The organism is Streptomyces sp. NPDC056503, assembly GCF_042794995.1.
Classification (GTDB): Bacteria; Actinomycetota; Actinomycetes; order Streptomycetales; family Streptomycetaceae; genus Streptomyces.
Genome location: NZ_JBHTST010000005.1, coordinates 57,672 through 112,637 on the forward strand (window position 1 = coordinate 57,672; position 54,966 = coordinate 112,637).

The following is a 54,966-nucleotide window of genomic DNA, read 5'->3' on the forward strand; positions in this document are numbered from 1 at the left end:
GGCGACGAGGGCGACGGCCTCGCCGTCGCCTACTCCTCCAGCGTGCTCTACGGCCGGGCCAACCTCACCGCCGTCTCACTCGGCATCCACACGGCGATCCTGGAGGAGACCACCCGCTTCGCCACCGAGCGGATCCGCTACGGCCAGCCCCTCTCCGAGCTGCCCACGGTGAAGCTCAAGCTCGGCCAGATGCAGTCCCGCCTGATGACCGCCCGGCTCGCGGCGTACCACGCGGTGCACCTGCTCGACCAGGGCCTCTCCTGCGACACCGAGCTGATGAACGCCAAGCTGGTCAACGTCGAGTCGGCCATCGACTCGGGCCGCAACGCGATGGAGATCCACGCCGCCGCCGGCCTCTTCGCCGACCGCTCCATCGAGCGCTACCTCCGCGACGCGCACCACATCTTCGCGCCGGCCGGCACCTCCGACATCCAGCTCCTCCGGCTGGGCGAGGTCGCCCTCGGCCAGGACAAGGGCAGTTGGTCGGAGCGGCTCGCCGAGCTGGTCCGCACCCCGGAGCGGGAACCCGCCGCCGTCTGACCGAACGGGGCGGGGGTCCGTACGGCGTACCGTACGGACCCCCGCCTCCGCGCGACGCGGATCAGAACACGCCGTCCTCGCGCCGGTGGATCTGCTCGACCAGCTCCGCCGCCATCTGCTTGATGGTCTCCAGGCCGGCGCGGCCCCAGGGCCGGACGTCGGTGTCGACCACGCAGATCGTGCCGAGTGCCACGCCCGTCCGGTCGATGAGCGGCGCGCCCATGTAGGAGCGGATGCCGATCTCGTCGACGACCGGGTTGCCGGCGAAGCGCGGGTAGTCGCAGACGTCCTCCAGGACGAGCGCCTTCCGCCGCACCACGACGTGCGGGCAGTAGCCGTGGTCGCGCGCCATGAAACGGCCGACGCCGCCCGCCCCGGCCGCCGCCGCGCCCAGGTCGCTGCCCGAGTGGGAGCCGCCCGGGGTGTGCAGTCCGGCGAAGAACTGCCGGTTCTCGTCGATGAAGTTGACCATCGAGAACGGGGCGCCGGTGATCTCGGCGAGCCGCTGCGCGAACTCGTCGAAGGCCGCTTCCGGACGGTCTCCGAGGCCGAGTTCACGCAGCCGCCGGACCCGGGCCGGGGCCTCCTTGTCGATGGGGGTCAGGAGGAGGTGACCCGTCGGGTCGTAGGTCATGGCGTGACTCCGAAGCTCGGCTCGCTGGCCGGTGTCGAGTTGAGGAGGTGCTGGACGAGGGTCAGCAGCGTGCTGATGGCGGAGCTGGAGATCCTGGCGTCGCAGAGGACGATCGGCACCAGGGAGTCGAGGTCGAGGGCCTGTCGGATCTCGTCGGCGTCGTAGCGGAAGGCACCGTCGAACTCGTTGATCGCCACCACGAAGGCGATGCCCCGCCGCTCGAAGAAGTCGATCGCGGAGAAGCACTCCTGGAGGCGGCGGGTGTCGGCGAGGACGACCGCGCCGAGCGCGCCCTCGGACAGCTCGTCCCACATGAACCAGAACCGCTCCTGGCCCGGGGTGCCGAAGAGGTAGAGGACGTTGCGGTCGTCGAGGGTGATCCGGCCGAAGTCCATGGCCACGGTGGTCGTGGTCTTGTTCTCCACGCCCTCCAGGCTGTCGGTGGCGGCGCTGACCGAGGTCAGCAGCTCCTCCGTACTGAGCGGTTCGATCTCGCTCACCGCTCCGACGAAGGTCGTCTTTCCCACGCCGAAACCACCCGCCACCAGGATCTTCAGCGCGGTGGGGAAGGGGTCGGCCGCGAGACCGCCATGGCGTTCAGAGCCGCTGTCGTAGGCCATCGAGCACTGCCTCCAGCAAGGAACGGTCGGATGGATTGGCGTGGAAGCGGGGGGCCCGCGCGGTGAGGGCCCCGCAGTCCACGAGGTCGGAGAGGAGGACCTTGGTGACGGCGGCCGGCAGGCGTAAGTGCGCGGCGATCTCGGCCACCGAGGTGGGCCCGTCGCACAGCCTGAGGGCCAGGCCGTGCTCGGGTCCCATGTGGGCCTGCGGTCCTGAGCCGGTCGCCATCACCAGGGAGAGCAGGTCGAGCGAGGTGGTGGGCCGGGTCCGTCCGCCGCTGACGGTGTACGGACGGATCAGCCGGCCGGCCGCGTCGTCGAGCCAGGGCCCTTCCTGTGGAGGTGACGCGTTCACTGACCGAAGCCACCCGCCGCGGTGGCCGCCTGCCGGGCGGGCGTCATCAGGTACGGACGGACGCTCTTGACCAGCATCGCCATCTCGTAGCCGAGGACGGCGGCGTCGGCCTCGCGGCCGGCGAGGACGGCGAGGCAGGTGCCGGATCCGGCGGTGGAGACGAAGAGCAGGGTGGAGTCGAGCTCCACGACGACCTGCCGGACCTCGCCGCCGTCGCCGAACCGGACGCCGGCGCTGCGGCCGAGCGAGTAGAGCCCGGAGGCGAGGGCCGCCATGTGGTCGGCCGCGTCGGGGTCGAGCCCGTGGACGGATTTCACCAGCCCGTCGGAGGAGAGCAGGACCGCGCTGCGGGTGTAGGGGACCCGCTGGACCAGACCGCTCAGCAGCCAGTCGAGATCCGAGGAATGGCCGTTCGGCACATTGCTCGTCATCGTGTATCTACTCCTTGTGCGCGTCGCCGTGACGCAGCGACTCCTGGGGGGTGGGCTGGGATTCGGCGAGGCCGATCCCACGCTGGAAAGCGGCCATCAGGCCGGGGTCGTGCAGGGCGTGCTCCTCGGCGGGACGGGCCTGCGGCTCGTCGCGCAGCTGGGGGACGAGGTGCTCCTGGGCGCGCCGCTTGGGCAGGTCGGGGCGGCCGGGCGCCTCCGCGCGGGACACCGGCGGGAGCGCGGAGCCGAAGCCCGCGGGGGCGAAGGGGCGGTCCGGCGCGGGGGGCGCGGCCGGCGCCACGGGGGCGGGGGGCTGGTAGACGTATCCGGCCGGGGCCGGCGGCTCCGTGGACACGGGTACGGGGGCGGGGTTCCCGGCCGGAGGGAGCGGCGCGGCGGGGGCGTCGCTCCGGAGGTGCGACGGCTGGACCTGCGGGACCTGCGGGACCTGCTGGACCTGCTGGACCTGCTGGACCTGCTGAGCCTGCGGGACCTGTTGGACCTGCGGGATCTGCTGGGTCTCCTGGACCTGCTGGGCCGGGACCTGCGCCGGAGTCCGGGGCTGCTGGTGCGGCGGCGTGGGACCGCCGACCGCGGCGGTCTGGCGCTCGTGCTGGGCGAGGCCCTCGGGGTCGGCGCCGAGGAGGCCCTGCGGGAGGACGAGGACGGCCTGGATCCCGCCGTAGATGTTCGACTGGAGGCGGACGGCGATGCCGTGGCGCCGGGCCAGGGCGGAGACCACGAAGAGGCCGATGCGGCCGTCCTGGAGCAGGTGCGCGACGTTGACCTGGTCGGGGTCGGCGAGCAGGGCGTTCATCTTGTTCTGCTCGACGACGGGCATGCCGAGGCCGCGGTCCTCGACCTCGATGGCGAGCCCGGCGGTGACGTACTGGGCGCGCAGCAGCACGGTGGTGTGCGGCGCGGAGAACACCGTGGCGTTCTCGACGAGTTCGGCGAGCAGGTGGATGACGTCGGCGACGGCGTGGCCGCGCAGGGTGCCGTCGATCGGCGGGACGAGCTTGACCCGGGGGTACTGCTCGACCTCGGCGATGGAGGAGCGGAGCACCTCGGTCATGGTGACCGGGCTGGACCACTGGCGGCGGGAGATCGCGCCGCCGAGGACCGCGAGGTTCTCGGCGTGGCGGCGGATGCGGGTGGCCAGGTGGTCGACGTGGAAGAGGCCCTTGAGCAGCTCGGGGTCCTCGACCTCGTTCTCCAGTTCGTCGAGGAGCTGGATCTCGCGGTGGACGAGGGACTGGAGCCGGCGGGCGAGGTTCACGAAGACCTCGACCTTCTGCTCGTTGCCGACGCTGCTGGAGAGCCGGGAGGCCTGGACGACGGCGGCGACGGCGGCCTCGTGCGAGCGGGTCAGCTCGGCGCCGAGCCGGTCGAACTCGTCGCCGCCGACGGTGTCGAGGAGGGCGGGCCGCGGGGCCAGCTCCTCGCCGCGGCGCAACTGTTCGATGACCGTACGGAGTTCGCCCTGGGTCTGGGTGGCGTCGCGGCGCAGCGCGGCGACCCGGTCGAGGACGGCCCGGGCGGCGCGGTCGGCGCCGAGCGCCGCGGCGGTCACCGAGGCGACGGTGAGGGCGGCGGCGCCGGTGAGGGCGGCCCACAGGCCGGGCGTCGGGGCGGTGCCGGTGGAGCGGAGGGTGAAGAGCACGGCGGCGGCGCCGCCGAGGGCGACGGCGACGGCGGGCAGGACCGAGGTGCGCAACAGCTGGGGGCGTATGCGGACTTCAGCGGGAGCGGCCGTCGCGGGTCTGGCCTGGCCGGTGCCGGTGGTCGTGGTGCGGGCGCCCGAACGGCCGTGCCGCCCGCCCTCGCGGCGGTCGGACCGCGAGGAGGGTGCGCGAAGTTGTGACATGGGTGTCCTTGGTACGTGCCCGGGAAATCGGCGTACTGAGGGGTACGTGCGGGTACTCGTGGATGGGGGGTGTGCGGGGGAGGCTGCGGATGGGGACGGCAGGTGCGATGAGCCTACCGATGATCAGCGACCACACACTGTAGTCGTCAACCGTTCATGTGTGGTGCGCAGTTGGCAAACTTGCCCGTAGACCTGCGGAGTCTGCTATCACCACCCCTGTGACCGGCCGAGATCGATTGGCCGAAAGTCGCCAGCTCGGAAGGGGAGTTGTTCCGAGCGGAACCGTACGAAAGAGGGCGGAGAGGCCAATTGACCTCTCCTCTCTGCGGAAACGCGCCCGGCCCGCGCACGAGCGGAATCCCCCGGAGGGGGTCCGGCCCGGCTTTTCCGACCCCGATCGTGACGGAGCGTGAACGCTTGGGGGTGGGGCGGGCCTGCCATCCTGGTGCCATGAACGCCGAAGACGTCCCGTCCGCCCGCCCGCTGCTCGTCGTGGACGGGGCCAACGTCGTGGGCTCCGTGCCGGACGGCTGGTGGCGGGACCGGCGGGGCGCCGCGGAGCGCCTGCGGGACCGGCTGGCCGCGTACGGCGGGCCGGCCGACGGGCCGTACCCCGGGCCGTACGAGATCGTGCTGGTGGTCGAGGGGCGGGCCCGGGGGGTCGAGTCCGTGCCGGGCGTGCGGGTGGAGGAGGCCGCCGGCAGCGGCGACGACCTGATCGCCGAGCTGGCCCGCCGGGCCCACGGCCGGCCGTGTCTGGTGATCACGGCCGACCGCGGGCTGCGCCGGCGGGTGGAGGAGTCGGGCGGTCGCTGCGCGGGCCCCCGCAGCCTCCCGGGGCCGGACGGCCCGGCTTCCGGAGCGCGGGTGACCGGGGGTCAGTGACGCTCGGGCAGGTCCCGCTCGGCCGGCAGCGGCGCGGGTGCGGCGGTGCCCGCCCCGGCCACGGAGCGGGCGGACGCCGCCGGCGCCGGCTTCGGACCGCAGAAGGCCGCCTCCAGCGTGCCGCCGAGCGCCGTGTTCGCGGCGCCGTGGTTCGAGGTGTTCGCCACCGCCGACAGGCTGCGCCGGCCGTCGCGGGTCGAGAAGGCGTACGTGTAGAAGCCCTGGACCGTGCCGGTGTGGCCGTACACCTGCGCGCCGCAGGACAGGTCGTAGCGGCGCAGGCCGAGCCCGTAGAAGCGGGTGTTCGTGGTGTCGGTCGGGGTGACCGTCGTCATCTCCTCCAGCATCGCCGGGGAGAGCAGCCGGCCGCGCATGAGGGCGCTGGTGAAGGTGTTGAGGTCGGCGGGGCTGGAGATGACCGCGCCGGCGGACTGCGCCCAGGAGACGGTCTGCTCGGTGGAGTCCACCAGCGGCTCCCCGGCCGCGTCCGGGTGCAGGTAGCCGCGCACGCGGAGCCCCTTGATGCGGGTGTCGGGGTGGACGTAGGAGGTGGCGCGCAGCTTCAGCGGCTTGAAGATCCGCTGCTCGTAGGCGCGGTCGACCGGCCGGCCGGTGAGCTTCTCGATGAGCATGCCGACGACGACGAAGTTGGCGTTCGAGTAGCGGTACGAGACGCCGGGCTCGGTGGTGCGCGGCTCGCTCAGCGAGAGGTCGACGAGCTCCTGGTAGCTGAAGACCCGGTTCCGCACGGCCTCGAAGCCCGGCACGGTGTCGGCGAACATCGCGTTGGTGTAGTCCGCGAGGCCGCTGCGGTGGGTGAGGAGGTGACGGACCGTGATGCGGTCGTCCGGCAGCAGCCCGGGCAGGTACCGGTTGACCGGGGCGTCGAGCTCCAGCCGTCCCTCGTCCACCAGCTGGAGGAGCACGACGGCGGAGAAGGTCTTGCTGACGCTGCCGATGCGGAAGCGGGCGTCGATGTCCATCGGCGCGTCCGCGGCGCGGTCGCGGACTCCGGCGGTCAGGCTCTCGACGCCGTCGGGACCGGAGAACCGGGCCATCGCGCCCGGAGCGCCGTTGGCCATGGCCGAGTTCAGGGCGGCGGTGATGCCGGTCAGGTCCGGGGCGGGGGTCGACGGCACCGTCGCGGAGGCGGGGGCGGAGGAGAGGGGCGCGGCGCTCGCGGTGGCGGCGGGCGCGAGTCCGGCCGCGAGCGCGGCGATCAGGGTGGCGGCTGCGCCGGCGGTCAGACGGCGGTGGGAGGTCAGGGACACGATGAATCCTCGGCTGCTCACGTGGTGTTCGGCGCGGCGCACGCCCTCCGTGGCCGCGGGGCGCGGGCACACGCGCCGGCGACGCCGGCCGTGCCCCGTGCCTACCGATCATGAGGGTCTTCGGCGCCGAAGGGTTCCAGGCGCGGGGCGACGCGTCCGGGAAATCCGCGCACGGTCCGTGGGAGGTGCCTCGTACGGCCGAGGGGCCCTCCCGTGGTGGAAGGGCCCCCGTCGACGTCAGAAGGTCTGCCGTCCGGCGCCCGGCAGGCCCTGGGGGGACGGCAGCGGCAGTCGCCGCTCGTCCGCCGTTTGGCGCGCGTCGGCGCGGCAGGTCAGGTCGGCCGCGGGCAGCCGGCCCGTCGTCAGATAGGCCGTCGCGGTCGCGTCGGCGCAGGACCCGGAGCCGTAGACACCGTGTCCCTGGCCGCCGAGGACGGTGACCATGCGGGCGCCCTTCATGACCCGGCGCAGGCCCTGGGCGCTGAAGAGCGGTGTCTGGGAGTCCCACTCGTTCTGGAGGATGAGCGCACCGGTGGTGTTCTCCACCCGGGTGGCGGGCTCGGCGCCCTTCGGCCAGAACGCGCACGGCTTGATGTGCGAGCCGACGTCGCCGTACAGCGGGTACGCCGCCCCGTCGCGGACCGCGTCGCGGCGGTAGCGCTCCGGGTCGCGCGGCCAGGCGCGGGTGTCGGCGCAGACGACGGCCCAGAAGCTCGCGTCCATGTTGTCCGCGGGGACCTCGGCGGCGAAGGACGGCGGGGCGGGGCGCTCCGGCGCGGGGCGCCGGGACGGGGCGGCCGACGGGGCGCCGCCCTCGGCGGCCGTCCGGAGCCGGACGACGAGTTCGGCGGCGCCCCGCGGGTCGAAGAAGGCGGCCCGGGCGCCGATCCTGATGTCGTCGCCGGTCAGGCGTGCCCCGTCGAACTCGATCGGGGTGCGGTCCGCCCGGGCGACGAGGTCCCAGAAGGCCGCGCCGACCTCGTCCGGGGTGTCGCCGAGCCGGTACTCGGCGTCGCGCCGCGCGGTCCAGTCGGCCCAGCGGGTGAACGCGGGCTCGGCGCCCTCCGCCCACGACTGGATCATGCCGCGCCAGATCCGCGCCGGGTCGACGGCGCTGTCGAGGACGAACCGGTCGGCGCGGCGCGGGAAGAGCTGGGTGTAGACGGCGCCGAGATAGGTGCCGTAGGAGTAGCCGAGGTAGGAGATCTTCCGCTCGCCGAGCACGGCGCGGACGAGGTCGAGGTCGCGCGCGGTGTTCCGGGTGGTGAGGTGGGGCAGGACGGCGCCGTTGCGTGCCCGGCACTTCTCTGCGACCGTCCGCGCCCAGCGCACGTCCTTCCGGAACGAGTCCGCTTCGTAAGGGCGTTGCCAGTTCAGCTCGTCGCCGGTGAGGTCGCAGCTCACGGGCGAGCTGCGGCCGACGCCGCGCGGGTCGAAGCCGATGAGGTCGTACCGCCGCTTCACGGCGTCGGGCAGTTCCGGCGCCAGCCACAGCGGCATGTCGAGGCCCGAACCGCCGGGGCCACCGGGGTTGAGCAGGAGGACGCCGCGCCGGTCGCGGGGGCTGGTGGCCTTCGTCCGGGAGATCGCGACGTCCAGCCTGCGGCCTCCCGGGTCGGCGTAGTCGAGGGGGACCTCGATGGTCGCGCATTCGAGCCGGGCCGTCTCCTCCGGGCCGCAGGGCGCCCAGCGCGGCTCCTGCCGCGCGTAGGGCGCCAGCGCGTCGGTGGTGGCGGTCGCCGCCGGAGGGGCGGGGGCGGCGACGGCGGGCGTCAGGGCGGGCATGAGCGCCGCGACGGCGGTCAGCGCCACGACGGATGCTATTCGGTTACCCACGGGGCGTCAGTTCCTCAGGGGTGCGGAGGGATCGGTCCGCAGCACCCTTTCGCGGATCGGAGCGGCGCGGAATCCCACTGCGGGGCCGGATCGTCTACGCCCGGAGGAGGAGTCGGCACGGGCGGAATGGTCCCTGGGGAGGTGGACGCGTCCGGCCGTTCCCGCGTCCGGCCCCGCGGGCGGCGCGAGAGTTCAAAAGGCGCTACTGGTAAGGGAGTTGACCGACCGGGCGCCATCCGTCGCGGAATTGTTTGACCGCGGCTCCGGCGGTGAGGCGGAGGACATGGAGAACTCGCTGCGTCTGATGATCGCCCTGGGCGGCGCGGTGCTGCTCGCGTACGCCGTCGTACGGGTCGCGGACCTGGCGGCCCGCCGCGCGGACGCCCGGCGGCCCGGCACACCCCTGTGGGGGCTGCTGCGGCGCTGTCGGGCGCCGCTCTTCGTCGTCCTGTTCACGGCGCTGCTCGGATGGGCGGTGCGTCTCACCGAGTGGGCGCCCGCGCAGGACCACGCCGAGACCGTGGCCCGGATCCGGGTGCTGTGCCTGATCGGCAGCGGCGCCTGGCTGACGGTGCGGTTCGCCTCCGCGCTGGTGGAGTCCTCGTACGCGCGCTACGCCGGGCGCACGCCCGACCGGGCCCGGGTGCGCCGGGTGCGGACGCAGGTCACGCTGATCACCCGGGTCGTGTCGGTGGCCGTCGGGGTGATCGCCTGCGCGGTGGCGCTCGTGACCTTCCCGTCGTTCCGCGCGCTGGGCACCTCGCTGCTCGCCTCCGCCGGGATCATCGGGATCGTGGCCGGCGTGGCGGCGCAGTCGACGCTCGGCAACCTCTTCGCGGGCTTCCAGATCGCCTTCGGCGACATGGTCCGGATCGGCGACACCGTCGTCGTGGACGGCGAATGGGGGCTCGTCGAGGAGATCACCCTCACCTTCCTGACCGTCCGCACCTGGGACGAGCGGCGGGTCACGCTGCCCGTCTCCTACTTCACCTCCCGCCCCTTCGAGAACTGGTCCCGGGGCGGCGCCGAGATGACCGGCACGGTCTTCCTCCACTGCGACCACACCACGCCGGTGCCGCTGCTCCGGGAGCACCTGCGGGGCTTCCTCGACGCGTGCCCGAGCTGGGACGGGCGCGGCTGGGACCTCTCCGTGACGGACACCTCCCCCACCGGCATCACCGTCCGCGCGCTGGTCACGGCGAAGGACCCGGACGAGCTGTGGACGGTGCGCTGCGCGGTGCGGGAGGAGCTGGTCCGCTGGCTGGCCCGGGAGCACCCGGCCGCCCTCCCGAAGGTGGTCACGGGGCAGGCGCCGGGGCCCTACGGACTCCCGGAGCGCGACGACCTCCCCGAACGCGACAGCCTCCCCGAACGCGACGGCCTCCCGGAGCGCTCCGGCTGACGGCCCGGACCGCGGTCACCCGCCGCAGCCCCCGCAGCCTCCTCCGCAGCCACCGCAGCCACCCCCGCCACTGCCTCCGGCCCCGCCGTCCTTGTCCTTCTCCTTGCCCGGCGAGGAGTCAGGCGAGGAGTCGAAGACGGTGCCGAGGAAGGCGCAGACGAGCACGACGACGACGATGACGACCACCACTTCACCCACGGTTCCCCCTTGCCGCACGGTGCGTTGTTCCCCTGCCCGGTTCCTACCCGGCCGCCGGACGGGTCAGAGCTCCGGAATGTCCCGGTTCGGCGACAAGGCCTTCGGCGAAGGTCGCGGAGGAGCGGTGGAAGGCGGGCGGGCCCGGACCGGGCGGGGGCGGTACGGCCCCGCCGTCAGCGGTCGCCCGCGAGGTCGAGGTCGCGCCGGGGCGCCTCGGGGGCGTCGGGGACCGGGCGGGTGTCGCGCCAGGGGCGGGCGATCGGCTGGGAGACCGTCCGCCACCACGTCTCGCCCGGCACCTTTCCGGCGGGCTCGAACGGCTGGCCGGGGCGGGGCAGGGCCACCGTCTGGCCGGCCTCGCCGGCCGCGTCCCGCGTCCACTCGCCCGGCTCGGCCCACGGGTGCGGGGCGAGGTTGAAGGTGCCCCGGTGGATCGGCAGCAGGACCCCGCCGGGCGTGCCGCCCTGGAGGTCCAGGTGGGCGCGGACGCCCTCGGCGGGCGTCATGGGGATGTCGGGCCAGAAGCCGTTCTTGATTCTTGGAGCCAGCAGAGGCCCGACGACCCGTCGGCGCATACGGATCCACCGTTCCTCTTCGCTCCCTGAGCGCGCTTCCGTGAACGCCCATCCGACCCGTCGCGAGGCGAACGGATACAGTGCGCGGGACAGCGGCCCGGTCGGGGAGGCAAACGTGACCGACACCAGCGACACCCATCCCGTCGAGGGTAATGCGCCCGTGCAGCGGCAGAGCCGGCTGCAGCGCCTGATGCGTCACGTCCCCCTGATCGCCCCTGTCCTCCTGTTCGCCGTGCCCTGCTGGGTGCTCCTGTACGGCGGCCAGAACTGGCCGCTGCCCGCCACTCTGCTCGGCACCGCCCTGTTCGTCCTCGGACTCGTCGGGATGCCGTTCGCGATGGCGCGCGGCCACGGACGGCGTCAGCAGGACCGGGCGGCGATCGTCGGCGACACCCTGCTGGGCGCGAGCTGGGTCCTGTTCACCTGGTCCGTCCTGCTCGGCGTCCTCCTGCGGCTCGCCCTGACCGTGGCCGGCGTCGGCGAGGGCCAGGACCGCGCCCGGATCGTCACCTGGGCCGTCCTCGGCGTCACCGCCGTACTGCTCGCCTGGGGGTACGCCGAGGCCCGCCGCGTGCCCCGCGTACGCCGACTCGATGTACCGCTCTCGCGGCTGGGCCCCGGACTGGACGGCTTCCGCGTCGCCCTCATCACCGACACCCACTACGGCCCCCTGGACCGGGCCCGCTGGTCGGCACGGGTGTGCGAGACGGTCAACACCCTGGAGGCCGACCTGGTCTGCCACACCGGTGACATCGCGGACGGCACGGCCGAACGCCGCCGCGCCCAGGCCGCACCGCTCGGCACCGTGCGGGCGACCCGGGCCCGGGTGTACGTCACCGGCAACCACGAGTACTACAGCGAGGCCCAGGGCTGGGTCGACCTGATGGACGAACTGGGCTGGCAGCCGCTGCGCAACCGCCACCTGCTGCTCGAACGCGGCGGCGACACCCTCGTGGTCGCCGGCGTGGACGACGTCACCGCCGAGTCCTCCGGCCTGGCGGGCCACCGCGCCCACCTCGCCGGAGCCCTGAACGGAACCGACCCCGACCTGCCCGTGCTGCTCCTGGCACACCAGCCCAAGTTCGTGGACCGCGCGGCGGAACACGGCATCGACCTCCAGCTCTCCGGCCACACCCACGGCGGTCAGATCTGGCCCTTCCACCACCTGGTCCGCCTCGACCAGCCCGCCCTCGCCGGCCTGAGCCGCCACGGCGCCCGCACCCTCCTCTACACCAGCCGCGGCACCGGTTTCTGGGGCCCGCCCTTCCGCGTCTTCGCCCCCAGCGAGATCACCCTGCTCGTCCTCCGCTCCCCGCAGCCGCCCACCTGCCCGTAGCGCTGAACGGGCCGACACATCCGCCGGGACGGGGCGGCCATGTCCGTCAGTCCTCGCCGAAGTCGTGGTCGGGGTGGTCGGCCTCGCCCACGCGCCAGTAGCCGCGTGTGGTCACCTGAGGACGCGGCAGCATCCGGTCGTCGAGGAGGTACGACCGGGCCCTGCGGACCGCAGACGCCTCGCAGGCGATCCAGACGTGCGTGTCGTCCCCGAGACCGGCCCGGCGGAGCGCGTCGACGAGGACGGCGCCCGGCTCGTCCACCCGGCCGTGCCAGGTCACCTCGACGCCGGCAGGCGCCGGCAGGTCGATGCGGGGCTCGGCGCCCTCGACTTCGAGGTGCACCCGGCCGGTGGCGTTGTCCGGCAGTGCTTCGAGCAGCGTGGCGATCGCGGGCAGGGCGCTCTCGTCGCCGCCGATCCACCACGAGGACGCCGTCGGGTCGACGGAGAAGCGGCCGCCCGGGCCGCCGATGGCGGCGCGGCAGCCGGGTCTGGCCTGCGCGGCCCACCGCGCGGCGGGGCCGTCGCCGTGCAGGACGAACCAGACCTCCAGGGTGCCCGCCTCGGCGTCGAAGCGTCGGGGGGTGTACGTCCGCATCGTCGGGCGGCCGTCGGGCCAAGCGAGGCGGCCGTCCGGACCGACCACCGGGCGCGCGACGTCGCCCTCGGCGTCGGGCAGGAAGAGCTTGATGTGCGCTGTCGGGGCGGGCTCGGCGAAGCCGGCGAGGGCATCGCCGGCGAACAGCACCGCCACCATGCGGGAGGTCAGCGGCGTGACGTCGACGACCTCGACCTGGCGTGGCGGTCGGCGGCGTGGGCCGCCGGAACGGCTCTGGCCTCGGGGGCGGTCGGGGTTCCGGGGGAGGGACAAGAGGTGCTCCTTCACTTGTCGGCGCGGTCGGGTCCGGGCGTGGCGATGAATCGCTCGGTCAGGGTTTCGGAGCCTCGGGCGAGCAGGGCGACGTCGGCGCCGACGAGGACGAACGACGCGCCGTCCTCGAGGTAGGCCGATGCGACGGCCGGGTCGAAGGCGTTGACGCCGACGGGCTTGCCGGCGCCGCGGACGGACTCGAAGGCGCGTCGGACCGCGGCCAGCACGTCGGGGTGGGTCTGCCGGCCGATCAGGCCCATCGACGCGGCGAGGTCGGACGGGCCGACGAAGACGCCGTCGACGCCGTCGACGGCGGCGATCTCGGCGGCGTTCCCGACGGCGGTGATCGACTCGATCTGGACGAAGAGCGACACGTGGTCGTCGGCGTCGGCGAGGTAGTCGTCGACGCGGTTCCATCGGGCCGACCGCGCGAGAGCCGATCCGATGCCGCGGTCGCCGCGCGGCGGGTAGCGCACCGCCCGCACCGCGGCCTCGGCCTGCTCCGGGGTGTCGATCATCGGCAGCAGGATGTTCTGGGCACCGAGGTCGAGGATCTGCTTGATCATGACCGGCAGCAGGCCCGGTGCGCGGACGAGCGGGCTGACCGGGTAGGCGGCGACCGCCTGGAGCTGCGCGAGCACCGATTCGAGCTGGTTGGGCCCGTGCTCCATGTCGATCAGCAGCCAGTCGAGGCCGCTGCCCGCGCAGATCTCGGCGACGAGCGGGCTGCCGCTGCACACCCACATGCCGATCAGGGGGCGGTCGGAGGCGGCGAGCGCCTCGCGGAAGGTCGCCGGGAGGTTCACCGGAAGCTGCACGAGATCGTTCCCATCGTTCCGTAGTCGCAGAGCACCGAGTCTCCGCGTGACACCCACAGGGGTCGGGTGAAGGAGCCGGCCAGGACCAGCTCGCCTGCGTCGAGCCCGGTGTGGTGCTGGTGGAGTTTGTTGGCGAGCCACGCGACGCCCGTGGCGGGGTGGTTCAGCACACCGGCGGCGACGCCGGTCTCCTCGATCGTCTCGTTGCGGTAGAGCAGCGCGGAGATCCAGCGGAGGTCGACCGCGTCGGGGGCGAGGGGGGTGCCGCCGAGCACCAGGCCCCCGTAGGCGGCGTTGTCGGCGATGGTGTCGACGATCGTGCGTCCTTCGAGTTCCAGGTGGGAGTTGAGGATCTCCAGCGCCGGGACGACGTACTCCGTCGCGCGGAGCACGTCGAAGATCGTGCAGTGGGGGCCCTCCAGCGGCGCCTTGAGCAGGAAGGCGAGCTCGACTTCGACGCGTACGTTGGAGAACTCGTCGAACGGCACGACCGCGCCGTTGTCCCGGACGGTGTCGTCGAACATCACGCCGTAGTCCGGTTCGGAGATGCCCGTCGCCGCCTGCATCGCCTTGGACGTGAGACCGATCTTGCGGCCGACGAGGCGGCGGCCGGCCGCGATCCGCCGGTCGCGCCAGAGCCCTTGGACGGCGTACGCGTCTTCGACGGTCGCTTCGGGGTACCGGGCGGTGATGCGTGGCAGCACGGCGCGATCGGCGTGCGCGCGCTCGAGTTCGGCGGCGAGGTCGGCGAGGGTCTGGTCGGGAAGCAAGGTCAGGCTCCTTGGTCGACTCGGTCGCCGCGATGGGGGCCGTGGGCGCCGGGGGTGTGGTGGGTGCGGAAGGCGTCGAGGGAGCCGGTGCGGTGCCGTCGCACGGCCTGCTCGATCCGGTCGGGCGTCCCGCCCTCCTCGATGAGGTCGAGCAGGGCGTCGTGTTCGCACACGGACTCCCGGGGCCGGTGAGGGACGAGCCCGAAGATCGAGTCGCGCAGGTGGCCCAGCCGGGACCACTCCGCGTCGACCATCTCGAGGAGCCGGGGGTTGGGGCACCTGGAGTAGAGGGTGCGGTGGAATTCCTGGTTGAGCGCGCTGAAGCGCCGGAAGTCGAAGTCGCCGATCCCGCCGCGCATCGCCGTGTTGAGTTCCCGGGCGCGCGCCAGGTCCGGCCGGGTGAGGTGGGGCGTCGAGAGCGCCGTCGCCGCGCTTTCGAGCACGGTGATGACTTGCATCGTGTGGATGTAACGGTCCGGGTCGACCATGGAGACGCTCGCTCCTACGTTGCGCTCGAAGGTCACCAGGCCCTCGGCCGTGAGGTGGCTGATGGCCTCGCGGACCGGCACCACGCTCATGCCGAGCTGGGCGGCGAGTGTCGACAGGACGAGGCGGTAGCCGGGACCGAAAGCCCCGGACGTGATCCGCTCCCGGATCCATTCGTAGGCGATCCGCGACTTGCTCACGGCCTGTGCCGGCCGGGTCCGGGTCCGGGTCACGAGGTGGCCCGCCCGGTGTCCGACGGCGCCGCTTCCGTCCGGGCGGAGCGTTCGGCCTCGTACCTCGCCCGCCATTGCGCGTTCATCGGGAAGAGCCCCTCGACGGGGTGCCCCTCGGCCACCTTGCGGGCGATCCAGCCGTCTTCCGCCTCCTGGGCTATGGCGGCGTCGGCTATCTCCTCCGCCATCCCCGGCGGGATCACGACGACCCCGTCGGCGTCACCGACGAGAATGTCCCCGGGCTGCACGGTGGCACCGCCGCACGCGATGGTGAGGTCGGCGTCCCACGGGACATGCTTGCGGCCGAGTACGGCGGGGTGCGGCCCTGCCGTGAAGACGGGGATGCCTATGGCGGCCACCGTCTCGGCGTCGCGCACCCCGCCGTCGGTCACGATGGCCGCGGCGCCGCGGGCATGGGCGCGGATCGCGAGGACGTCTCCGAGCGTGGCCGATCCCTTCTCGCCGCGGGCCTCGATGACGAGGACCTCGCCCTCCTCCACGGAGTCGAAGGCGCGCTTCTGCGCGTTGTAGCCGCCGCCGTGGCTACTGAAGAGGTCTTCGCGGAAGGGGACGAAACGCAGCGTCCGGGCGGTGCCCACGAATTTCTGTCCCGCCGCCAAGGGACGGACGCCGTCGACGAAGACGCCTTCGAGGCCCTTGCGGCGCAGTTGGGCCGAGAGCCCGGCGACGGGCGCCGTCGCGAGCTTCGCCCGCAGCGCCGGGGACAGGTGAGAGACGGGTGTGGTGTTCAAAGGAGGGCTCGCTCCCACATCGTGTACGGAATTGTGGTTGGATCGCCTTCATGGCGAGCAAGGCTGAGCAGGCATTCATGATCCTCAAGGAACGGATCATGAACGGCACCTACGGACCCGGGCACCGCCTGGTCATCGACCAGCTCGTGCGCGAGCACGGGATCAGCTCGGTGCCGTGGCGCGAGTCGCTGCGCCGGCTCGAGGCCGAGGGCTGGGTGGAGATCGTGCCCAACGTCGGTGCGCTGGTGGCGACGTTCGACACCGACGCGTGGCAGCGGGGCCTGCAGATCGTCGCGCGCCTCGGCGGCTACGCCACGGCACTGTCGGCGCCCCATCTGACCAGGGCCGACCTGACGGCGGCCCACACGTTGAACCGGCAGATGGAGGAGGCGCTCGCCGGCTTCGATCCGGCTCGTTTCGGCCGGCTCAACCGGGAGTTCCACCGGTTGCTCGCGTGCCGCTGCCCCGACCGCCGCCTCGTCGACATAGTCGACAACGAATGGGCCCGGCTCGAGATCGTCCGCAGGTCGGCCTTCTGGTACGCCCCCGGCCGCGCCCAGGCCGCGATCGCCGAGCACGAGGGCATCCTCCAGCTCATCGAGTCGGGCGCGTCGGCCGAGGCCGTCGAGGCGGCCGCGAAACAGCACGAGATCAACACCATCGAGGCGGTCACCAAGTACGAGGCCACCCTGCCCGACCAGCGGTTCTGAACGGGGCACGGGTCACTCGCCGCGCTCGCGCCACCGGGCGATGAGCGCCTTGGCGTAGTCGTTGCCGTTGGGGTGCCGGAGCGTCGTGTGCACGTGGAACCGCGCGGGCAGCCTGTTGGTCAGCCACACGCCGGCGTGGTGGTCGAACTCGGCGATCAGCACCGGGCTGTGCACCCGGAAGTAGAACGGCTGCGAGCCGTCCGTCGCGCCGTACCAGGAGAACCACGTCTCGTCGACGTGCGCGTCGTACTCCGCCAGCGTGACTTCGCGCTGTTCCTCCACCAGCAGGTCGAGGCAGTCGGCGGCGATGCGGCGCAGCAGATCGCGTTGGGCGGTGTCGAGTTCGCTCGCCGGGATCCCCTCGTACGGAACCACCCGGTTGTCACGGAACGCGCCCACGACGTGCCGCTCGTCGGCGGGGTGCAGTCGCCCTTCGGGCATCGCCGGGTCGAGGACAGACCCGAAGACGACGGCCCGGTCACGCTGAACGCCCTTGAGGGAGCCGGCCAGTTCGAGGGCGAGCCGCTCCCGCGTCGTGAAGAGCGGCTCGTGGACGCCGGCCTCGTCGTCGTTCACGAGCGCGGGCTCGCCTCCGAGGAAGACCGGTGCGATGACGTGCCGGCCCCCCACGGAGACGAAGTTGAGGGCCACGTGGTGGCCGAAGAGCTGCCAGCCCCACGGCTCGCCCCGCACGTCTGTGGACGGGTCGCCGAAGACCGAGAACCAGTAGCTGTGGCGGTTCATGATCGTGGGCAGGCCGGCCAGTTCGCCCAGATAGCCGTTGAGTTCCATCGCACCCGAAACCCTGGCGTAGCCGTCGGCGCTCAGCGACGCGCGGAGGACGTCGTGGATCGCCGCCGTCTTGTCGTCGGTCAGGACCTCCATCCGCAGTCCCACGCGGTAGACCATGAACTCGGGGTTGCTCCACGCCCGCCACTGGGGTGCGTCGATGTCATGGCGCACCGCGTCGAGCTCACCGGGAGTGAGCATCGCGAGGAGGCGGCGGGCCGCCTCGACGGGCTCGCTCCCGGTGCCCGGCGACGCGGTGTCCGGCAGGGCGTAGAGCCCCTGGCGCACCGCGCCGTCGGAGGTCACCCCGACGAACGGCTCACGGTAGAGGCCGTCCCAGTGGACGAGGAGGTCGCGCAGGAAGGGCGCCCGGTAGCGGTCCTGGGCGAACTCCTCGTAGGTCATCCCGCGGACCTCGGCCAGCTGGGGGTCGTCGAGGTCGGGCAGGAAGGTGCGGTAGCTCTCGTCGGTGAGCTCGACCGTCTCCTCACGGCCCGTCGTGCGGGCGGTCGTGAAGAAGCCGTCGATGTCCTCGTCGGGTGTGGCGCTCATGATCTCACTCTGTTCCGGTGCGGGTCAGATCGGGAGGTTGAACATCTTCTTGGCGTTGCCGTAGAGCACGGCCTCGCGATCGGCGTCGCTGATGTCGAGCTCGTTCTTGACGAAGTCGACGCCCTGGCTCATCCAGGAGCGGAAGACGGGGAACGAGGAGCCGAACATGTAGTGGTCGGCGCCGTTGATCTGCAGTGCCGCCTCGACCTGGACCTTGCCCCACGAGTGCGGGTGGGTGAGGTCGAAGAAGATGTTGTTCTCGAGGTACTGCTTGATCTTGTCGCCACCGGTCGTCGACAGGCGCTGCATCGCCTCGCCGGCCTTGGGGGCGTGCGGGGTGAGCAGGGCCGTGGCCGCGAACCAGTTGCCGCCCAGCATGGTGTGGGTGAACTTGAGGTCGGGGAACTCGTCGAACATGCCGCTGAAGAGCTCACGTCCGACCGCGATGCCCTGGTCGATGATGCGGCCGTACTCACGGCGGAAGTTCTGGTAGTCGATGACCGACTTCCACTCCACCGGGAGCGGCGTGTGGTGGACGATGACCGGGACCTTCTTGTCGTTCAGCACCTTGAGGTAGGGCTTGAACGCCTCGTCGTCGAGGTAGACCTGGCCGTAGTGGCAGGCGAGCTGGACGCCCACGGCGCCGTTGTCGAGGCAGCGCTCGAGCTCGTAGACGTTCTCCTTTCCTCCCCACGGCGGGACGCAGGCGGTCGAGAAGAGGCGGCCATGGGACTCGGCGACGATCTTGGCGGCGTTGTCGTTGACCGCCTTGCAGGTCTCGAGGCCGAGCCACTCCTGCCAGACCGGGACCCGCATGATGCCGTAGTCGACGCCGGCGTCGTCCATGGCCTTCAGCTTCGCCTCGGTCGAGTAGTCGCCCTCGACATAGTTGAGGTTGGGGTAGCCCTTCGGCTTCTCCAGGACCAGCTGCTTCTTGCCGTCCTCCATGGTGATGACGCTGGCGATCTCGCCGAAGCCGCGCGGCGCGCTGTTGAGGAAGCCGTTGAGGATCTTCTCGTTGGTGAAGAGGTCCTCGGGCAGGTGGTGGATGTTGATGTCGACGACCGTCATGACGCTCCTTGCGAGGTGCGCTCGCGCAGCTTGGTGCGCGAGCTGTCGGTGTAAAGGGTCTGGACGATGTCGTGCGGTGTGAGCTCACCCGTGAGCTCATGTCCGACGACGCCGTCGTTGAAGACGAGGACGCGATCGCACAGCAGCGCGAGCTCGTTCTCGTCGGAACTGGCGACGAGAACGGCGCGGCCCTCGTGAGCGGCCCCGCGGACCGCCTCGACGATGGTCTTGCGCGCGCCCACGTCGACGGCCTGGGTGGGTTCGTGGAGCACCAGCAGTGCCGGGTCGGTCGCCAGCCACTTGGCCAGGAGCACCTTCTGCTGGTTGCCCCCGCTCATGTTCTTGAGCACGGCGTGCGGCCACGGGGGGCGCACGTCGAGGCGCTCGATCCATTCGGTCGCCAGCTGCTTCTCGGTTTCGCTCCGCAGCGGCCGCACCGTGCCGGCGGCGCTCGCGGTGCAGGTCTGCGGGAAGGAGATGTTCTCCGTCACGGTCATCCCTCCCACGAGACCGGCCGACTCGCGGCCCTCCGGGACGAGCGCGATGCCGCTCTTGATCGCCGAGGCCGGCGTCAGGCCCGTGAGCGAGATTTGCCCCGCGGGCAGAGTCACGGTGCCGCCCTTCGCCTCGCTGACGCCGCTGATCAGGTAGGGGACGTCGTCGTGTCCCGATCCGGCGAGGCCCGTGACGCCGACGACCTCACCGGGTCGGATGCGCAGGGACAGCTCGCGCACGTGGCGTCCCGCGAGGCGGTCGACCACGACGGGTTCGGCGTCGTGCGCGGCGTCGGTCGCCGTGCGGTGTTCGAGGCCCTCGACCTCGCGCCCGAGCATGAGGTGAGCGAGGTCGGATTTCGTCATGCCCTCGACGTCCTTGCCGGCCACGACGATCCCGCCGTCGCGAAGCACGGTGACCCGGTCGGCGGCCTCCACGACCTCCTCCAGGCGGTGCGTGATGAGGAGGGCCGAGGTGCCGGTCGCGACGATGCGGTCGAGCAGGACGTAGAAGCGTTCGAGCGCCTCACGGCCGAGGGCACGCGTCGACTCGTCGAAGATGATGATTCCGCGGCCGTCCTCGAGGTCCTGTACCGCACGGGCGATCGCGACGACCGCCTTCTCGTCCTCGTGCAGATCCGCGACCTTGGTGTCGAGCGGAATGCGGTGCGAACCGAGTCGTTCGAAGACGGCCTGCGTCGCCGCGGCCTCGGCCTTCCAGTCGATCCGGCGAAGGAAGCGCGAACCCTTGAACCGGCCGAGCCGGGTGTTCTCCAGCACGGTGGCGTCCGGTACGAGGCCGAGGTTCTGGTGCACGACCGCGACTCCTGCGGCACGGGACTCGTCGGGACGGATGGGGAGGTCCAGGTCGACGCCGTCGACCGTGACACGGCTGCCGGGGTCGGGGCGGTAGAGGCCGGTGAGGATCTTCGCGAGGGTGGACTTGCCCGACCCGTTCTGCCCGATGAGGGCGTGGATCTCTCCGGGACGCACGTCCATGGCGACGTCGCGCAGGACCACGGCGCTGCCGAAGGTCATGGTGACGTCCTCGACGGCGAGCCGGGGGGCCTGCGGGAGAACCGCCTGCCCTGCCGGAGCCTGGTCGTGGTCCCCGCTCACGCGACGCCCCACAGCTTCTTGAAGTCGTCGGTGAAGGTCGCCGGGCCGAACCACTCGCCGGAGAGTTCGGCCTCCTCGGTCAGCTGGACGTCGCCGATGTTGTCCTTCGTGAACAGACGGGTCGGGATGGCGTACTCCGGCACCGGCCGGCCGAGGATCAGGCGCAGCGCCGCGTCCGTGTCGACCCAGCCCTGGAAGGCCGCGGCCTGGGCCGTGACGGCCGACAGAGAGCCGGACTTGAGGGCCTTCATGCCGCCGAGGGAGGCGGAGCCGGTGACGACCTTGACGTCCGTGCGGGATGTCTGCTGGACACCGCCCTGGGTCGGCTGCAGGTACTGCTCGAACTGCGAGTCGACGTAGGTGATGGTCGGGTCCTTCAGCAGTACGGCGCTGGTCGAGGACGGGATGAGCGCGAAGTTGGAGGACGTGACCTTGTTGGTCGTCAGCCTGCAGCCGGGACAGCTCTTCTGCAGCGCGGCCTTGCCGTCGGCGACGTAGCGGGCGGGCGACGGGCCGTCGGAACTCTGGTTGATCAGGATGTTGGCCTTGCCCTGGGAGTCCGAGACGATCCAGTCGAAGAGACGGATCTGCTGCTCGCTCCCGGGGACGGGCACCCAGGTGAGCGTCTTGGAGGCCGGGTGGGACGGGTCGGGCACCTGGTTGCTGATGACGACCGGTATGCCGGCCTTCTGCGCGGTGTCGAGGCCGTTGGCCGCCAGCGCGTACGGGATGGCGTCCGCGATGATGGCCGCGGCCTTGGCGTCCGTCGCCTGGCCGATGCAGCCACCGATGTCGGTCGGCGTGCCCTTGCCGTCGCAGACCTGGAGGCGGAGGCCCACGGCCTCGGCGGCCGCGGCCAGGGTCTTCTCGGTGGTGGTGAACTGCGGCGCCTGCTTGGTGATCGGGACGTAGAAGATCGTCTTGCCGGCGACGGAGTCGACGTCGTCGAGCTTCTCCGTCGGGACGGGGTAGGCGTCCAGCGGCTTCATCGCGGCGGCCGACTTGTCGCCGACCGCGGAAACCGAGCCGTCGGCGCCTGTGGACGCGGGGGCCTCCGCTTCACCGCCGCAGGCGGCGAGGGAACCGGCGAGGAGGGTGACGCTTGCGGCTGCGGTCCAGGCGCGGACGCGCCGACGAGAGGCGGGACGTGCAGATCTCATGGCGAAACTCCGGTGTTTGCTGAGAATGACGCGGTGACGGGGGTGCCGCTGGTGCGGGAGAGCGGCCGGCGGGTGATCAGCGCGAGCGGTTGCGCAGCACGGTCGAGATGGTGACGGCGACGACGAGGACGCCGCCGTAGAAGACGCTCGTGACCCACGAGGTCGCGCCCAGGAGCTGGAGCCCGAGCACGCCGGTCCCCAGGAAGAAGACGGCGATGAGGGTGCCGATCGGGTTGAACCGCCCCGGCTGCAGGATCGCCGTGCCGAGGAACGTCGCCGCGAAGATCGGCAGCAGGTAGCTCTGCGACACGTTCGGGTCGAAACCGCCGGTGGCCGCGGCGGAGAGCACACCGCCCACGCCCGCGATGAGCCCCCCGGTCGTGAAGGCCCCGATGCGGACCCTCGTGACGCGAACGCCGGCCAGCCGGCTGACCTCACGGTTCTCACCGACGAACCGCATGGTGCGGCCCAGCGGCGTGAAGTGCAGGACATAGGCGAAGACGAGCATGAGCGCGAGCCCGTAGAAGAAGCTGATCGGAAGGCCGGCGACCGGCTGGAGCGCGATGTCCTTGAAATCCGTGGGGAGACCGCTGACGGGCATCAGGTCGGAGACCCACAGCGCGATCCCGAGGAGGAAGGTGCCCATGCCGAGCGTCACCACGATGGTGTTGACGCCGACCTTGACCACCAGCCAGCCGTTCACGGCACCCACCGCGGTGGACAGGACGAGCGAGGCGAGCGCCGCCGCTCCCACGCCCCACCCGTGGTTGACGTGGAGGATCGTCAGCATGATGGCCGCGAGCCCGAAGTTGGAGGCGACCGACATGTCGACGAACTCGCCGACGATGATCGTGCAGAGCAGGGCGGCGGTCAGAAAGACGAGCGCCGCCTGGTTCTGACTGCCGAAGATCACCTTGAAGCTGCCCGACGTCATGAAGGTGTCGGGCCGGAGGACCGCGAAGAGGACCGCGAGCGCGATCCAGACGCCGATGACGGCGAAGCGGGAGGCGAACGAGACCACGCCGCCGTTGCGCTTCACGGAGGCGGGGACCGGTGTGGGCGGCGCTGTCAGGCCGGTGGTCGGCCGGGCGGCCGTGTGCATCTCGGACATGGGATCGGGGCGCTCCCTGGCTGGTACGTACGGGGCTATGAAGCCGATCACTTCAGGATCGTGTGCGAAACCATATACACAATCGCCTGTAACGCAAGACCTGTAGCAACTCAAATCGTGGTTGAAATCGTACACGATTCCCTCTACGGTTTCGGCTCATCGTGTGGCGCACACCACCACGCATCCTCAGAGAGGCAGGAACCGTGACCCGCACCACCAGCCGTGACGTCGAGTACCACCACGAAGGGACCCGCATGCTGGGCCAGGTGGTGGCACCTCGGGAGCGAGCCGCCGACACCTCCTCGGCCGTGGCGGTCCTGCTCCTCCACGACGCCTTCGGCATCAGCGAGGAGATGATCGGCAACGCCACCCGGCTCGCCGAGGCCGGACATCCGGTGTTTCTGGCCGACCTGTGGGGCGAGCGGTCCACGCCTTCCTCCCGCACCGAGATCGGACCGCTGATCGGCGCCATGGCCCAGGACCGTGACCGGTGGCTGGGGCGCGTCGCCGCCGCCCACGCGGCGCTCGACGGGCAGTCGGAGTTCACCGGCCGCCCACTGGCCCTCCTCGGTTACTGCTTCGGCGGCTCCTCGGCGCTCGAGTACCTCCGCACCGGAGCCGTCGTCGCCGGCGTCGCCGCAGTGCACCCCGGGCTCGACCTGCTCGATCAGGACTGGAGTACTCCGGGGTCGGCCTCCGTGCTGCTGATGATCGGCGCCGACGACCCGATGGCGACGCCCGCCATGCGACGCCGGCTCGAAGAACACCTGAGCTCCGCCGGGCTCGACCACCAGTTCCACCTCTACGGCGGCACCACCCACGCCTTCACCAGTCCGAAGGCCGCCGACTCCCCCGAGCCCGCACGGATCGCCTACCACGCGCGCAGCGCCGCGCGTGCCCGGGAGGCCACCACGGGCTTCCTCGCCGAGCTCTCCGCTCCGGCCTCCTGACCCCCATCCCCTTACACGACGAGGACAACGACATGACCACCACCGATCTCGACGTCGCGATCATCGGCGCCGGACCGGCCGGCCTGCTCACCGCGCTCCGCCTGCACCAGAGCGGCTTCCGCCCGACCGTCTACGAGGTCGTGCCCGAACTCAGGCCGCTCGGCGTCGGCGTCGACATCAAGACCGTCGGCACCGCCGAGATCGACGACCTCGGCCTGCTCGAGGAGTTCCGCGCGATCTCCGTCGACGCGGAGGACTCGATCTTCTACAACCACTTCGGCCAGGAGATCTACGCCGAGAAGTGCGGCGTGCACATGGGCTACCTGCACGAGCAGCGCTTCGTGCACCGCGGCACCCTCCAGATGCTGCTCTACAAGGTCGCGCTCGAGCGGCTCGGCGCGGACGCGATCCGCCTCGGCGCCGGTGTCACCGGCTACGCGCAGGACGAGACCGGCGTGACCCTCGGCCTCCGGCACGCCGACGGCCGCACGGAGCAGGTGCGCCACGAGGCGGTCATCGCCGCCGACGGCATCAAGTCCGCCATCCGCAAGCAGATGTTCCCCGCGCTCTCCGAGCCGCACTTCTCGGGCATCACCATGTGGCGCGGCACCACGGTCATGGAACCCTTCCGCAACGGCCACACGATCCTGCACATCGGCGACCCCGACATCGCCTCGCTGATCGTCTACCCCATCGCCGACGACTTCGAGGGCACCGGCAAGACCCTGGTCAACTGGGTCGCCGAGACCAACGGCGAGGAGACCATCGAGGACTGGAACCAGGTCGGCGACATCAGCGAGGTCATCCCGCTCTTCGACACCGTCGAGCTGCCCTTCCTCGACATCCGGCGGATGATGCGCGAGGCCCGCGAGGTCTACCTCTTCCCCCTGATCCGCCACGACCCGCTCGACAACTGGGTCGACGGCCGGGTCGTCCTGCTCGGCGACGCCGCCCACGCGATGTACCCCCGCGGCGGCAACGGCATCACCCAGGCGATGCTCGACGCCCGCGTTGTCGTGCAGAAGCTCGCCGAGACCCCGGACGACCCGCACACGGCCTTCGTCGCCTACGACGCCGCCCGCCGCGAAGGCGTCAACCGGATCGTGATGAACATGCGCGGCGAAGGCTACGAAGTCATCCGCCGCATGGTCGCCGAGCGCATCGGAGGCGCCCCCTTCACCGACGTGGAAGAGGTTCTCCCGCTCGCGGAGGCCGACGCGATCTTCAGCAAGTACCACGCCCTGGTGGGTTCGCCCCGCCCCGGCTTCGAGGCCGGCGAGGCGACGGGCTACCGCACCGACGACCTCCACGAGTACGGAGCCAAGGCATGACCGTCGCCCCGGTGATCCTCGCGGACGAGACCACGCGCGCGGCGATCCTCGAAGTGGAGGAGCGCCGTCAGCGGGCGCTGCGGGAGGTCGACCTCGACGCGCTGCGCGACCTGTACGACGACTCGCTGATCCACACCCACGCGCCCGGCCTGACCCACACGAAGGCCCAGCTCCTGGAGCACGTCGCCACCCGCGCGCCCTACAGGGACGCCGCCCGCGGCGAGCTCGTCATCCGTCTGATCGGCGACGTCGCCATCGTGACGGGCCGCCTGGTCAACCGCCTCGGCAGTCCGGACGGCTCCGAGCGCACGGTCGCCGGCCAGGTGATCCAGGTGCTGCGGCGCTGCGAGGACGGCGCCTGGCGCTTCGTGAGTTTCCAGATGACCCCGGACGGCGAGCACGTCTGGACCCCCACCGCCGAGGAGAAGGCCGGCCTCGACAGGATCGCCCAGGAGGAACAGCAGTGAAGATCGCACGCTTCCACACCCCGGAGGGACCGACCCGGCTGGGCCGCGTCGACGGCGACCGGGTCACCGACATCTCCGATGTCGTCGGCGGCACGTCACTGCGGTCGATCCTGCCCGTACTGCCGTCGCTGAGGCACGAGATCCTCGCGGCCGGCGGCCCTTCGCACGCGTTGGCCGACGTGGTCCTCGAGGCCCCGATCGACCACCCGCAGAAGTACCTCGGCATCGGCATGAACTACAAGGAGCACGCCGAGGAGGCGCGCGCCGCGGGCATCCCGATACCGGAGAACCAGATGTGGTTCAACAAGCAGGTCTCCTGCATCGCCGGCCCCTACGACGGGATCGTGAAGCCCGGCCTGTCCGACGCCCTCGACTACGAGATCGAGCTCGGCGTGGTGATCGGCCGACGCTGCAAGCACGTCCCCGTCGAGGACGCCCGGTCGGTCATCGCCGGGTACCTCGTCACCAACGACGTATCGGTCCGCGACTGGCTGCAGAAGAAGTCGCCGACGTTCACGCTCGGCAAGTCGTTCGACACCCACGGTCCGATCGGTCCGTGGCTGACCACCGACGACGAGATCGCCGACCCCCACGACCTGCGGATGACCCTCAGCGTCAACGGCGAGGTCCGCCAGGACTGGCCGACGAACGACATGGTCCACGACATCTACCAGCAGATCGCCTATCTCTCGCAGGTCTTCACCCTCATGCCCGGCGACATCCTCGCCACCGGCACGCCCGCGGGCATCGGCGCGATGCGGGGTGAGTTCCTCAAGGTCGGCGACGTCGTCCGCGCGGAGATCCAGGGGCTCGGTCACATCGAGAACCGCGTCATCGCGGAGGGCTGAGCCGCCATGAGCATCCGCACCAGCATCGACCTCCCCGGGTTCCGTCACGCCAACCCGATCCCGGCCGCCAGCCGGATCGGCCCGTTCGTCGCGACCGGCGCCCTCACCGGCCGCGACCCGGTGACCGGCGAGATGGCACCCGACGCCGACCAGCAGTTCGCGCACGTCTTCGCGCACGTCCGTGCCCTGATGGCCGAGCTCGGCGGCACGACGGACGACATCCTCAAGATGACGTTCCACCTCGCCGACCCCCTCGACCGCGAGGCACTCAACCGTGAGTGGCTGGCGATGTTCCCCGACCCCGCCCGCCGCCCCGCCCGGCAGGCGATCGCGGCCCGGCTCGACCGCGGCGCCGTCGTCCACTGCGACCTGCTCGCCGTGCTCAGCGACTGAGGAAGGAACCATGAAGCACCTGCCCGACCCCGGCGGCTCCCCGCCCGGCCCCGTGACCTACGAGGCACCCGTCACCATCAAACGGATGCTCTTCGCCACCTGGGCGCTGCTCGACTCGCTCCGCCCCGACCTCAAGGCCGCCGCGATCGTGCCCGACATGGACGCTCCGGGCCGTGTCGACTGGGACTTCATCCCCAAGCCCGACCGAGCCGGCGTCCCGCTGCACGCGCTCGACCGACACCAGAAGGTCATCGCGCACTCGCTGCTCAAGGCCGGCCTCAGCATGCGCGGCTACAGTCAGGCTCTGTCCGTGATGGCCACGGAGAACCTGCTGCGCGAACTCGAGGTGGTGGAGCGCGGCTTCGGCGTCCTCGCCGGCAACTTCCGCGACCCCGAAGGCTACTGGTTCAGTTTCTGGGGACGGCCCGGCTTCGAGGACACGTGGGGCTGGCGGGTGATCGGCCACCACCTCTCCCTCAACTACACCATCGTCGCCCAGCGTTACCTCACCGTCACGCCGCTCGCGATGGGGGCGCAGCCCGTCGACGCCGGCGTGCTGGACGCGCTGGGTGAGAACGAGCGCCGTGCCCTCTCGGTCCTGCACTCGCTCTCCCCCGACGCCCAGGAGCAGGCCGTCATCCACGACGTGGCGCCCGCCGACTTCGTCACCCGTCAAGTGCCCTACGTCGGCGCCGAGGAATGGCCGGACTGGGTCGACCTCGGAATCGTCGGTTACGAGACGACCGACGAGGACCGCGAGCGGCTGCGCTTCGTGAAGGCCGACCCGTCGGGCATCAGCGGCGCGGACCTGACCGGTGAGCAGCTCGATGCCGTACGCGACCTCCTCCTCTATTACGTGGAGACCGGTCCCGACGAGCTGTCCCGGCAGTACCGCGAGCAGGTCCTCGCGGCCGACCCGCACGAGCTCCGTTTCGCCTGGGCGGGCGGACGCGGGGCGAACACCGCCCACTACTACCGGATCTCCTCGCGTGACCTGCTCGTCGAGGCCGACAACGCGGTCGCCGCGGGCCAGCACGTCCACGCGGTCTGGCGTGACCTGAACAACGACCTCGGCCACGACCTGCTGCTCGACCACTACGCGCGGCACGGCCCGGACGGCCGGCACCTGCGGCGCCGCCTCGTGTCGAACCGGCCGACCGAGGAGGCCCCTCTCGATACTGGCGGATGGTACGTCCCGGAGGTCTACAGGAAGCCCTGACCGGCTCGCGGAACGCGTCGGTCGGCAGGCCGGACCTCGGACCGTGTGGTCGGGGTCGGCGGCGGTGGCGGTGGCGGTGGCCAGGGCGTAGGCGGCGGCACGGTGTGGGTGGTGGGCATCAGTGGCGATGGAGATCAGGAACGGTACGGCGAGGGCGGCGGCCCGACTGTCGTTGGCACACAGGCCCCCCAGCACGCCCGTCGCGTGGCCAGCGAGGTCCTCGCCGGTGTGCAGCAGGTGAACGGCCTCCCGGACATCGTCGCCGTGAGGGAAGTTCCCCTACGGGACGGCGTCGAGGAGCAACCTGCTGTAGGCCCCGGATCGGATGCCGGCTACCACCGCCCGCACATCGAACGCGCCTCCCGCGAACGAGGCCGGATCCGCTCCGTCCACCAGCGCCCGGCACATCGCGAACGTCGGATCGGTCCGCCAAGCCCTCACACCACACCAGTCCCCAGAGAACTCGATCATGCCTTGCCCGACCGCCTCCGCCGGCCGACTGCTGGAGGGGCACATCCCGACACCCACGAACCGCCAAGAATTCGGAAGATCCGCACGAAACTGCAGTTCAGCGATCGACGATGCGCGGTCGGACCACAACTCGCGACGGGTCCTGCGCGGTCGGCAAGGGTCTGAACCGCTGGACGACGGCCGCTTGCTCTCTGCGAGGTTCCCCGTCCCATGCCCGCAACACACGGTCGCGCCCTTCGGACGGGAGACGCTCCAACATCCGCACGACCTCGGCAAGGTCGTCCCCGATCGACGTCACCGCTCGCGCGCGAGGTCGAGATCGTCGCTGCGCGGCTCGGCAACGACCTCAGCAGGCCGGGGGCGACGCCACGGATGCGCGATCGGATGCGACACAGCCCGCCACCACGGCTCCTCGGGCAGCTTCCCCGCAGGCTCGAACGGCTCACCAGGACGGGGAAGCGCCACCGCCTGGCCGGCCTCCTCAGCCTCGTACTTCGTCCACTCCCCCGGCTCCGCCCAGGCATGCGGAGCCAGGTTGAAGGTGGCCCAGTGGATCGGCAGCATCACCCCGCCCGGACCACCTCCCTGCAGGTCGAGGTGGGCCTGAACGCCCTGCGCGGGTGACATGTGAATGTCCGGCCACGCGCCGGGAAGCGGCGTATAGCCCGTGTGGTTCTTGGGCCAGAACTCGGAGTAGGCACCGATCTGGATCATGGTCACGTCGAAGGGGCCGTGGTCGGCGCCGATGGCCTCGAAGCCCTGGAAGTAGCCGGTGTCGCCGCTGTGGAAGATCCGGTGGCGGGGGCCGCGGACCGACCAGGAGGCCCAGAGGGTGTGCTGCTGGTTGCGGATGGCGCGGCCGCAGAAGTGACGGGCGGGGGTGGCGGTGAGGGTGAGGTCGCCGATCTCCGTCGACTCGCGCCAGTCCAGCTCGCGCAGCCGGGAGGCCGGGACGCCCCAGTGCTCCAGGTGGGCACCGACGCCGAGGGGGACGGCGAAGAGGGTGTCCGTGGAGGCCAGCGCCTTGATCGTCGGCAGGTCGAGGTGGTCGTAGTGGTCGTGGGAGATCACGACGACGTCGACCGGCCCCAGCGCGGCGAGCGGCGCGGGCGCCGGGTGGAGCCGCTTGGGTCCGACGAAGGCGAAGGGCGAGCAGCGCTCTCCCCAGACCGGGTCGAAGAGGATCCGCACGCCGTCGATCTCGGCGAGCACGCTGGAGTGGCCCAGCCAGGTGATCCGCAGGCCGCTCGCGGCGGGACGCGCCAGGTCGGCCACGGTGGTGGGGTGGACGGGGATCACCCCGGCCGGGGCCCGGCGGGCGCGCGCCTCCCGCTCGAAGTAGATCTTCATCAGGTCGGCGGTGGAGCCGGAGGGGCCTCGGCGTGCCTTCTCGGGGTTCTGGAAGACGCCGTCGGCGAAGTGCGGCGAGCGGTGGATGCGGGCCAGCCGCTCCCCCGTGGGCTCGGCGCCGAAGGACTCGGGCCGCAGGGCGCGCAGCCGGGCCCGCAGCGAACGGTCGGAGCCGGTTCCGGTCACAGGACCTCCTGATCTCTGGGGGTCGTTCCATTATGGGCGGCCGGACCGGTGACCGTCCCGCCCCGTCGGCCATACTGAACCGACGTTCAGTAACCCGCCTCGGAGGACCCCATGACCGCCGCCCCGCTGCTCTCCCTCGCCTGGACCGACCACGTCACCGGCCGCCGGGGCCATCTGGTCGTGGACCGCCTGGTCAGGGGCGTGGCGAGCGGCGGGCTGCGGATGCGCGAGGGGTGCACGGCCGAGGAGGTCGCCGGTCTCGCCCGCGGGATGACCATGAAGGAGGCCCTGCACTACGACCCGACCGCGCGGTACGTGCCGCTGGGCGGGGCCAAGGGCGGCATCGACTGCGATCCGCGCTCCCCCGAGGCGTACGGCGTCCTGGTCCGCTACCTGCGGGCGATGCGGCCGTACGTGGAGCGGTTCTGGACCACCGGGGAGGACCTCGGGCTCGCCCAGGAGACGGTGGACCGCGCGGTCGCCGAGGCCGGGCTCGACTCCTCGGTCCAGGCCGTCTTCCCGCTCCTGCCGGACGAGGCGGCGGCCCGGAAGCGGCTCGCGGACGCCTTCGCCGTCCAGGTGGACGGCATCGGCCTGGACGCCCTGGTCGGCGGGCTCGGCGTGGCCGAGTCGGTGCTCGTCGCGCTGGACCGGGCCGGCCGGCCGCACGCCGGGACCCGGGTCTCCGTGCAGGGCTTCGGCACCATGGGCGCGGCCACCGCCCGCTTCCTCTCCCGGGCCGGGCTGACGGTCGTCGCGGTGGCCGACGTGCTCGGCACGGTCGTGAACCCGGACGGGCTCGACGTGGAGGCGCTGATCGCCGCCCGGGACGGGCACGGCACCGTGGACCGGGCGGCGCTGCGCCCCGGCGACCGGGAGGAGCCCGGGGACGCCTGGCTCGCCGTCGACGCGGAGGTGCTGGTGCCGGCGGCCGTCTCGTACGCGATCGACGCCCGGAGCCAGGAGCGGATCTCCGCGCGCTGGATCGCCGAGGCCGCGAACATGCCGGTGCTCCCCGAGGCCGAGGCGGCGCTCGCGGAGCGCGGGGTGACGGTGCTGCCGGACGTGGTGGTCAACTCCTGCACCAACGCCTGGTGGTGGTGGACGCTCTTCGGCGACGTCGAGGCCGACGCGGACCAGGCCTTCGCCCGGGTACGGAGCGCGATGCGGGCCCTGGTGGGCTCGGTGCTCGACCGGGCGGAGGCCGACGGCTCGCTGCCGCGCGCGGCGGCGCACGCCCTGGTGGCGGAGCGGCTGCCGGTGATCGCGGAGCGGTACGGCTGGTACTGACGCCCCCGGCCCGTTGACGATCATGACTCGGGCATGTGCTGTGTAGGCTGCTCGGCGTGGCGAGAGTGCGGTTGAGCGTGGCCGAGCGGCGCGAGGAACTCCTCCGGGCCGCCGTCGAGCAGATCGAGGCCCGGGGCGCCACCGCCGTCCGGATCGCCGACGTGGCCGCCGCCCTCGGCGTCAGCAACGCGCTGGTGCTCTACCACTTCTCCACCAAGGAACACCTGGTCGCCGCGGCCTTCCGGCACGCCGCCGAGGGCGACCTCGCCCAGCTGCGCCGCATCCTCGGACGCCGCTCGACGGCCGAGCGGCGGCTGCGCGCCGCCGTCCGCTGGTACGCCCCGACCGGGCAGGCCAAGGGGTGGCGGCTGTGGATCGAGGCGTGGGCGGCCGGACTGCGCGACCCGGAGCTGCGCCGGGTCGCCTCCTCGCTCGACCAGGAGTGGAAGCGGGCGCTGACCGCCGTGATCGAGGAGGGGGTCGCCGCCGGCGAGTTCCCCTGCCCGGACCCGGCCGGCGCCGCCTGGCGGCTCACCGCCTATCTGGACGGCCTCGCCGTCCAGACGACGGTCTACGCCGGGGGCCTCCCCCGCGCGGCGATGCTCCAGTGGGCGGACGCGGCCCTCGACCGCGAGGTGGGTCTCCCGGCGGCCGGGGCCTGAGCCGGCGGCGCGGGCGGTTCAGAGGAGTTCGAAGACGGCCGAGACGGTGACCTGCTCCTCGATCTCGCCGGGGGCGAGCGGGACGCTCTGCTCGTCGGCCGGCAGGGACGGCATCGTGCCGTGACCGGGCCGCAGCGAGTCGCCCTCGCTCAGCGAGACCAGCCGGCCGAGACGGTGGCCGCTCAGCCGGGCGTGCTGGGAGGCCTTCTCGTACGCGTCCCGGTAGGCGGCCTCGCGGGCCTTGGCGCGCAGCTCCTTGGGGTCGGCCACGTCGAAGACGACGCCGTTGACCCGGCCGGCGTCTCCGGTGGCGCCGTTGACCGCCCCGGTGACCTGCCCGGCCCGGTCGATCTCCCGGACCTTCACGGAGAAGCTCTGGCTCGCCTGGTAGCCGGTCACCTTGGACTCGCCGCCGGTCGTCTGGGTGTAGACGGGGTTGAGGGAGAGGCTGTCGGTGCGGATGTCCCGGTCCTCGACGCCCTCCTTGCGCAACACGGCGAGCAGCGCCTCCGCGGCGGTGTTCTGCGCCGCCATCGCCTCCTTCGCGGTCGGCTTGGCGACCTCCACGCCCACCGAGAGGATCGCCAGGTCGGGGGCGGCGGTGGCGCTGCCGCTGCCCGAGACGGTCACCGTCGCCGGGGCCTCGGCCCGGACGGCGGCGCGCGCGGCGGGGCGCTCCGGCACGGCGGCGAGCGCGGGGGCGGCGGTGCCCAGGAGGAGCGCTCCGAGGACGGCGGTGCCGGCGAACAGCCGGGCGGCGCGGGCGGCGCGGTTCGGGAGGACGGGCGCGGGGCGGTGCGGCACGGGCGGTCCCTTCGACGGTGGGGTGCCGGTGGCTCCGGCGGGCACATCCCAGCACCCGGGGCCGCCGCCTCCCGGGCGCCACTCCTGACCGGTGCCGCCCTTCACCTCTCCGTACCAGCGGTTCTCCCCACCGGCGGTTCTCCGTCCGAGCGGCGTCCGCGCACCCGCGGCGGGCGGTTCAGGTCTGGACGAGCGGCTCGTACGCCTCCGCGCCCAGGCCGAAGGTCCAGGCCACGCCCTCGCGGGCGGTCCGGGTGCCGGGCGGCACGCGGAGCCAGTAGGTGCGGTGGCTGCCGTCCGGCTCCGGGGTCGAGTTGACCACCTCGACCATGACGACGTCCTCGTCGTCGCCGAGCTCGATCCGCCACAGCACGCCGGACGCGTCGCGGCCCTCGGGGCGGGCCCCGGAGGCGTCGAGATAGCGCTCGTAGCCGTAGAACTCCAGCATCACGCGCCGGAGTTCGGCGTTCTCCTCCGCGCGGATCCGCTCCGGGGTGAGCTCCGTGAGCCCGGCCAGGAAGGCGGGCGTCACGGGCATGCCCCGCCAGGCGTGGAGGGCGAAGCCGTCCCGGTGGGCGAGCGCGGGGCCGTCGCCCCGGTCGAGCCGGCCGGCCTCGTCCCGGTGCAGTGCGACGGGGCGTTCGCAGACGACGGCGACCTTCTCGTACGGCCACCACCAGCCGGCCTGCTCGGCGACGGCGGCCAGCCCGGCGAGCCGCGTGCCGTGCCCGTCGAAGGCGGCGAGCCAGGCGGCGTCCTGCTGGCCGAGCACGGCCTCGTACAGCAGCTCGCGCCCGGCGAGTTCGGTGAGGGCGCCGGTCTCCTCCCGGTCCCCGAGCCGGTCCAGGATCCCGGTCCTGATCCTCTCGGCGAGCGCCCGCGCCGGGTCCCAGAGCCGGGCGCCGGTCGCCTGCCAGTGCGCCGTCCACCCGGCCGGTCCGAGCGCGTCGTGGAGCCGGCGGCGCTCCTCCGCCCAGGGCAGGGTCCGCACCTCCTCCCGCACCGAGCGGCCCCGGTCGGCGAGGCCCGCGACCCGCTCGACCCCGGCGAACGGCGAGTCCGCCCACACCACCCGCTCCGGAGCGGGCAGCCCGGCGGCGGCGTAGGCCAGCCGGATCCCGGCCTCCACGGCGGTCCGGTCGGCCGGTCCGGTGGCGGCCGCGACGGCCCGCCACTTCTCGTACGCGTCGCCGTCCTTCCCGGCCGCTCCCCCACCGCCGTACGCGTCGCCGTCCTTCCCGGCCGCTCCCCCGGCGCCGTACGCGTCGCCGTCCTTCACTGCCGTTCCCCCCGCGCCGTACGCGCCGCCCTCGTCCATCGCCCCGTCCCCCACGTCCGTCCGCTCCTTCAGTCTCATCCGAATCCCGTCCCTGTCGTTTCCGCGTCCCGCCGGAGCCCCGCCGGAGCCCCGCCGGGGTCCCGCCGGAGCCCCCGTCCCGGTGCCTTCTCAGTCCGCCACGATCCGGTACGCGCCCGGCACGTACTCGCGCTGCCGCACCACCCGGTACCAGCCCCTGGGCAGCGCGATCGGCGCGTGCTCCTCGTGCACCAGCCGCCCGCCCTCGGGGAGTTCGAGCAGGAACGGGCCGTACGGGCCCGGCTCCCGGAGCAGCCGGCCGGGCCCCGGGACCGCGTGGGCGTGTCCGGTGACCTCGCCGAAGGCGAGCACGAGCCTGCCCCGGCCGTCCCTCGGCTCGCTCCGCGCCTCCCTCGCCCGGACGGGCACGGCCCGCTCGTCGACGGGCACGATCAGCACGTCCCCCTGCCGGTACATGGCTCTCCCCTTCCCCGGTCCGGAACCCGGTGCCCGAACACGGGAACGACGCTAGGGGCCGCCACTGACAACGCGTCCGGTGCGGCACCCGCCGCACCGGACTGTCGGTGGGACTTGGTAGAACTCTTGCCGTCAGTCCGTACACCAGCCCGTCCCGCCGTCCGTCGTCTGGAGCACCGTCATGACCATTGGGGTCCACCTGGAGGAGTTCCACGGCCTCCCCGTCTTCGACCTCCCGGACGCCGACGCGCGGGCCGGACTGCCCGACGCGGCGGCCGTGGCGTGGCGGCTGTCCAGCCCGACCTACCGCGACGCGGACGAGGAGAGCTGGGCCGCCGTCTTCGAGCGCTTCCTGAAGTCCGTGGACACCTCCCGGGTCCGCGCGCTCGTCGTGGGCGGCTGGGAGGACGCGTACGACACCTCCTCGGCCCCGATCGTCACCGCGCTCATCGGCGCCAACGACCGGCTGACCGGCCTGGAGGCGGTCTTCCTCGGGGACATGACCTTCGAGGACTGCGAGATCTCCTGGATCGTCCAGTCCGACGTGACGCCGCTGCTCGCCGCCTACCCGGCGCTGCGGGAGCTCGGCGTGCGCGGAGGGACCGGACTCGTCTTCCCGCCGGTGCGCCACACCGCCCTGGAGACCCTGGTCGTGGAGAGCGGCGGTCTCGGCGCCGAGACCGTGCGCGGCATCGCCGGAAGCGACCTGCCGGCCCTGGAACAGCTCGAACTGTGGCTCGGGACGGACGAGTACGGCGGCGACTCCACCCCCCTCGACCTCGCGCCGCTGCTCACCGGCGAGGCCTTCCCGGCCCTGCGCAGCCTCGGCCTGTGCAACAGCGTGATCGAGGACCGGGTGGCCGCCGCCGTGGCGAGCGCCCCGGTCGTCGCGCGCCTCGACCGGCTCGACCTCAGCATGGGCGTGCTCACCGACGAGGGCGCGGCCGCGCTGCTCGACGGCCAGCCCCTGACCCATCTGCGGGAACTCGACCTGGAGCACCACTACCTCTCGGAGGCCATGGGCGAACGGCTCACCGCCGCGCTCGCCCCGCACGGGGTGCGGGTCGTCCTGGACGACCCGCAGTCCCCGGAGGACGACGGCGACGGGGACGTCTGGCGCTACGTCGCCATCGCCGAATGACCGCCGGCCCGCGCCTCGTCGTCGTCGGCGACCCGGCGGGGCGGCGCGTGGCGTTCTTCCAGGAGGCGCTGCGCGCCGCCGGGCTGCCCGGGGCGCGGGCCGTGCCATGGACGGAGGTCCTGCGCGGCCGGGCCCGCTTCGCGGCGGGCGAGACCGTGCGGGTCGACTCCCCCGGCGAGGTGCCGGAGGTCGAGCTGCTGCTGCGCGGCACCGACGATCCGGCCCGGGTGGAGGGCGGCCGGGTCTGGTACGAGCGGTTCACCGCCGCCCTCGCCGGGCTCGCCGCCGAGGCCTCGCGCTCCGGCGCGGTGCTGGTCGACGATCCGGCGGAGACGGCGGTCCTCTTCGACAAGCGGCTCACCCACGGCCGGCTGGCCGCCGCCGGGGTGCCCGTCCCGGCCTCGCCGACCTCCGGCCCCGGCGGGACGCCGGTGCGGAACTGGGACGACCTGGTGGAGCTGATGGCCGGGGCGGGGCTGCGCCGGGTCTTCGTCAAGCCGGCCCACGGCTCCTCCGCCTCCGGGGTGCTCGCCGTGGAGACGGCCGGCGCGGGCCGGGTGCAGGCCGCCACCTCGGTCGAACGGGACGGCGCCGGACGGCTCTTCAACTCGCTGCGGGTACGCCGCTACACGGGCGAGCGGGAGGTCGGCGCCCTCGTCGACGCGCTCGCCCCGGACGGGCTGCACGTGGAGCGCTGGCTGCCGAAGGCGGTCCAGGGCGGCCGGGCGGCCGACCTGCGGGTGGTGGTGACCGGGGGGCGCGCCACCCACGCGGTGGTCCGCACCAGCCGCTCGCCGCTGACCAATCTGCACCTCGGCGGAGCCCGTGGCGACCTCGCCGCCGTCCGGACGGCGATCACCGCCGCCGGTGGCCGCTGGGAGGACGCCCTCGCCGTCTGCGAGCGCGCGGCGGCGGCCTTCCCCGGCACCCGGTGCGTCGGGGTGGACCTGCTGCCGGGCGCCGGCTGGCGGCGCTTCGCCGTGGGCGAGGTCAACGCCTTCGGGGACCTGCTGCCCGGCCTCACCGGCCTGGCGGGCAGCGGCGCCGAGGGCCTGGACACCTACGGCGCCCAGGTCGCCGACCTGCTGCGGAACCCGCCCGCCCGCACCGCGACAGCCACCGCCGGAACGGGTGCGACCGGACCGGCCGCCCCCGGACCGGGCACGACCGGAACACGCCCCACAGGAACGAGCACAGCCCCGTGAACCAGCCCGACATGAACACGGTCGTCGGCAGCCACGACCTGCTTCTGGTCACCCTCGACACGCTCCGGTACGACGTGGCCGCCGAGCTGGCCGCCGCCGGCCGCATCCCGAACCTGGCGGGCCGGCTCCCCGGCGGCCGCTGGGAGCGCCGGCACGCCCCCGGCAGCTTCACCTACGCCTCCCACCAGGCGATCTTCGCGGGCTTCCTGCCGACCCCGGCCGAGCCCGGGCCGCACCCCCGGCTCTTCGCGGCCCGGTTCGCGGGCAGTGAGACCACCGCCGACGGCACCTACGTGTACGACGCCCCCGACCTGGTCTCGGCGCTCGCCGCCGACGGCTACCGGACGGTGTGCGTGGGCGGTGTCGGCTTCTTCAACGGACAGCCGCCGCTCGGCGACGTGCTCCCCGGGCTCTTCCAGGAGAGCCACTGGGAGCCGTCCTTCGGGGTGGCCTCGCCGACCTCGTTCGAGGCTCAGGTGACGCGGGCCGAGGAGGTGGTGGCCGCGCTCCCGGCCGACCGCCGGCTCTTCCTCTTCGTGAACGTGGCGGCGCTGCACCAGCCCAACTGGTTCCACCTGCCGGGCGCGACCCGCGACGCCGGCGACTCCCGGGCCACCCACGCGGCCGCCCTGGAGTACGTCGACCGGCACATCGGGCGCCTCTTCGCGGCGATGAGCAGCCGTCGCCGCTGCTTCGCCGTCGTCTGCTCGGACCACGGCACGGCGTACGGCGACGACGGCTTCACGGGCCACCGGCTCGGCCACGAGGTGGTGTGGACGGTGCCGTACGCGCAGTTCACCCTCGACGGCCCCGCGGAAGGAGCCGCCGCGTGACCGGCGCCCCGCCCCCGCGTCCGTACGACTCGTACGTCTACGCCTACCCGCACAAGACGGCGTACCGCCCGCTGCCCGGCCGCCCCGGACTGGCCGGGCTCTGGGCGGACGAGCCGAAGGACTCCCTCTCGCTCTACGCGCACGTGCCGTTCTGCGAGGTCCGCTGCGGCTTCTGCAACCTCTTCACCCGGATCGGCGCCCCGGACGAGCTGACCACCCGCTACCTCGACGCGCTCGACCGGCAGGCCGTCGCGGTCCGCGAGGCGCTCGGCGACGCGGCGCCGGTGCGCTTCGCGGCGGCGGCGTTCGGCGGCGGCACCCCCACCTTCCTCACCGCCGCCGAGCTGGAGCGGCTCTGCGACATCGCCGAGCACCGCATGGGCGCGGACCTGCGGGCGGTGCCGCTCTCCGTGGAGACCTCCCCGGCCACCGCGACCGCCGACCGGCTCGCGGTCCTCGCCGGGCGGGGCACGACCCGGCTGAGCATCGGGGTGCAGAGCTTCGTGGACGCCGAGGCGCGGGCGGCGGTCCGCCCGCAGCGCCGGGCCGACGTGGAGGCGGCGCTCGGCCGGATCCGGGACAGCGGGGTGCCGGTGCTGAACATCGACCTCATCTACGGCATCGACGGCCAGACCGACGCGTCCTGGCGGTACTCGCTGGACGCGGCGCTCGCCTGGCGGCCCGAGGAGCTCTACCTGTACCCCCTGTACGTGCGGCCGCTGACCGGTCTCGGCCGCTCGGGCCCCGCCGAGTCCGACGGGGAGTGGGACGAGCGGCGGCTGCGGCTCTACCGGCAGGGCCGGGACCGGCTGCTGGCGCACGGCTACGAGCAGGTGTCGATGCGGATGTTCCGGCGGGCCGGCGCGGCCCCGTCCGGCGCGGACGACCACGCCTGCCAGACGGACGGCATGATCGGCCTGGGCTGCGGCGCCCGCTCGTACACCTCCGCGCTCCACTACTCCTTCGACTACGCGGTCGACATGCGGGAGATCCGCTCGATCATCGACGCCTACACGGAGACCGGGGACTTCTCCCGGGCGGAGGTGGGCCGGTGGGTGGACGGGGCCGAGGCGCGCCGCCGCCATCTCCTCCAGTCGCTGCTCCAGGCGGAGGGCATGGAGCTCGCCGGGTACGAGAAGCGGTTCGGGTCCTCGGCGTACGAGGACTTCCGCGCGGAGCTCGACCGGTTCGCGGCGTACGGCTGGCTGGACGGGTCGGCGCCGGAGGGGCTGCTCAGGCTGTCCCCGGAGGGGCTGGCGCACTCGGACGGGCTGGGTCCCGCGCTGTTCTCCCCCGCCGTACGGGCCGCGATGGCCGCGTACGAGCCGAAGTAGGGGCCGGCCGTGGACCTGACGCTGCTGTACCGGGGGCCGCTCGCCTCCTGCGACTACGACTGCCCGTACTGTCCCTTCGCCAAGCGCCGGGACTCCCCGGAGACGCTGCGGGCGGACCGGGCGGCCCTCGACCGGTTCACCGGCTGGGCGGAGGAGCGGACCGGGGACCGGCTGCGGATCCTCTTCACCCCGTGGGGCGAGGGCCTGGTCCGTTCCTGGTACCGGCGGGCGATGGTGGGGCTCTCGCGGCTTCCGCACGTCGAGCGGGTGGCCATCCAGACCAATCTGAGCTGCCGGACCTCGTGGCTGGACGAGGCCGACCTCGGGTCGCTGGCCCTGTGGTGCACGTACCACCCCGGCCAGACCCCGTACGACCGCTTCCTCGGCAAGGCGCTCGACCTGGCGGCCCGGGGCGTGCGGTTCAGCGTGGGCGTGGTGGGGCTGCCCGAGCACCACGGGGAGGCGCTGCGGCTGCGGGAGGCGCTGCCGGAGCACGTCTACCTGTGGGTGAACGCCGCCGAGGGACGCGCCTACACCGACGCGGAGGCGGCGGCGTGGACGGCCCTCGACCCGCTCTTCGGCTACAGCCGGCACCCGCACCGGTCGGCGGGGCTGCCCTGCCGGACGGGCGAGTCGGTGGTGTCGGTGGACGGGGAGGGGACGGTGCGGCGCTGTCACTTCGTCAGGGCCGAGCTGGGCAACCTGTACGACGGCTCCTACCGCGCCGCGCTGCGGCCGCGGGCCTGTCCCCTCGCCGTCTGCGACTGTCACATCGGCTACGTCCACCTGGAGACGCTGCCGCTGTACGACGTCTTCGCCGGCGGGGTCCTGGAGCGGATCCCCGCCGGCCGTCCGGGAGCTACAGGGGCATGAGGTCGGGGCGCTTGGCCTCGACGTGGTCGCCGGAGCTCTCGCCGCGCAGCCGTCGGCCGATCCACGGCACCAGGTACTCGCGCGCCCAGTGGATGTCGTCCCGGCGGACCTCCAGCGGACCTCGGGCGGGCAGCGGCGGCCACGCCTGGTCCGGGTCGGCCGGCACCGGCAGGCCGAGGACCTGGGCGGCGCGCAGCGCGACCCTGGTGTGGCCCTCGGGCGAGAGGTGCAGCCGGTCGTCGTCCCAGGCGCGCCGGTCCTGGACCGACCTCAGCGACCACAGGTCGAGGACCGGGCAGTCGTAGCGGTCGGCGATGGAGCGGACGTGGGCCGTGTAGGTGGCGATCTTCCCGCGCAGGTGCTTGAGCACGGGCACGTCACGGGTGTCGAAGCCGGTGGTCACCATGACGGTGCCGACGGCGGAGGTGAGGTCCTTCACCGCCCGCTCGAAGCGCTCGGCGACGTCGTCGGGGTCGGTGCCGGGGCGGATGATGTCGTTGCCGCCCGCGCAGAAGGTCACCAGGTCGGGGGCGAGTTCCTTCGCCCGGGGCACCTGCTCGGCCACGATCTGGTCGAGGAGGCGGCCGCGGACCGCGAGGTTGGCGTAGCGGAAGCCCTCGTGGTCCGGCAGCTGGTCGGCGAGGAGGACCGCGAAGCGGTCGGCCCAGCCGACGTAGGTCCCGTCGGGTCCGGGGTCCCCGACGCCCTCGGTGAAGCTGTCACCGATCGCCGCGTACGACCCGAATGACCCGAACGTGTTCTCGTCTGTTGCTCTCGAATCGTCTGCCACGGAAGCACATCCTTCCTTTTCGGATGTGACCTACGCGACCGTAAGGAGGGGTTGACGGCGGGTGACATATGCCACCGATAAAGAATTTGCCAAGCCGGAATAGGGCGAAGGCCCGGCACCAGGGTGCCGGGCCTTCGTGCGGCCGCGGGGCCGGACGGGTCAGATCGAGACGCCGTGCTGGCGCAGGTAGGCCAGCGGGTCGACGTCCGAGCCGTAGCTCGGCGAGGTGCGGATCTCGAAGTGCAGGTGCGGGCCGGTCGAGTTGCCGGTGGAACCCGAGAGGCCGATCTGCTGGCCGCCGCTCACCGACTGGCCGGCGGAGACGGCCAGGGAGGAGAGGTGGGCGTACTGCGAGTAGTTGCCGTCGGCGTGCTGGATGACGACCTCGTTGCCGTAGGCGCCGCTCCAGCCGGCGGAGACGACCGTGCCGGCGCCGACGGCGCGGACGGTGGTGCCGGAGGAGGCGATGAAGTCGGCACCGGTGTGGTAGCCGGAGGACCACATGGCACCGGCGGTCCGGTACGAGGTGGAGACGCCGCCGGCGACCGGGGTGACCCAGCCGGAGGAGGAGGACTGGGCGGCGGCGGCCGGGGCCGCGGCGCGCTCGGTGGAGCGGGAGGCGCGGGTCTGCTCGCCGGAGGACGGGGCCTCCTGGGTGACCTTCGCCTCGGCCTTCGGGGCGGCCTTGGCGGCGGCCTTCGGGGCGGCCTTGGCGGCGGCCTTCGGCGCGGCCTTGGCGGCGGCGGCCTTGGCGGGGTTCTTGGCGCCGAGGGTGAGCTTCATGCCCGGGAAGATCAGCGAGGGGTTCCCGCCGACGACCTGGCGGTTGTCGGCGTAGAGCCGCTCCCAGCCGCCGGCGACGTCGTGGTCGGCGGCGATCTTGGACAGGTAGTCGCCGGCGACCACGGAGTACGTGGTCGGGGCGGCGGCCTTGGCGGCCGGGGCGGCGGCCTGGACCTGCGCGGCGGCGACGGCCACGGTGCCGGAGACGGCGGCCGGGGCGGCCTGCTCGGCGGCGTGGGCGCCGGTGGCGCCGATCAGCGGCAGGGCGACGACGGCGCCACCGGTGCCGGCGGCGACGAGGCCACGGGTGATCAGGGTGGACTTCTGGCGGCGGTGCTTACCCTTCGCGGGCATGGCGAATTCCTCTCCGGCGCCTGCGAGGTGAGCTGTCGGGTTCGGACTGGAGATGTCCGGCCGCGTTTCTCACGCGGCTTCACCCCGAGCCGTCCTGCGTCGCGGGACCGGCGTACTTCCTTGGGTCCCCCGCTCCTGCCACGCATGGGTGGGTGCGAATTCCGGACGGTGGCAGGATTCGGCGGTCCGACCGGATTGACGGCGACGCTAGACGAGCGGGGTCGGCGCGAACAAGCCATGGAATTCGCCGGACATTCCGGGACGATCTTCGGCCCCGGAATTCCGGTCACCCTCCGTGGATGACGGTCCCTCGATTCCCTTTTCGGGGAGGGAGGTTGGGCCGGGCGGTCGGCCACGATCCGTCACTTCTATGACCCTGCTCACGCACGGAATTCCATCTCCCCCGCAACCAGGGCGCGTTACCTCAAGACCTTCCAATACGGACAGATCGCCCATTACCGACCAGGGGGGTGCGCCGCGCCGCGCTCGACGGGATGATTGCGGGGGGAACCGATCCCGTCCCGGCCCCGCGAACGCCTACCCCCAGGAGCATCCGTGACGCAGCAGCTGCCGCAGGTCCAGCCCCTCGAACCCGGCGAGCCCGAGCTCGCGGCGGTCCGCAACTTCCGGGACGTGGCCGGCCTGCCGACCACGGACGGGCGCGCCGTCCGGCCCGGCGCCCTCTTCCGCAGCGGCCACCTCGCCGACGCCACCGAGTCCGACGCGGCCTTCCTCTCCGACCTCGGCCTGCACACGATCTTCGACTTCCGCAACGCCGCCGACGCCAAGGTGGAGGGCCCGGACGTCGAGCTCCCGGGCGTGCGGAACGTGAACATACCCCTGAGCGACCCCGCCGACGGCAAGGAGTTCTGGCGGATGGTCCGCGAGGGCGACCTCGACACGCTGCGGGGCCTGCTGGGCGACGGCAAGGCCGCGGAGCGGATGACCTCCTCGTACCGCCGGATGATCGTGGAGCGGACCGCCGAGCACAGCCGGGTCCTGCACTCCCTCGCCGAGGAGGCCGTCCCGGCCCTGATGCACTGCGCGGCCGGCAAGGACCGCGCCGGACTCTCGATCGCGATCACCCTGCTCGCGCTGGGCGTGGAGCGCGAGGCCATCGAGGCCGACTACGTGAAGTCCGACGCTCCGCACCGCCGCTACAAGGTGCGCCGCAGCTCCACCGCCCGGGACGCGATGGCGCCCGAGGTGATGGAGCTGCTGAGCCCGCTCTTCGACGCGCGGGTGGAGTACCTGCGGGCCGCCTTCGAGACGATCGACGCGACCTGGGGCTCCGTGGACGCCTACCTCGCGGAGGGCCTGAAGCTGGCGCCCGAGACCCGCGAGCGGCTGCGGGAGCGCTTCCTCACCGAGGCGTGAGCGGCCGCTCCCGGGGGTCCGGCTACTGGTTCTGCCCGCCCAGCATGAAGAGCAGGTAGAGGAAGCCGGCGAAGAGGTGACCGGCGACCAGGTAGGCGAAGAGGCGGAGCACCAGCCCCTTGGGGAACTTCCCCTCGCCGCGCTCTTCGCCGGTGACCGGGGCAGAATTCACGGACTTGTCGGACATGTCGACCAACCCTTCGGGGGCTCAGCGGGGGTGCGGGGCGCCGCCGCCCAGGCACGTCTCGGCGGCGGGGCTCTGCAGGAGCGTGTGGACGAACAGCACCTCGGCACCGGCGCGGCCGGCCGCGCCGATCCGGTGCGGGGTCAGCGAGTCGAAGTGCGCGCTGTCCCCGGGATCGAGCAGGTGGACCGCCTCGCCGAGCGCGAGCCTGACCTGCCCCTCCAGGACGTGCAGCCACTCCTCGCCGGGATGGACGCGCACGATGTCGGCGCGGGTCGCGTACGGCACGTGGACGCGCAGGCACTGCATGGCCCGCCCCGCGCCGCCGGCCTGCCGGTAGATCCAGCCGTCGGCCTCGACGGGGTCGGAGCGGTCGGCCCGGATCACGGGGTCGCGTTCGGGCGGGGTCTCCCCGAGCAGCTCGGCGACCGTCGTACCGTAGATACGGGCGAGGGCCAGCAGCATCGGCAGCGAGGGCTGCCGGTTCCCGGTCTCCAGCCGCGAGAGGTGCGCCGGGGAGAGCCCGGCGCGCTGCGCGGCCGCCTCCAGGGTGAGCCCCCGGCGCCGGCGCAGGGCCCGCAGCTGCGGGGCGACGTCGGGCAGCGGCTCGGGAGCGGCGGTTTCCGGGGCGGAGTCCCGGGGGACGTGGTCCATGGGTCCATTCCGCCAGGAATATGCCTCTGAGGCAAGTTTCTTGCCTCAGAGGCAAAATCACGGAGAGGACGCGGCTCAGCGCTGGGCGACCGCCTGCTTGACCAGCGTCTTCCCGAAGTCCCAGAGCAGCCCGCCGCCGCCGTGGGCGTCCTCCATGACCGCCGTGAAGGCGGTGACGAACCGGTCCACGTCCGCCTCGTCGATCACCAGCGGCGGGATGAGCTTGATCACCTCCAGATGGTCCCCGGAGACCTGGGTGAGGATCCTGTGCCGCTGGAGCAGCGGGACGACCACCATCTGCGCGAAGAGACCCTTGCGGGCCGTCTGGAGCATCGCCCAGCGCCCGCGCAGCCCCAGTGAGCTCGGCCGGCCGAACTCGACGCCGATCATCAGCCCCCGGCCCCGGACCGCGTGCAGCAGTTCGTAGCGGGGCACCAGCTCCTCCAGCCGGGCCTTCAGGAGTCCGCCGACCCGCCGCACGTGGGCGACCGTCCCCTCGGACTCCATCACCGACAGCACCGCGAGCCCGGCCGCCATCGCCTGGGCGTTGGAACCGAAGCTGGCCGAGTGGACCAGCACCCGGTCCATGGACGAGTAGACCTTCTTGAAGATCCAGTCCTTGCCGAGGGTGGCGCCGACCGGCACGTACCCGCCGGAGAGCGCCTTCGCCACGCACACCAGGTCCGGCTCGACCCCCTCCTCGTGCTGGTACGCGTAGAAGTCGCCGGTCCTGCCCAGACCGGTCTGCACCTCGTCGGCGATCAGCAGCGCCCCGTGTCGGTGGAGCAGCTCCTGGGCGGCGGCGAGGAAGCCGGGCGGGGCCTCGTGGACGCCCTTGCCCTGGATCGGTTCGACCACGAAGGCGGCCACGTCGCCCTTGCGGAGCTCGCGCTCCAGGGCGTCGAGGTCGCCCAGGGCGATCGCGGTGTCCGGCAGCAGCGGGGCGAAGCCCTCCCGGAAGCCCTGCTCGCCGTTGACCGAGAGGGCGCCGGTGGTGAGGCCGTGGAAGGCGTGGTCGCAGTAGACGACCCTGGGCCGGCCGGTGGCGTACCGGGCGAACTTCAGCGCGGTCTCGACGGCCTCCGTGCCGCTGTTGCCGAAGAAGACCCGGTCGAGGTGGGGGCTGTGGGCGAGGAGCCGCTCGGCGAGGATGCCGGGCAGCGGCGGACAGTCGAAGCGGGTGAGGTCGGGCAGGTCCGCGTCGAGGACGTCGTGCAGGGCCGCGCGGACGACGGGGTGGTGCCGGCCGAGGCCCATGACGCCGAAGCCGGCGAGCATGTCGAGGTGGTCGTTGCCCTCGGCGTCCCAGAAGTGGGCGCCCTCGGCCCGCTCGTAGACCTTGTCGAAGCCGATGGTGTGCAGCATCCGCGGCAGCTGCGGGTTGAGGTACCGGGCGTGCAGCTCGTACCGCTCGCCGCCGCGCTCGGCGAGCAGCGCCCGCAGGTCGAAGCCGTCGGTCATGGCCCGTCCCTCAGCTCCCCGAGACGGTCTCGCGGACCGCCCGCAGCGACTCCTTGAGCGAGCTCATGGTGGCGAGCACGGCGGTCGGTTCGTAGCCGCAGTGCGCCATGCAGTTGGCGCAGCGCGGGTCCTTGCCGCGGCCGTACTTGTCCCAGTCGGTCTCCTCGACGAGTTCCCGGTAGGTGGGGACGTAGCCGTCGCTCATCAGATAGCAGGGGCGCTGCCACCCGAAGAGGGAGTAGTTGGGGATCGCCCAGGCGGTGCAGGGGAAGTCGGCCTTTCCTTCGAGGAAGTCGAGGAAGAGCGGCGAGTGGTTGAGCCGCCAGCGGCGGCGGTTTCCCCCGGAGAACGCCTTCTTGAAGAGTTCCCTGGTCTGCTCGACGCCGAGGAAGTGTTCCTGGTCGGGCGCCTTCTCGTAGGCATAGGCGGGCGAGATCATCATTTCGTCGACCTGGAGGTCGTCGTTGAGGAAGTTCAGCACCTCGATGATGGTCTGCGGGGTGTCGGTGTTGAAGAAGGTCGAATTGGTGGTGACCCGGAATCCGCGCCGCTTGGCCTCCTTGATCGCCGCCACGGCCTCGTCGAAGACGCCCTCCTTGGCCACCGACTCGTCGTGGCGTTCGCGCAGTCCGTCGATGTGGACGGCGAAGGCGAAGTAGGGGGACGGGGTGAAGTCGCCGAGCTTCTTGCGGAGCAGCATCGCGTTGGTGCAGAGGAAGACGTACTTCCGGCGGGCCACCAGCTGGCGGACGATCTCGTGGATCTGGGGGTGCATCAGGGGTTCGCCGCCGGCGATGGAGACCATCGGGGCGCCGGACTCCAGGACGGCGCCGACCGCCTGGGCGACCGGCATCCGCTGCTTGAGGACGCCGGCCGGGTGCTGGATCTTGCCGCAGCCCTCGCATTTGAGGTTGCAGGCGTAGAGCGGCTCCAGCTCGACGATGAGGGGGAACTTGTCCCGCTTGCGGAGCTTCTGTTCGAAGAGATAGGTCCCGACCCGGACGGACTGACGGAGCGGCATGGCCATGACCGGCTCACCTCCTGGGGAGCAGCAGAGAACGGTGCCATTCGAAGAAAGCGGGAAGGACGGAGCGAAGGACGCGGAAGGCCGATATTCCCCCGCGTACCGTGCCGATCCGGAGCAGCTCGTGTTCGGGGGCGTCCACGACCACCCGTACGGCCGCAAGCGGGCGGGGTCCGGCCGCCCGCGCGGTACGCAGGGTGGCGGCGGACTCCATGTCGACGGCGATCGCCCCGCCGGCGGCCAGCGCGGCCCGCTCGGGGCCCCGCACGACGTGGTCGGAGCCGGTCAGCGGGCCGGTGTGCACGGTCCGCCCGGGCACCGCCCGGGCGAGCGCCTTGACGAGCAGGTCGGTGCCGTCGCAGGCGAGGGCGCCGTCCGGGCCCCGGGTCTCCTCGGCGACGACCAGGTCGCCGGGGTGCATCCCGGGGGCCAGTCCGGCGCAGAAGCCGGAGGCGACGACGGCGGCGGCGCCCCAGCCCTCGCGGGCCAGCGCGCGGTCCACCCCGCGGCTCGCGTGGGCCGGCCCCATGCCCGTACGGACCACCCGGACCGGTCCCGGTGCCCCGTCGCGTTCGCCGCCGCGCAGGGCGAGGCGCTCGATGCCGAGGGCGCAGGCGACGAGCAGCGGCGGGACGGCCCCGAAGTCGCCCTGCGGGCGGTCGCGGGCCGTCACGGGCGACCGCCGGGCGTGGGCTCGCCGTGCACGTACCGGCCGAGCGCGGTGAGCGGGAAGACCTGACGGTAGAGGTGGTAGTTGATGGAGAAGTCCCAGGGGAAGCCCGTGCCGGTGAAGTAGGGCTCGTCCCAGGAGCCGTCCTCCCGCTGGGTCTCCACCAGCCAGGCCACGCCCCGCCGGGCGGTCTCGGAGTCGCGCTCCCCGGCGGCGAGGAGCGCGATGAGGGCCCAGGCCGTCTGGGAGGCGGTGGAGGTGCCGCGGGCGATCCAGGAGCGGTCGTCGTACGAGCGGAGGTCCTCGCCCCAGCCGCCGTCCGGGTTCTGCGCGGCGGCGAGCCAGGCGACGGCCCGGCGGATCGCCGGGTGGGTGGTGGGGAACCCGGCGGCGGTGAGGGCGGGGAGCACCGAGCCGGTGCCGTAGACGTAGTTGACGCCCCAGCGGCCGAACCAGGCGCCGTTCGGCTCCTGTTCGGCGAGGAGCCAGTCGATGCCCCGGCGGGTGCGGGGGTCGTCGGCCCGGCCTTCGTACGCCAGCATCTCCACGACGTGGGCCGTGACGTCGGCGGAGGGCGGGTCGATGACCTCGCCGAAGTCGCAGAAGGGCAGCTTGTTCGGCAGGACGCTGGTGTTGTCGGCGTCGAAGGCGGCCCAGGCGCCGTTGCCGGACTGCATGCCGGCGGTCCAGCGGGCGGCGCGGGCGACGGCCGCGTCGACCCGGGCGGGGTCGGGGTGACGGACCCTGCGCAGGGCGAGGATCACCTCGGCGGTGTCGTCGATGTCCGGGTAGTTGTCGTTGTGGAACTCGAACGCCCAGCCGCCCGGCGGGAGTCCGGGCCGCCGGACCGCCCAGTCGCCGGACTTGGTGATCTCCTCGTCGAGCATCCAGTCGACGGCCTTCACCAGCGCCGGGTGGTCGGCGGGCAGGCCGGCGTCGGCGAGGGCGATGGTGGCGAGGCAGGTGTCCCAGACCGGGGACTGGCAGGCCTCGATCATGCGGACCGGGCCCTCGGGTTCCTCGCGCCAGACGGCGAACCGGTCCAGGGACTCCAGGCCGGCCCGCATCACCGGGTGCTCCAGGTCGTAGCCGAGGAGGTGGAGGGCGATCACCGAGTAGACGGCCGGCGGCTGGATGCCTCCCCAGCAGCCGTCGTTCTCCTGCCGTTCGACGATCCAGCGGGCGGCGGTGTTCATCGCCGCCCGGCGCACTCCGCGCGGGGCGACGCGGTGGTAGACGCGCAGGGCCTTGTCGAGGCGCTGGAAGACGCCGTCCCAGCCGGTGAGCGGGGCGAGCGGGCGCTTGGGCGCCGGCCGGTCCGGGTCGGCGTGCAACTCGTCGAGGGGGAAGGGCGCCGGGCGGACCGGGCGCTTCGCGGAGACGACGGTGAGCGGCACGATGGTCTGCCGGGCCCAGCAGCCGAAGTCGTAGATGTTCAGCGGGAACCACTTCGGCAGGAAGATCAGCTCGGGCGGCAGCTCGGGCAGGTCCTCCCAGCGCCACCAGCCGAAGAGGGCGAGCCAGATGCGGGTGAAGACCCGGGCGGAGGCGATCCCGCCGCGGCCCCTGACCCAGGCGGCGGCGCGGGCCATGTGCGCGGCCTCGGGCCGGTCCCCGGCGAGGCGGAGGGCGACGTACGCCTCGACGGTGGCGGAGAGGTCGGCGGGCCCGCCGTGGAAGGTGGGCCAGGTGCCGTCCTCGTACTGCCGGCTCCGGATGTGCCGGGCGGCGGCCGCGACGGTGTCCGGGTCGAGGATGTCGAGGAACCTGCGGAGCAGCAGGTCCTCGGCGTCCATGGTGACGTTGGTCTCCAGGTCGCCCTTCCACCAGCCCTCCGGGGCCTGGTGGGCGAGGAGCTGGTCGGTGGCCGCGCGGATGGCGCGGGCGGCGGCCTCGTCGAGGCGCGCGGGGTCGGTCGTGGTGTGCAGTGGAGTGGTGCTGGCCGCGGGCGCGAGGGGGCCGAGAGCCCCGGCGTTTCCGTCGGTCGTCGCTGTCATGGCTTCCCCTTCGTGGCAGTCGGTTACTTCTGCTCCTGCGGGTCTGCCGTCGGCCGGCGCCGGGTGGCACCGGCCGGCGACTGCGCACTCATATCTGGCTGTGGATGATCATTTCTTCCGTACGACGACGAAGTCGGCGAGGGCGACGAGCTGGTCGCGCACCCGGGCGGGCATGTCGACCTCGTCCAGGGCACGGAGCGCGACGGCGTGCTGGCGGCGTGCCTCCCCGGCGGTCCACTCGCGGCCGCCGGCCTCCTCGATGAGGGCGGCGCGGTAGGCGAAGTCCTCCTCCGAGAAGGAGTCGAAGGCGGTGGACTTGGCGTCCTCGGCGAGGAGCCGGCCGAGCCGCTCGGAGGCCTCTCCGCCGGCCGCGAGGGCGGCGACGACCGGCAGCGACTTCTTCCGCTGCCGCAGGTCGCTCCAGGTCTGCTTGCCGGTGGCGTCCGGGTCGCCCCAGATGCCGAGGAGGTCGTCGACGGCCTGGAAGGCGAGGCCGAGGTGGTAGCCGTACTCCTCCAGCTTGTCGGCGGTGCGGTCGTCGGCGCCGCCGAGGACGGCGCCGATGGAGACGGCGCAGGCGAGCAGGGCGCCCGTCTTGTTGCCCTCCATCTCCAGGCACTCCTCGACGGTGACCCGCTCCCGGTGCTCGTAGGAGATGTCCTGGGCCTGGCCGTCGATCAGCTTGCGGGTGGCGGTGGTGAGGCGGCGGGTGGCCCGGCCTGCCTCGACGGTGCCGAGCTCCAGGAGGAGTTCGTTGGCGAGGGCGAAGAGGGCGTCGCCGACCAGGATCGCCTGGGCGGGACCGTGCACCTTCCACACCGTGTCGCGGTGGCGGCGCTGCTCGTCGCCGTCCATCAGGTCGTCGTGCAGCAGCGAGAAGTTGTGCACGAGCTCGACGGCGACGGCGCCGGGGACGCCGACCTCGGGCGCGGCGCCGGCGGCCTCGGCGGAGAGCAGGGCGAGCGCGGGGCGCACGGCCTTTCCGCTGTCGGCGTCGGTGGGGTTGCCCTGGGCGTCGATCCAGCCGAAGTGGTAGGCGGCCACGGTGTCCATGGGCGATGCGAGACGGCCGACGGCCGCCCGCATGACGGGGGTGGACAGGGTCCGGCCCCTCTCCAGCAGGGCGCTCACGTCCGCGGTGTCGACGGCCGGGGTCCCCGGGGGCACGGTCGGCACGGTCTCTCCTCTAGTTCCTGTGATCACACTCATGCCGCCTCCTGCAGCGGATGGTCGTGGCGGCGGCCGAAGGCGGAGAGAGCCGCGCCCGCGGCGCTGAAGCCGCTTCGGACGGCACCCTCCATGGTCGCGGGCCAGCCGGTGGCGGTCCAGGCGCCGGCCAGGTAGAGGCCGGGCGCACGGGTGCGGGCGCCGGGGCGCAAGCGCCCGACGCCGGGTGTGGGGGCGAAGGTGGCGGTCCGCTCGCGGGTGACGAAGAAGTCGCGGACCCCGGCGCCCCGGGCGGCGGGCAACAGCCGCTCCAGCTCCGGGAGGTAGCGCTCGCGGAGCGCGGCGACGGGTTCGTCGATCTCGTCCTGGGCGGCGGACTGCGAGACGGCCAGGTACTGGCCGCCGCCGGTGAGTCCGGAGGACTCGGTGCGGTCGAAGACCCACTGGACCGGGGAGCCGAGGGCGGTGAAGAAGGGCCGCTTCAGCACCTTGCGGTCGTAGACGACGTGCAGGTCGAGGATGGGCGCGGTGCCGATGTCGAGGAGCCGGTCGGCGTCGTCGAGCGCGTCCTCGGGGAGCAGGGCGTGGGTCTCGGTCTGGGGCACGGCGAGGACGACGGCGTCGGCGTCGAGGCGCTCGCCGGGCACGTCCACGGCCCAACGGCCGTCGTCGGTACGGGAGATGCGCTCGGCCTTGGTGCGCAGCAGCGTCCGTACGCCGAGCCCGTCGAGGGTCTTGCCGGCGAGGGTGTCGTGGAGGTGGCCGAGCGGCACATGGGCCCAGCCGATGTCGGCGGCGCCGGGGTCGGTGAGCAGCCCGGTCTTGAAGACCATGGCGGCGAGGCCCATGGAGGCTTCCGGGGCGGGGGCGTTGAGGGTGGGGATGCCGATCAGGTCCCAGAGGGCCTCGATGGCGCGGGGCGACTGGCCGTGCCGGCCGAGCCAGGTGGCGAAGTCGATGCCGTCGAGGGCCGGGTCGGCGGGGTCGAGCCGCTTGAGGGCGAGCGCGGCCCGGCCGACGGAGAGCCGCTCGGCGAGGGAGAGGTGGGGGTACGCGGCGAGGCTGCGGGCCAGGTGGAGGGGGACCGGCAGCGGGTCGCGCCGGATCCGTCCGAGCCGGGGCCCGCGCGGGTGCCCGACGTCGAGGACGGGCACGTCGAGCCGGTCCTGGAGCGGGGCGAGGCGGGCGCCGTCGACGCGGTCGAGGAACCAGCGGTAGGCGGTGCAGCAGCGCAGGTAGACGTGCTGCCCGTTGTCGACGGTCAGCTCGCCGCGCCGGAAGGAGAAGGCGAGCCCGCCGAGCCGGGGCCGCCCTTCGAGGAGCGTGACCTCGACCCCGGCGTCGGCGAGCTGGATCGCCGCGGTGATCCCGGCGAGGCCGCCGCCGACGACGACGGCGCGGGGGCGCGCCTCGCCGGGGCCGTCGTGCGGGACGGGTGTGCCGGGGGCGTCGGCGGGGGTCATCAGGCGCGCCTCCTCGCGGTGCGGCGGGCGATGTGGCGGGCGTCGAGGCCGGAGAGGCCTCGGACGGCGACGTACGCCTTCTCGGGGCCGGGGAGGGAGACCCGGCCGCGCAGGACGGCGCCGGGGTCGCGCTCGATGCGGTCGAGGAGGCGGCGGTAGATGCCGGCCATGGCGGCGACGCAGGCGCCGCTGCGCCGGTCGAGCATCGGCAGCAGGCGGTAGCCCTCGACGAAGAGGGCGCGGGCGCGGGCGACCTCGAAGTGGACGAGGCCGGCGAAGTCGGCGCCGGGCGGCAGGGCCGCCGTGCCGAAGCCGTCCTCGCAGCCGAAGCGGGCGAGGTCCTCGGCGGGCAGGTAGGTGCGGCCGTTGCCGGCGTCCTCGCGGACGTCCCGGAGGATGTTGGTGAGCTGGAGGGCGAGGCCGAGGGTGTCGGCGTACTCGGCGGCCCGCTCGGCCTCGGCGGCGCCGGGCTGGGTGCCGAAGACGCCGAGGGAGAGCCGCCCGATGGCGCCGGCGACGCACCGGCAGTAGACCTTGAGCTCGTCCCAGGTGCGGTAGGTGGCGCCGCGGACGTCCATGAGGACGCCGTCGATCAGCTCGTCGAGCCCTTCGAGCGGGATCGGGAAGCGGCGGGCGGAGTCGGCGAGGGCGACCGCGACGGGGTCGGTGTCGTCCTCGGCGACGTCGCCCTTGCGGACCCGGTCGAGGAGCACCCGGGTGGCCTCCAGGCGCTCGTGCTTCGTCTCGGGGGCGAGGGTGCCGTCGCCGATGTCGTCGACCCGCCGGGAGAAGGCGTACAGGGCCGACATGGCCTGCCGCTTGTCGGTGGGCAGCAGGCGGATGCCGTAGGCGAAGTTGCGGGCCTGCTGCCCGGTGACGGCCTCGCAGTAGCTGTAGGCGGCCTGCACCGGCGCGGACGGCCGGGTCGGTTCCTCCACGGTCATGTTCCCCCCTCTGCGCGCGCCCGGAGCAGGACCGCTCCCGCCTGACGCGCCAGGCTCGGCTTGGTGGGCTTCGGCGGTCCGGCGAGGACGTCGAAGCCGGCGGCGGCGATGGCGTCGAGCGCGGCGAGCCCTCCGGCGGTGAAACCGGCCAGGAGCAGCCGCAGTCGGCCGTGGACGCTGCCGACGAGCGGGATGCCGGCGTGCAGCAGGGCGCGGGCGCGCTCGGCCTGGAAGGCGACGAGGGAGCGCACGGCGGCGCCGGCGGTGGGGCGGGCGAGCTCGTCCTCGGTGACGTGGAACCGCTTGAGGTCCTCGGCGGGGAGGTAGATCCGGTCGCGGCCGAGGTCCTCGGCGACGTCCTGGAGGTGCTCGACGATCTGGAGGGCGGTGCAGATCTCGTCGGAGCGGCGGATCCGCTCGGGGGTGGCGGTGCCGGTGATGCCGAGGACGAGGCGGCCGACGGGGTTGGCGGAGAGCTCGCAGTACGCGAGGAGGTCGTCGTACGTCTCGTACCGGCTGACCAGCTGGTCCTGCCGGTTGGCCTGGATCAGGCCGAGGAACGGGCCGGAGGTGAGGCCGCGGCGCCGGACGGTGGGCTGGAGGGCGCGCAGCAGCGGGTGGCGCGGGGTCCCGTCGAAGACCCGGCCCAGATCCTCTTCCAGGGCGTCGAGGAGGGCGAGCGGCCCGGCGTCGGCCGCGAGGCCGAAGGCGTCGGCGCCACCGGGGGCGAGGTCGCCGTCGCCGATGTCGTCGACGAGGCGGGCGTAGCCGTAGACGGCCATGAGGTCGTCGCGCCAGTCACGGGGCAGGAAGAAGGGGGCCACGGGGAAGTTCTCGTCCGCGGCCTTGCCGAGTGTGGTGCGCGAGGGGTCGTCGGCGCGCACGTGCCGGGAAGCCGTCACCGGGCGGCGCCCGGCGCGGGGACGGCGACACCCACGTGAAGCTGGAGATTCTGCGTCATGGCCGTCATATCTCCCGTTCTACACTGCCGATCCAATCCATCCTATTTCGGACACGCCGCCGCGCACGGAGCACGCGCCCGCCGGGGACTCCCGGGGGCGCCGCGCGCGGTGTGGATCAGACCGGTACAGCTTACGTTGTACGAGGGATGTCGCCATTCGGGGGGTCTGCCGCCGCGCGGGGCCGCGTCCGCGGGGCTGACCTGTGGCGATGCGGGACCCGCCGGAAGATCACCGGGCGCGGGCTCCGGAGACGACCATGGCGAGGGTGGTCTCGACCACGTCGTCGCGGCGCCGGTCGGAGAGCCGGCGGAGCGGGCCTTCGAGGAGGAGGAGCGAGAGGCCGTGCACGGCCGACCAGGCGGCGGCGCCGGCGGCGGAGCGGCGGGCCCCGCTGCGGTCGAGCGCCTCCAGGGCCTCCTTCAGGAGCGTGAAGGCCCTGATCTCGGGCTCCGGGGGCACGGGGACGTCGGCCGGGAGCTCCCCGGCGGCGGGGCGGACGGTGCCGAAGGCGGCGCGGTAGAGCCCGGGGTGTTCGACGGCGAAGCCGACGTAGCCGCGGCAGAGGGCGGCGAGCCGGCGCTCGGCGGCGAGCGCGGGGTCGTCGGCGCCGGGCTCGCGGGCGGCGGCCCGCTCCATGGCCTCGGCGAGCCGGGCCCTGGCGTGGGCGCGGACGGTGCGGAGCAGCTCGCCGCGTCCGTCGAAGTGCCGGTAGGCGGCGGTGGGCGAGACGCCGACGCGGCGGGCCGCCTCGCGCAGGACGACCCGCTCCGGGCCGCCTTCGGTGGCGAGGTCGACGGCCGCGCCGATCAGGGCGTTGCGCAGGTCGCCGTGGTGGTAGTTCTTTCCGCCCGAGATCCCTGGCATGGGCTCATCCTGCCCGATGTTGACCGCATGAACATTCCGTGCCGGGGTACGACCGGCGAAAACCGGAAGCGCCCCCGCCGGTGGGGCGGGGGCGCTGCGCACGGGGTGCGGCGTGGAGGTCAGCGGGCGGTCTCGCGCTCGTACGCCTTGAGGACCTCGTCGGTCGGGCCGTCCATCAGGAGCTGGCCCTTCTCCAGCCAGAGCACCCGGTCGCAGGTGTCCCGGATGGACTTGTTGCTGTGGCTGACCAGGAAG

The 54,966-nt window shown here is 72.9% G+C and carries 56 protein-coding genes, 1 pseudogene and 1 riboswitch (2 of these 58 running past the window's edge); of the genes and pseudogenes, 19 read left to right on the top strand and 38 right to left on the bottom strand.

From position 1 onward, the window contains the following. A protein-coding gene (locus ACFQ8C_RS02520) for an acyl-CoA dehydrogenase family protein (RefSeq protein ID WP_383451481.1) crosses the window boundary here: on the top strand, positions 1-540 show its final stretch. 669 nt of this gene lie to the left of the window's left edge; the window shows 540 of its 1,209 coding nt (coding positions 670-1,209); the start codon falls outside the window, past its left edge; its stop codon occupies positions 538-540. Positions 541-601: 61 nt separating this feature from the next. Here ACFQ8C_RS02520 and ACFQ8C_RS02525 read toward each other — a convergent pair whose 3' ends face one another. Genes ACFQ8C_RS02525 through ACFQ8C_RS02545 form a run of 5 tightly spaced genes read right to left on the bottom strand, consistent with a single transcriptional unit; the run spans position 602 to position 4,447 of the window. Continuing rightward, positions 602-1,174, bottom strand: coding sequence for a GAF domain-containing protein (locus ACFQ8C_RS02525; protein WP_383451483.1), 573 nt, complete (start codon positions 1,172-1,174; stop codon positions 602-604). Then, the gene (locus tag ACFQ8C_RS02530; RefSeq protein ID WP_383451485.1) at positions 1,171-1,794 is read right to left on the bottom strand and encodes an ATP/GTP-binding protein; all 624 of its coding nucleotides are present in this window, start codon (positions 1,792-1,794) and stop codon (positions 1,171-1,173) included. Before ACFQ8C_RS02530 ends, ACFQ8C_RS02525 begins: the two co-directional genes overlap by 4 nt. Then, on the bottom strand, positions 1,772-2,149 hold the full coding sequence (locus ACFQ8C_RS02535) for a DUF742 domain-containing protein (RefSeq protein ID WP_383451487.1): 378 nt from the start codon (positions 2,147-2,149) through the stop codon (positions 1,772-1,774). The genes ACFQ8C_RS02530 and ACFQ8C_RS02535 overlap by 23 nt, the downstream gene beginning before the upstream one ends. Next, positions 2,146-2,580: a roadblock/LC7 domain-containing protein gene (locus tag ACFQ8C_RS02540; RefSeq protein WP_383451489.1), complete on the bottom strand. Its 435-nt coding sequence runs from the start codon at positions 2,578-2,580 to the stop codon at positions 2,146-2,148. Before ACFQ8C_RS02540 ends, ACFQ8C_RS02535 begins: the two co-directional genes overlap by 4 nt. 7 nt (positions 2,581-2,587) lie before the next feature. After that, complete coding sequence (locus ACFQ8C_RS02545) at positions 2,588-4,447, bottom strand: sensor histidine kinase (protein WP_383451491.1); 1,860 nt, start codon at positions 4,445-4,447, stop codon at positions 2,588-2,590. A 450-nt stretch (positions 4,448-4,897) separates the two neighbouring features. Between ACFQ8C_RS02545 and ACFQ8C_RS02550 the strand changes: the two genes are divergently transcribed. After that, positions 4,898-5,332: an NTP pyrophosphohydrolase gene (locus ACFQ8C_RS02550; RefSeq protein ID WP_383451493.1), complete on the top strand. Its 435-nt coding sequence runs from the start codon at positions 4,898-4,900 to the stop codon at positions 5,330-5,332. On the opposite strand, the gene ACFQ8C_RS02555 is transcribed toward ACFQ8C_RS02550, so the two are convergent. Together ACFQ8C_RS02555 and ACFQ8C_RS02560 are read right to left on the bottom strand one after the other, a co-directional pair. Then, the gene (locus ACFQ8C_RS02555) at positions 5,326-6,603 is read right to left on the bottom strand and encodes a serine hydrolase domain-containing protein (RefSeq protein WP_383451495.1); all 1,278 of its coding nucleotides are present in this window, start codon (positions 6,601-6,603) and stop codon (positions 5,326-5,328) included. The genes ACFQ8C_RS02550 and ACFQ8C_RS02555 overlap by 7 nt on opposite strands. Positions 6,604-6,840: 237 nt before the next feature. Then, positions 6,841-8,388: an alpha/beta hydrolase gene (locus tag ACFQ8C_RS02560; protein WP_383451602.1), complete on the bottom strand. Its 1,548-nt coding sequence runs from the start codon at positions 8,386-8,388 to the stop codon at positions 6,841-6,843. 334 nt (positions 8,389-8,722) lie between these two features. On the opposite strand from ACFQ8C_RS02560, the gene ACFQ8C_RS02565 reads away from it, so the two are divergent. Further along, positions 8,723-9,841, top strand: coding sequence for a mechanosensitive ion channel family protein (locus ACFQ8C_RS02565; protein ID WP_383451497.1), 1,119 nt, complete (start codon positions 8,723-8,725; stop codon positions 9,839-9,841). Between the two features lie 15 nt (positions 9,842-9,856). Here the strand turns inward: ACFQ8C_RS02565 and ACFQ8C_RS02570 are convergent, their stop codons facing one another. After that, positions 9,857-10,039 (bottom strand): hypothetical protein, encoded by a 183-nt coding sequence (locus ACFQ8C_RS02570; protein WP_383451499.1) that lies wholly within the window; start codon positions 10,037-10,039, stop codon positions 9,857-9,859. Positions 10,040-10,212: 173 nt separating this feature from the next. Further along, positions 10,213-10,596 (bottom strand): annotated as a pseudogene (locus ACFQ8C_RS02575) (MBL fold metallo-hydrolase); the annotation flags it as partial. A 133-nt stretch (positions 10,597-10,729) separates the two neighbouring features. Here ACFQ8C_RS02575 and ACFQ8C_RS02580 point away from each other — a divergent pair. Continuing rightward, on the top strand, positions 10,730-11,950 hold the full coding sequence (locus ACFQ8C_RS02580) for a metallophosphoesterase (protein ID WP_383451501.1): 1,221 nt from the start codon (positions 10,730-10,732) through the stop codon (positions 11,948-11,950). A 46-nt stretch (positions 11,951-11,996) separates the two neighbouring features. On the opposite strand, the gene ACFQ8C_RS02585 is transcribed toward ACFQ8C_RS02580, so the two are convergent. Genes ACFQ8C_RS02585 through ACFQ8C_RS02605 form a run of 5 tightly spaced genes read right to left on the bottom strand, consistent with a single transcriptional unit; the run spans position 11,997 to position 15,880 of the window. After that, positions 11,997-12,821, bottom strand: coding sequence for a siderophore-interacting protein (locus tag ACFQ8C_RS02585; RefSeq protein ID WP_383451503.1), 825 nt, complete (start codon positions 12,819-12,821; stop codon positions 11,997-11,999). A gap of 11 nt (positions 12,822-12,832) precedes the next feature. Then, on the bottom strand, positions 12,833-13,639 hold the full coding sequence (locus tag ACFQ8C_RS02590; protein ID WP_383451505.1) for an HpcH/HpaI aldolase/citrate lyase family protein: 807 nt from the start codon (positions 13,637-13,639) through the stop codon (positions 12,833-12,835). Next, the gene (locus ACFQ8C_RS02595; RefSeq protein ID WP_383451507.1) at positions 13,624-14,409 is read right to left on the bottom strand and encodes a 2-oxo-hepta-3-ene-1,7-dioate hydratase; all 786 of its coding nucleotides are present in this window, start codon (positions 14,407-14,409) and stop codon (positions 13,624-13,626) included. The genes ACFQ8C_RS02590 and ACFQ8C_RS02595 overlap by 16 nt, the downstream gene beginning before the upstream one ends. A gap of 2 nt (positions 14,410-14,411) precedes the next feature. Beyond that, complete coding sequence (locus ACFQ8C_RS02600) at positions 14,412-15,095, bottom strand: GntR family transcriptional regulator (protein ID WP_383451509.1); 684 nt, start codon at positions 15,093-15,095, stop codon at positions 14,412-14,414. A gap of 29 nt (positions 15,096-15,124) precedes the next feature. Beyond that, complete coding sequence (locus ACFQ8C_RS02605) at positions 15,125-15,880, bottom strand: hypothetical protein (protein ID WP_383451511.1); 756 nt, start codon at positions 15,878-15,880, stop codon at positions 15,125-15,127. Positions 15,881-15,930: 50 nt separating this feature from the next. On the opposite strand from ACFQ8C_RS02605, the gene ACFQ8C_RS02610 reads away from it, so the two are divergent. Further along, a complete protein-coding gene (locus ACFQ8C_RS02610; protein WP_383451513.1) occupies positions 15,931-16,590 on the top strand; it encodes a GntR family transcriptional regulator in 660 nt (219 codons plus the stop codon). Positions 16,591-16,602: 12 nt separating this feature from the next. Here the strand turns inward: ACFQ8C_RS02610 and ACFQ8C_RS02615 are convergent, their stop codons facing one another. The 5 genes from ACFQ8C_RS02615 to ACFQ8C_RS02635 form a co-directional block, all read right to left on the bottom strand. Continuing rightward, positions 16,603-17,931: a DUF3500 domain-containing protein gene (locus tag ACFQ8C_RS02615; RefSeq protein ID WP_383451515.1), complete on the bottom strand. Its 1,329-nt coding sequence runs from the start codon at positions 17,929-17,931 to the stop codon at positions 16,603-16,605. Between the two features lie 24 nt (positions 17,932-17,955). Continuing rightward, positions 17,956-19,002 (bottom strand): amidohydrolase family protein, encoded by a 1,047-nt coding sequence (locus ACFQ8C_RS02620; RefSeq protein WP_383451517.1) that lies wholly within the window; start codon positions 19,000-19,002, stop codon positions 17,956-17,958. Then, positions 18,999-20,615 (bottom strand): sugar ABC transporter ATP-binding protein, encoded by a 1,617-nt coding sequence (locus ACFQ8C_RS02625; protein ID WP_383451519.1) that lies wholly within the window; start codon positions 20,613-20,615, stop codon positions 18,999-19,001. Before ACFQ8C_RS02625 ends, ACFQ8C_RS02620 begins: the two co-directional genes overlap by 4 nt. Then, positions 20,612-21,775: a sugar ABC transporter substrate-binding protein gene (locus ACFQ8C_RS02630; protein WP_383451521.1), complete on the bottom strand. Its 1,164-nt coding sequence runs from the start codon at positions 21,773-21,775 to the stop codon at positions 20,612-20,614. The genes ACFQ8C_RS02625 and ACFQ8C_RS02630 overlap by 4 nt, the downstream gene beginning before the upstream one ends. A gap of 76 nt (positions 21,776-21,851) precedes the next feature. Next, positions 21,852-22,886, bottom strand: a complete 1,035-nt coding sequence (locus tag ACFQ8C_RS02635; protein ID WP_383451523.1) for an ABC transporter permease — start codon at positions 22,884-22,886, stop codon at positions 21,852-21,854. Positions 22,887-23,089: 203 nt separating this feature from the next. Here ACFQ8C_RS02635 and ACFQ8C_RS02640 point away from each other — a divergent pair, with 203 nt between their 5' ends. From ACFQ8C_RS02640 to ACFQ8C_RS02665, 6 genes are read left to right on the top strand one after another with little or no spacing between them, the layout of a single operon-like run. Next, complete coding sequence (locus tag ACFQ8C_RS02640) at positions 23,090-23,836, top strand: dienelactone hydrolase family protein (RefSeq protein WP_383451525.1); 747 nt, start codon at positions 23,090-23,092, stop codon at positions 23,834-23,836. 32 nt (positions 23,837-23,868) lie between these two features. Continuing rightward, complete coding sequence (locus ACFQ8C_RS02645) at positions 23,869-25,167, top strand: FAD-dependent monooxygenase (RefSeq protein ID WP_383451527.1); 1,299 nt, start codon at positions 23,869-23,871, stop codon at positions 25,165-25,167. After that, on the top strand, positions 25,164-25,634 hold the full coding sequence (locus tag ACFQ8C_RS02650; RefSeq protein WP_383451529.1) for a nuclear transport factor 2 family protein: 471 nt from the start codon (positions 25,164-25,166) through the stop codon (positions 25,632-25,634). Before ACFQ8C_RS02645 ends, ACFQ8C_RS02650 begins: the two co-directional genes overlap by 4 nt. Further along, on the top strand, positions 25,631-26,482 hold the full coding sequence (locus ACFQ8C_RS02655) for a fumarylacetoacetate hydrolase family protein (RefSeq protein WP_383451531.1): 852 nt from the start codon (positions 25,631-25,633) through the stop codon (positions 26,480-26,482). The genes ACFQ8C_RS02650 and ACFQ8C_RS02655 overlap by 4 nt, the downstream gene beginning before the upstream one ends. 6 nt (positions 26,483-26,488) lie before the next feature. Continuing rightward, positions 26,489-26,875 carry a RidA family protein gene (locus ACFQ8C_RS02660; protein ID WP_383451533.1) on the top strand — a complete coding sequence of 129 codons (387 nt, stop codon included), beginning with the start codon at positions 26,489-26,491 and terminating at the stop codon, positions 26,873-26,875. A 10-nt stretch (positions 26,876-26,885) separates the two neighbouring features. Next, a complete protein-coding gene (locus ACFQ8C_RS02665) occupies positions 26,886-28,094 on the top strand; it encodes a DUF3500 domain-containing protein (RefSeq protein ID WP_383451535.1) in 1,209 nt (402 codons plus the stop codon). Between the two features lie 279 nt (positions 28,095-28,373). Here ACFQ8C_RS02665 and ACFQ8C_RS02670 read toward each other — a convergent pair whose 3' ends face one another. Together ACFQ8C_RS02670 and ACFQ8C_RS02675 are read right to left on the bottom strand one after the other, a co-directional pair. Then, positions 28,374-28,565, bottom strand: coding sequence for a hypothetical protein (locus ACFQ8C_RS02670; protein ID WP_383451537.1), 192 nt, complete (start codon positions 28,563-28,565; stop codon positions 28,374-28,376). 294 nt (positions 28,566-28,859) lie between these two features. Continuing rightward, entirely contained in the window at positions 28,860-30,101 is a 1,242-nt protein-coding gene (locus ACFQ8C_RS02675) for an MBL fold metallo-hydrolase (protein WP_383451539.1), read from the bottom strand. 111 nt (positions 30,102-30,212) lie between these two features. Between ACFQ8C_RS02675 and ACFQ8C_RS02680 the strand changes: the two genes are divergently transcribed. Both ACFQ8C_RS02680 and ACFQ8C_RS02685 read left to right on the top strand, forming a co-directional pair. Further along, positions 30,213-31,391: a Glu/Leu/Phe/Val dehydrogenase dimerization domain-containing protein gene (locus ACFQ8C_RS02680; protein WP_383451541.1), complete on the top strand. Its 1,179-nt coding sequence runs from the start codon at positions 30,213-30,215 to the stop codon at positions 31,389-31,391. A gap of 56 nt (positions 31,392-31,447) precedes the next feature. Continuing rightward, positions 31,448-32,053 (top strand): TetR/AcrR family transcriptional regulator, encoded by a 606-nt coding sequence (locus ACFQ8C_RS02685; RefSeq protein WP_383451543.1) that lies wholly within the window; start codon positions 31,448-31,450, stop codon positions 32,051-32,053. Positions 32,054-32,071: 18 nt separating this feature from the next. Here the strand turns inward: ACFQ8C_RS02685 and ACFQ8C_RS02690 are convergent, their stop codons facing one another. From ACFQ8C_RS02690 to ACFQ8C_RS02700, 3 genes are all read right to left on the bottom strand, one after another. Beyond that, the gene (locus ACFQ8C_RS02690; protein ID WP_383451545.1) at positions 32,072-32,857 is read right to left on the bottom strand and encodes an SIMPL domain-containing protein; all 786 of its coding nucleotides are present in this window, start codon (positions 32,855-32,857) and stop codon (positions 32,072-32,074) included. Positions 32,858-33,035: 178 nt separating this feature from the next. Beyond that, complete coding sequence (locus ACFQ8C_RS02695; RefSeq protein WP_383451547.1) at positions 33,036-34,214, bottom strand: DUF6745 domain-containing protein; 1,179 nt, start codon at positions 34,212-34,214, stop codon at positions 33,036-33,038. A 90-nt stretch (positions 34,215-34,304) separates the two neighbouring features. After that, positions 34,305-34,631 carry a hypothetical protein gene (locus ACFQ8C_RS02700; RefSeq protein WP_383451549.1) on the bottom strand — a complete coding sequence of 109 codons (327 nt, stop codon included), beginning with the start codon at positions 34,629-34,631 and terminating at the stop codon, positions 34,305-34,307. Between the two features lie 181 nt (positions 34,632-34,812). Between ACFQ8C_RS02700 and ACFQ8C_RS02705 the strand changes: the two genes are divergently transcribed. The 5 genes from ACFQ8C_RS02705 to ACFQ8C_RS02725 are packed head-to-tail and all read left to right on the top strand — an operon-like array spanning position 34,813 to position 40,017. Beyond that, a complete protein-coding gene (locus ACFQ8C_RS02705) occupies positions 34,813-35,772 on the top strand; it encodes an STM4015 family protein (RefSeq protein ID WP_383451551.1) in 960 nt (319 codons plus the stop codon). Next, positions 35,769-36,977 (top strand): STM4014 family protein, encoded by a 1,209-nt coding sequence (locus tag ACFQ8C_RS02710; protein ID WP_383451553.1) that lies wholly within the window; start codon positions 35,769-35,771, stop codon positions 36,975-36,977. The genes ACFQ8C_RS02705 and ACFQ8C_RS02710 overlap by 4 nt, the downstream gene beginning before the upstream one ends. A gap of 11 nt (positions 36,978-36,988) precedes the next feature. After that, entirely contained in the window at positions 36,989-37,810 is an 822-nt protein-coding gene (locus ACFQ8C_RS02715; protein WP_383451604.1) for an STM4013/SEN3800 family hydrolase, read from the top strand. Beyond that, positions 37,807-39,144, top strand: a complete 1,338-nt coding sequence (locus ACFQ8C_RS02720) for an STM4012 family radical SAM protein (RefSeq protein ID WP_383451555.1) — start codon at positions 37,807-37,809, stop codon at positions 39,142-39,144. Before ACFQ8C_RS02715 ends, ACFQ8C_RS02720 begins: the two co-directional genes overlap by 4 nt. Before the next feature lie 9 nt (positions 39,145-39,153). Continuing rightward, positions 39,154-40,017 carry an STM4011 family radical SAM protein gene (locus tag ACFQ8C_RS02725; RefSeq protein ID WP_383451557.1) on the top strand — a complete coding sequence of 288 codons (864 nt, stop codon included), beginning with the start codon at positions 39,154-39,156 and terminating at the stop codon, positions 40,015-40,017. Here ACFQ8C_RS02725 and ACFQ8C_RS02730 read toward each other — a convergent pair. Both ACFQ8C_RS02730 and ACFQ8C_RS02735 read right to left on the bottom strand, forming a co-directional pair. Further along, complete coding sequence (locus ACFQ8C_RS02730) at positions 40,004-40,807, bottom strand: SGNH/GDSL hydrolase family protein (RefSeq protein WP_383451559.1); 804 nt, start codon at positions 40,805-40,807, stop codon at positions 40,004-40,006. The two genes, ACFQ8C_RS02725 and ACFQ8C_RS02730, sit on opposite strands and share 14 nt — an antisense overlap. 159 nt (positions 40,808-40,966) lie before the next feature. Next, positions 40,967-41,944, bottom strand: a complete 978-nt coding sequence (locus tag ACFQ8C_RS02735) for a peptidoglycan DD-metalloendopeptidase family protein (RefSeq protein ID WP_383451561.1) — start codon at positions 41,942-41,944, stop codon at positions 40,967-40,969. Between the two features lie 4 nt (positions 41,945-41,948). Continuing rightward, positions 41,949-42,105, bottom strand: a riboswitch (cyclic di-AMP (ydaO/yuaA leader). A gap of 394 nt (positions 42,106-42,499) precedes the next feature. Here ACFQ8C_RS02735 and ACFQ8C_RS02740 point away from each other — a divergent pair. Next, positions 42,500-43,321, top strand: a complete 822-nt coding sequence (locus ACFQ8C_RS02740) for a tyrosine-protein phosphatase (protein ID WP_383451563.1) — start codon at positions 42,500-42,502, stop codon at positions 43,319-43,321. A gap of 22 nt (positions 43,322-43,343) precedes the next feature. On the opposite strand, the gene ACFQ8C_RS02745 is transcribed toward ACFQ8C_RS02740, so the two are convergent. The 12 genes from ACFQ8C_RS02745 to ACFQ8C_RS02800 form a co-directional block, all read right to left on the bottom strand. Next, entirely contained in the window at positions 43,344-43,508 is a 165-nt protein-coding gene (locus ACFQ8C_RS02745) for a DUF6126 family protein (RefSeq protein WP_383451565.1), read from the bottom strand. Between the two features lie 21 nt (positions 43,509-43,529). After that, positions 43,530-44,159, bottom strand: coding sequence for a helix-turn-helix domain-containing protein (locus tag ACFQ8C_RS02750; protein WP_383451567.1), 630 nt, complete (start codon positions 44,157-44,159; stop codon positions 43,530-43,532). A 75-nt stretch (positions 44,160-44,234) separates the two neighbouring features. After that, positions 44,235-45,620, bottom strand: a complete 1,386-nt coding sequence (locus ACFQ8C_RS02755) for an aspartate aminotransferase family protein (RefSeq protein ID WP_383451568.1) — start codon at positions 45,618-45,620, stop codon at positions 44,235-44,237. Positions 45,621-45,630: 10 nt separating this feature from the next. After that, entirely contained in the window at positions 45,631-46,647 is a 1,017-nt protein-coding gene (gene hpnH, locus ACFQ8C_RS02760) for an adenosyl-hopene transferase HpnH (RefSeq protein ID WP_383451570.1), read from the bottom strand. A 7-nt stretch (positions 46,648-46,654) separates the two neighbouring features. Then, entirely contained in the window at positions 46,655-47,317 is a 663-nt protein-coding gene (locus ACFQ8C_RS02765) for a 1-hydroxy-2-methyl-2-butenyl 4-diphosphate reductase (RefSeq protein WP_383451572.1), read from the bottom strand. Then, positions 47,314-49,311 carry a squalene--hopene cyclase gene (shc, locus tag ACFQ8C_RS02770; RefSeq protein ID WP_383451574.1) on the bottom strand — a complete coding sequence of 666 codons (1,998 nt, stop codon included), beginning with the start codon at positions 49,309-49,311 and terminating at the stop codon, positions 47,314-47,316. Before shc ends, ACFQ8C_RS02765 begins: the two co-directional genes overlap by 4 nt. A 108-nt stretch (positions 49,312-49,419) precedes the next feature. Beyond that, positions 49,420-50,520 carry a polyprenyl synthetase family protein gene (locus ACFQ8C_RS02775; protein WP_383451576.1) on the bottom strand — a complete coding sequence of 367 codons (1,101 nt, stop codon included), beginning with the start codon at positions 50,518-50,520 and terminating at the stop codon, positions 49,420-49,422. Further along, positions 50,517-51,941 (bottom strand): hydroxysqualene dehydroxylase HpnE, encoded by a 1,425-nt coding sequence (gene hpnE, locus ACFQ8C_RS02780; RefSeq protein WP_383451578.1) that lies wholly within the window; start codon positions 51,939-51,941, stop codon positions 50,517-50,519. The genes ACFQ8C_RS02775 and hpnE overlap by 4 nt, the downstream gene beginning before the upstream one ends. Then, a complete protein-coding gene (gene hpnD, locus ACFQ8C_RS02785) occupies positions 51,941-52,885 on the bottom strand; it encodes a presqualene diphosphate synthase HpnD (protein ID WP_383451580.1) in 945 nt (314 codons plus the stop codon). The genes hpnE and hpnD overlap by 1 nt, the downstream gene beginning before the upstream one ends. After that, entirely contained in the window at positions 52,882-53,787 is a 906-nt protein-coding gene (gene hpnC / locus ACFQ8C_RS02790; RefSeq protein WP_383451582.1) for a squalene synthase HpnC, read from the bottom strand. The genes hpnD and hpnC overlap by 4 nt, the downstream gene beginning before the upstream one ends. Before the next feature lie 288 nt (positions 53,788-54,075). After that, positions 54,076-54,711, bottom strand: a complete 636-nt coding sequence (locus ACFQ8C_RS02795; protein ID WP_383451584.1) for a TetR/AcrR family transcriptional regulator — start codon at positions 54,709-54,711, stop codon at positions 54,076-54,078. A 119-nt stretch (positions 54,712-54,830) separates the two neighbouring features. After that, on the bottom strand, positions 54,831-54,966 hold the 3' portion of the coding sequence (locus ACFQ8C_RS02800) for an ABC transporter ATP-binding protein (protein ID WP_383451586.1). The gene runs 653 nt beyond the window's last position; the window shows 136 of its 789 coding nt (coding positions 654-789); its start codon lies beyond the right edge, outside the window; it ends in the stop codon at positions 54,831-54,833.

Coding starts and splice junctions, on each gene's coding strand:
- ACFQ8C_RS02525 (WP_383451483.1), bottom strand. CDS start 1,174: ATGACCTACGACCCGACGGGTCACCTCCTCCTGACCCCCATCGACAAG.
- ACFQ8C_RS02530 (WP_383451485.1), bottom strand. CDS start 1,794: ATGGCCTACGACAGCGGCTCTGAACGCCATGGCGGTCTCGCGGCCGAC.
- ACFQ8C_RS02540 (WP_383451489.1), bottom strand. CDS start 2,580: ATGACGAGCAATGTGCCGAACGGCCATTCCTCGGATCTCGACTGGCTG.
- ACFQ8C_RS02545 (WP_383451491.1), bottom strand. CDS start 4,447: ATGTCACAACTTCGCGCACCCTCCTCGCGGTCCGACCGCCGCGAGGGC.
- ACFQ8C_RS02550 (WP_383451493.1), top strand. CDS start 4,898: ATGAACGCCGAAGACGTCCCGTCCGCCCGCCCGCTGCTCGTCGTGGAC.
- ACFQ8C_RS02560 (WP_383451602.1), bottom strand. CDS start 8,388: ATGCCCGCCCTGACGCCCGCCGTCGCCGCCCCCGCCCCTCCGGCGGCG.
- ACFQ8C_RS02565 (WP_383451497.1), top strand. CDS start 8,723: ATGGAGAACTCGCTGCGTCTGATGATCGCCCTGGGCGGCGCGGTGCTG.
- ACFQ8C_RS02610 (WP_383451513.1), top strand. CDS start 15,931: ATGGCGAGCAAGGCTGAGCAGGCATTCATGATCCTCAAGGAACGGATC.
- ACFQ8C_RS02615 (WP_383451515.1), bottom strand. CDS start 17,931: ATGAGCGCCACACCCGACGAGGACATCGACGGCTTCTTCACGACCGCC.
- ACFQ8C_RS02620 (WP_383451517.1), bottom strand. CDS start 19,002: ATGACGGTCGTCGACATCAACATCCACCACCTGCCCGAGGACCTCTTC.
- ACFQ8C_RS02630 (WP_383451521.1), bottom strand. CDS start 21,775: ATGAGATCTGCACGTCCCGCCTCTCGTCGGCGCGTCCGCGCCTGGACC.
- ACFQ8C_RS02635 (WP_383451523.1), bottom strand. CDS start 22,886: ATGTCCGAGATGCACACGGCCGCCCGGCCGACCACCGGCCTGACAGCG.
- ACFQ8C_RS02645 (WP_383451527.1), top strand. CDS start 23,869: ATGACCACCACCGATCTCGACGTCGCGATCATCGGCGCCGGACCGGCC.
- ACFQ8C_RS02650 (WP_383451529.1), top strand. CDS start 25,164: ATGACCGTCGCCCCGGTGATCCTCGCGGACGAGACCACGCGCGCGGCG.
- ACFQ8C_RS02660 (WP_383451533.1), top strand. CDS start 26,489: ATGAGCATCCGCACCAGCATCGACCTCCCCGGGTTCCGTCACGCCAAC.
- ACFQ8C_RS02665 (WP_383451535.1), top strand. CDS start 26,886: ATGAAGCACCTGCCCGACCCCGGCGGCTCCCCGCCCGGCCCCGTGACC.
- ACFQ8C_RS02670 (WP_383451537.1), bottom strand. CDS start 28,565: ATGATCGAGTTCTCTGGGGACTGGTGTGGTGTGAGGGCTTGGCGGACC.
- ACFQ8C_RS02680 (WP_383451541.1), top strand. CDS start 30,213: ATGACCGCCGCCCCGCTGCTCTCCCTCGCCTGGACCGACCACGTCACC.
- ACFQ8C_RS02695 (WP_383451547.1), bottom strand. CDS start 34,214: ATGAGACTGAAGGAGCGGACGGACGTGGGGGACGGGGCGATGGACGAG.
- ACFQ8C_RS02700 (WP_383451549.1), bottom strand. CDS start 34,631: ATGTACCGGCAGGGGGACGTGCTGATCGTGCCCGTCGACGAGCGGGCC.
- ACFQ8C_RS02705 (WP_383451551.1), top strand. CDS start 34,813: ATGACCATTGGGGTCCACCTGGAGGAGTTCCACGGCCTCCCCGTCTTC.
- ACFQ8C_RS02710 (WP_383451553.1), top strand. CDS start 35,769: ATGACCGCCGGCCCGCGCCTCGTCGTCGTCGGCGACCCGGCGGGGCGG.
- ACFQ8C_RS02715 (WP_383451604.1), top strand. CDS start 36,989: ATGAACACGGTCGTCGGCAGCCACGACCTGCTTCTGGTCACCCTCGAC.
- ACFQ8C_RS02735 (WP_383451561.1), bottom strand. CDS start 41,944: ATGCCCGCGAAGGGTAAGCACCGCCGCCAGAAGTCCACCCTGATCACC.
- ACFQ8C_RS02745 (WP_383451565.1), bottom strand. CDS start 43,508: ATGTCCGACAAGTCCGTGAATTCTGCCCCGGTCACCGGCGAAGAGCGC.
- ACFQ8C_RS02750 (WP_383451567.1), bottom strand. CDS start 44,159: ATGGACCACGTCCCCCGGGACTCCGCCCCGGAAACCGCCGCTCCCGAG.
- ACFQ8C_RS02755 (WP_383451568.1), bottom strand. CDS start 45,620: ATGACCGACGGCTTCGACCTGCGGGCGCTGCTCGCCGAGCGCGGCGGC.
- hpnH (WP_383451570.1), bottom strand. CDS start 46,647: ATGGCCATGCCGCTCCGTCAGTCCGTCCGGGTCGGGACCTATCTCTTC.
- shc (WP_383451574.1), bottom strand. CDS start 49,311: ATGACAGCGACGACCGACGGAAACGCCGGGGCTCTCGGCCCCCTCGCG.
- ACFQ8C_RS02775 (WP_383451576.1), bottom strand. CDS start 50,520: ATGAGTGTGATCACAGGAACTAGAGGAGAGACCGTGCCGACCGTGCCC.
- hpnE (WP_383451578.1), bottom strand. CDS start 51,941: ATGACCCCCGCCGACGCCCCCGGCACACCCGTCCCGCACGACGGCCCC.
- hpnD (WP_383451580.1), bottom strand. CDS start 52,885: ATGACCGTGGAGGAACCGACCCGGCCGTCCGCGCCGGTGCAGGCCGCC.
- ACFQ8C_RS02795 (WP_383451584.1), bottom strand. CDS start 54,711: ATGCCAGGGATCTCGGGCGGAAAGAACTACCACCACGGCGACCTGCGC.